Origin of the sequence: Kribbella sp. NPDC004875 (genome assembly GCF_042873375.1) — a bacterium.
GTDB lineage: Bacteria > Actinomycetota > Actinomycetes > Propionibacteriales > Kribbellaceae > Kribbella.
In genome coordinates, this window is the sequence record NZ_JBIALI010000001.1 from 1,838,456 (window position 1) to 1,893,077 (window position 54,622).

Genomic DNA, 54,622 nt, shown 5'->3' on the forward strand with positions numbered 1-54,622 from the left:
TAACCCAGTGGTCGCCGCAACTCCCCAAGGAGTTGCGGCGACCACGCCGTTTCCGGCGGGCGACCACGCCGTTTCCGGCGGGCGACCACGCCGTTTCCGGCGGGCGACCACGCCGTTTCCGGCGGGCGACCACGCCGTTCCCACGGGCGACCACGCCGTTCCCACGGCGGCTGGCCGCGCGTTGCCGGATCGTCTCCAAACCCCACCCTTCCGCGGAGTCCCACCGCCACGGCGCCCGCTGCGCCGGCCCTGCGCACCCCCTCCTGCACAACCCCGCGCAGTGCCGCCCAATCCCGTGCCGTCCCGCGCCCGCCCCGCGCCGCTCAATCCCGCGCCGCTCAATCCCGCGCCGCTCAATCCCGCGCCGTCCCGCGCCGCGCCCGGTGTTCCGTCCGCGCGGCTGCCCGCTCGGGGGTGCCGTCGGTCGTTCGGGGTGGCGCGTTGAAGGGGTTATCCCTTCGTGTTGGGGGTTCTGGGCTGGTGTACGGACGGAGAACCCCCAAGACGAGCGGATAACCCCTCGTATACGCCACGCCACGCCAGCGCCACCGCACGCTGCGCCAGCGCCACGCTGGGCCAGCGCGCGCTGCGTCAGTGCCACGCTGCGCTATCGCGCGCTGCGTCAGTGCCACGCTGCGCTATCGCGCGCTGCGTCAGCGCCACGCTGCGCCACCGCGCGCTGCGTCAGCGCCACGCTGCGCCACCGCGCGCTGGGCCGCGCCGGGTGTTCCGGCCGCGGCTGCCCGCTCGGGGTGCTGTCGGTCGTTCGGGGTGGTGCGTTGGAGGGGTTATCCCTTCGTGTTGGGGGTTCTGGGCTGGTGTACGGACGGAGAACCCCCAAGACGAGCGGATAACCCCTCGTATACGCCACGCCACGCCAGCGCCACCGCACGCTGCGCCACCGCCACGCCGCGCCACCGCCACGCCGCGCCACCGCCACGCCGCGCCAGCGCCTGCCGCGCCATCGCACGCTGCGCCAGCGCCACGCCGCGCCACCGCACGCTGCGCCATCGCACGCTGCGCCAGCGCCACGCCGCGCCACCGCACGCTGCGCCATCGCACGCTGCGCCACCGCCACGCCGCGCCACCGCCACGCTGGGCCAGCGCCTGCCGCGCCATCGCACGCTGCGTCAGCGCCACGCTGCGCCATCGCACGCTGCGCCGCGCCGGTTGTTCCGGCCGCGGCTGCCCGCTCGGGGGTGCTGTCGGTCGTTCGGGGTGGCGCGTTGGAGGGGTTATCCCTTCGTGTTGGGGGTTCTGCGCTGGTGTACCGGCAGAGAACCCCCAAAACGAGCGGATAACCGCTCGTATCGCGACCGTGCCGGAGCCGTCGCACGTGTCTTGCGTGCCTGCGGCAGGCCGGTGCCGCGCGTACGGCGTGCCGTCACGTCGGTGGCGTCCTACGGGGCTAGCTCAGCTAGCCGTGGCTGGTTCCGCCGCGAGGGTGCAGGCTGCCTCGTCGGCCGCTACGCAACGGCCTCGAATCACGCAGGAGCGCTCAACCCCTGGCGTTGGGGGTTGTCCGTCCGTAGACCAGTAGAGAACCCCCAATCCGAGGGGATAACCGCTCGCCTTGGGGTGGGGAGGGGTAATGGTCCAGGCCGGATGGAAGGGCTGGACGGGTGGTCAGTACTGCGGTGGGGGCTGGCGTATCGGGGGACACGCGGGAATTGCGCGGAGGCTACTGATTGGTCGTATCGTCCTGCGGAGCGTGATCAAGTCGGTACGGAGTCGGCTCGCGTCGGCCTTCGGATCGGTGGGAAGATCGCCCGATTGCTGAGGAAGCAGTTACCTACCGCCTGTCTACCGCGTTGTAACCCTGTGAGCACGCTGTTCGGACCCGGACTGTCGGAAAGGGGGCCGGTAATGGAATCATCTCGTCGCATGGACGCGCCGCGTCTGCCCCTGACCCAGGAACCGGTCGCCGACGCCGGTTCCTTTGGCGTGCGGCAGGCCGGCGGGGTGCTCGAGCGGGCCCAGCGGATCGCCGACACCCTGCGCGAACAGGCCGAGCACGAGAACGATGTGGCCCGCGTCGAGGCCGGCCGGATCCGCGCCGCGAACGAGCGCCTGAAGGCCGAGGCGGATGCTGCGGCCAGGAAGCTCCGGTCGGACGCGATGGCGGCCGCCCAGCGGGTGCTGAGCGACGCGGAGCGGTCGGCTGAGCAGCTCCGGAACGAGTCCGAGGCCGAGGCGGAGCGGGTCCGCTCCGAGGCCCAGGAGGCTGCCGACCGGCTGCGCGCCGAGTCCACCGCGGAAGCCGAGCGGGTACGCCGTGACGCGGCCGCCGCTGCCGACGCGCTGACGGCCGAATCGACCGCCGAGGCCGAGCGCGTGCGCAGCGAGGCGGCTGCCATCGCCGAGCGGCTGAAGGCCGAGTCGGAGTCCGCTGCCGAGCAGCTCCGGGCGACGGTCGCCGAGGAGGTGGCCAGGCGCCGGTCGGAGTCGGAAGCGGCCGCTGAGAAGCTCCGGACCGAGAGCGAAGCGGCCGCCGAGAAGCTCCGGACCGAGAGCGAGGCCGCGGCCGAGAAGCTGCGGGCCGAGTCGCAGGCGGCGGCTGACCGCCGGATCGCGGCCGCCGAGGTCGAAGCGGGCCGCGTGAAGGACGAGGCCGACGAGCTGCTCGAGGAGGCGCGGCTGGCGCGCCAGTCGGCGCAGTCGACCGTCGAGCGGGCCGGCAAGGAAGCGCAGCAACTGGTCGCCGACGCCGGCGAGCAGGCCGCGCTGGTGTCGCAGGCCGCGGTCCGCAACGAGGCCGATCTGATCGCCCGGGCCGAGTCCGAGGCGAGTGAGCTGCGGGCCGCCGTCGAGCGCGAGGTCGAGACCGCGCGGGAGAAGTGCCGGATCGAGATCGCCGAAGCGCACGCGGAGATCGAGCGGCTGCGTGGCGAGAACCGTGCCGAGCTGGAGCGCCGTACGGCGGAGCTCGAGGAGACCGAGCGGGCCAAGCTGGCCGCGATCTCGCTGGAGATCGACAAGCTGCGCAACGAGGCGGTCGCCGAGATCGCCGAGCGCAAGGCCGAGGCGGAGGCCGGTAACGAGCGGCTGATGGCCGACGCGCGGGCCCAGGCCAAGCTGGTCGTCGACTCGATCGAGGCGGACCGCCGGGCGGCCTCCGGCGAGGCGCAGCGGATCGTCGAGGAGGCGAACCAGGCGGCCGAGGCGGCGCTGGCCGAGGCCGAGAAGCAGACGCTGTGGAGCAAGAAGACCGTCGACGACCTGATCGCCGCCGCCGAGTCGGAGGCGCAGTCGATCCGTGAGCAGGCCGCCGCCGACGCGGCCGAACTGCTCCGGAAGAAGCGCGCGCACCTGCGCCGCGTGGTCGGCCGCTCGACCAGCCGGCTGAAGCAGACCCAGGATGCGATCGCCAGGGAGAACGCCGAGCTCACCCAGCTCGCCGAGACCACGCTGTACTCGGCCGGCGAGCAGGCGGAGGCGACGCTGACGTCGGCCAGGCAGGAGGCCGAGCGGGTCACCGCCCAGGCGCAGGCCCGGGCCGACCGGCTGAAGAACTCGGCCGCCCAGGACGCGCAGGAGATCATCGAGCGGGCGAACCGCCGCGAGGCCGAGGCCGAGGCCAGCACCCAGGTACTGCGCGAACGCGCCGCCAACGATCTGTCCGAGGCGCAGCGCCAGTCGCACGAACTGATCCGCAAGTCCCGCGCGGAAGCGCAGCAGATCGAGGCGCAGGCCCGTGAGCACTCCGACACCCTGCGCGCCCAGGCCCGAAAACTTCTCGCCGACGCCGAGGCGAGGGTCGCGGCGTTGAACCAGCGCCGTGATGAGATCACCAAGGAGCTCACCCAGCTTTCGGGTGTGATCGAGGCACTCGCTGTACCGGGGTTCCGCCCAGGTGGTGGAATGTCCTCCAGTGAGGGTTCCACGGGGGAATCAGGATGAGGACGTGACAGTCAGATCCTTGTCAGTGACAATGTGTGATCCACCCACCCATCGAAGTGAGCATCGGAAAACATGAGCAGTGAAAGCCCAACCCCGTTCCGTACCGTTCTGCGTGGCTACGAGCCTGCCCAGGTGGATCAGCACATCCGTGAGCTGACCACCTCCCTGACCGCCCTGCAGCAGCAGTCGGAGCAGCTGCAGCGGCACGTCCAGGAGCTGCAGTCCCGCACGGACGCGGCGGAGGCGGCCGTCATCTCCGCCCAGGAGGACTCCAAGGACCGTGCCCCGACGTTCACCGAGTTCGGTGAGCGGGTCGCGAAGATCCTGTCGCTGGCCGACGACGAGGCCCGTGACCTGGTGACCCGCGCGCGCACCGATGCCGAGGCGATCGTCGCGGACGGTGAGGCGCACGCCAAGAAGGTCCGCAAGGAGGCCGAGCAGTACTCGCTGGACTGGAAGAGCGAGGTCGACGCCGAGGCCGCCCGGATCCTCGAAGAGGCCCGGACCCAGGCCGACGACATGCGTGACGAGGCCGAGCGCGACGCCACCGCGCGCCGCAGCGAGGCCCAGGCGCTGTACGAGCAGGAGCGGGCCAAGTCCGCTCAGGCCGCGGCCGCCTTCGAGACCACCCTGGCCGAGCGCCGGGGCAAGGTCGAGCAGGAGTTCGCCGCCCGGACCGCGCTGGCCGAGCAGCAGCTGGCCGCCGTCACCGACCGCGCCGCGCAGGTGCAGCGCGAGGCCGACCGGTCCCGTTCCGAGGCCGAGCGGTTGTCCCAGCAGCAGCTGGCCGACGCCAACCGGCAGGCCCAGGAGATCGTCGCCGCCGCGAAGGACAAGGCCGAGCGCATCCGTGCCGAGTCCGAGCGTGAGCTCGCGGCCGCGACGCAGCGCCGGGACAGCATCAACGCGCAGCTGACCAACGTCCGCCAGATGCTGGCGACGCTGTCCGGCAGCCCGGCGATGCCGCTCGACCTGCTGGCCGACGACGAGGAAGACGCCACCTCCGGCAGCAAGAAGAACTGAAGAACCCATCACCTGAGAGGCCGGCTCGCGCGACGAGCCGGCCTCTTGGTTCGGCAGGGTGGTTTTATCCGGGTAGCCGGTACTGCTGATCGGCCAGCGGTTCGACGAGGCCGTCGGCGACCAGGCCGTCCAGCGCACGTTCACGTTGTACGGCGTCCGGCCAGCAGGCATCCAGCTCGGATTTCGGCACCGGCGCTGCCGCGGAACGCAGTACGGCGAGCAGGCGGCCGCGGGCCTGGCGGTCCGTGCCTTCGTACGTCTGCCCACGGCGCGGAGGGCCGTCGTACGGCGGACTTCCGGCGAGCACCCAGGCACACTGGGACCGGATCGGGCAGTCGGCGCAGCGCGGCGTACGGGCGGTGCAGATGAGGGCACCGAGCTCCATCGAGGCGACGGCCCAGCGGGCGGCGGTGTGTTCGTCGGCCGGGAGAGCCGCGACGGCGAGGCGCTGGTCCGCGGCGGTGGGGGAGATGCTCGGCTGGGCGACACCGGTCAGCGCGCGGGCGAGGACACGGCGGACGTTGGTGTCGACGACGGCGTGCCGCTGGCCATAGGCGAAGGATGCGATCGCGGCAGCCGTGTACGTACCGACGCCGGGCAGCGCGAGAAGGTCTGCGTGGTCGTCCGGCACCTCGCCGCCGTGACGCTCCACAATCGCCTGAGCGGCGGCGTGGAGCCGGAGCGCACGTCTGGGGTACCCGAGCCGGTCCCAGGCCCGCACAGCCTCACCAGGAGCCTCTGCGGCCAGATCTACCGGCTTCGGCCACCGCTCCATCCACCGCTGGTACGCCGGCAGCACCCGATTGACCGGTGTCTGCTGCAACATGCACTCGCTGACCATGACGGCCCACGCCCCGGCGTCCGGCTCCCGCCACGGGAGGGTCCGCTTGTTGGCGTCGTACCAGGTCAGCACGGGGTCATGGAGCGCGCCGGCTAACGGCGAGCCTGAGTGGTCCAGCACACGGCCGATATTAGAGTGCGCTCCATGAGCAGCCTGCTCCGTCCGGTCGGGCACCTGCCCGCCAGCGTGTACTGGTTCCGCCGGGGACTGGTGCTCGCGGTCGTAGTTGTGCTGATCTTCCTGATCTCGCGGCTGTTCGCCGGCGGCGGTGACGACACCAAGGACGCCGCCTCGACCGACCCGCAGCCGAACCCGTCGGGCGCCCCGCCGGCCAGTGCGCCGAGCACCTCGCTCAGTAGCACTCCGGCGACGACTGAGACGCCGACTGAGACGCCGACGCCCACCCCGAAGCCGACCAAGACGACGCCGCCCGGCGACCAGCCCTGCAAGGGCTCCGATGTCCGGGTCGCCGCGCTGCCGGCGAACCGGAAGATCGCCTCTGGCTCCGCGCTGAACTTCGTCGTCCAGCTGACCCCGTCCGGCGACGGCTGCAAGGCGACCGTCGGCCCCGACCGGCTGACGGTCACGGTGACCTCGGGCAAGGACCTGATCTGGAGCTCGACCCAGTGCGAGAAGGCGATCCAGACCGCCACCCTCATAGTTGCCAAGGGCAAGCAAGCTGCGGTCACCGTGCCCTGGAACGGACAGCGGTCCAGGCCTGGCTGTCTGCCGGGTCAACCGGTCGCCAAGCCTGGCACCTATGTCGTCAAGGCCGAGTACGACGGGCAGCTGTCCGGAGCCCAGGCCTTCCTGGTCGTCTGATCAGCTCGCTTCGGTGGCAGGCTGCGTCGCGCCGGCCGGCTGCTTGCCGAGGTAGGTCGGGGCAGCGAACATCAAGGCCGCGGCGAGCCCGATCAGCAGCACCAGCGCCGGCAGGATCAGCGACTGCGCCATCGAGTCACTGAAGCCCTGGCGGACGATCTCCGGCAGCTTCCCGCCCGAGAACCCCTCGCCGGTCGATGCCGCACCGCCCGCCATCCGCGGCAGGTTGTGCGCCAGCCGCGACTCCATCAGTACGGCGATACTCGCGCTGCCGAGGACCGCGCCGACCTGCCGCGTCGTGTTGTAGACCCCGGCGCCCGCGCCCGCCTGGTGCAGCGGGAGGTTCCGCGTGGCCGTCGTACCGATCGGGGCCCACATGAAGCCGTTCGCGACCCCGAGCAGCGCGATCGGCAGCAAGAGCTCCCAGATCGGTACGTCGGGCTCGATCACCTGGCTCATCCAGAACAGGGACACCGAGCAGCACAGCAGTCCGAACCCGGCGATGAACCGCGGCGGCGTCCGGTCGACGAGCCGGCCCACGAACGGGGCGAGCGCGCCGGAGATGACGGCCATCGGCACCAGCAGCAGCGCCGCCCGGGTCGGGGTCAGGCCGCGGACGGCCTGCGCCCACAGCATCAGCGGGAACGCCATCGCGGTGATCGCGAACCCGACCGTGGTGATCGCGACGTTCGCCAGCGAGAAGTTGCGGTCCTTGAAGAGGCCGAGCGGCAGCAGCGGTTCGCCGCGGGTCCGGGACTGCCAGAAGACGAAGATCGCGAGCACGACGAGGCCGGAGATGATCAGCGACCAGACCGAGATCGGTCCCTTGATCTGACCCCAGTCGTACTTCTGCCCCTCCTGGATCCCGAACACCAGCAGGAACAGCCCGACCGCGCTCAGCACCACGCCGACCAGGTCGAACTTGTGCCGGTGCGTCGGCAGGTCCGGCACCAGGCGCATCGCCAGGACGAACCCGACCAGGCCCACCGGTGCGTTGACGAAGAAGATCCACTGCCAGCCGAGCCCGTCGACCAGGACCCCGCCGAGGATCGGGCCGACCAGCGTCGCCACGCCCGCGGTCGCGCCCCACAGGCTCATCGCCCGGCCGCGCTGGTTCGGCGGGAAGATCCGGGTGATCACCGCCATCGTCTGCGGCGTCATCATCGACGCGCCGAGACCCTGGAACACCCGCGCCACGATCAGCATCTCGATGGTGTTGGTGAGCCCGCACCACACCGACGCCAGCGTGAACAGCGCCAGCCCGGTCAGGTAGAGCTTCTTCGGGCCGACCCGGTCACCGAGCCGCCCGGTGATCAGCAGCGGGACGGCGTACGCCAGCAGGTAGGCGCTGGTCACCCAGACCACCGTGCCGACATCGGACCCGAAGTCCTCGAGGATCGCCGGGGTGGCGACCGAGACGATGGTCGAGTCGACCAGGATCATGAAGAAGCCGAGGACCAGCGCCCACAACGCCGGCCAGGGCCGGACCTCCGGCCTCACACGGTCGTGCTGGGAGTCTTGCGGGGTTGCCATTCCAGGTCCTTGCTCTCGATACGTTCGATGGTGGTGGTGAGCCAGTCGCGCTCCGCCGCGAGCTGACCGCGGACGTAGCCGCCGGCCATCCAGTACGGCTCGGGCACGCCCCGGGCCGCGGCGCCGGCGAGCGCGTCGTCGATCTCGGTGAGCTGCAGTTCGAGGTCCGCGACGCGGCGGCGGAACCGCAGTACCGCGTCGTCGGCGTCGAGGTTGTGCGCTTCACTCAGTACCACCGGGAAGAGCGGGTATTCGTAGACGTACTCCTCGATCGCGGTCTCGACCCGCGACTTCAGCGCCTCGGTGCCGTCCGGGGTGATCTCGTACGTCGTGCGCTCGGGGCGGTTCCCGGCCCGCTCGGTGCCGATCGCGCGCACGTACTTCTGACCGGCCAGCCGCTCGACGGTGTGGTACAGCGAGCCAGGGTGGACCTTGAGCAGCCGGTCGTTGTGCCGCGTGATCAGCAGTTGGTACATCTCGTAGGCATGCATCGACCGCTCCTCGAGCAACGCCAGCACCGAGATCGCCAGCGGTGTGAGCTCGGCCATGATCCTCCACCCGGATTGTTCCGTACGAAATGTTCCACCTGGAGTATTACGCCGAAGAGGCTACCGCGCAAGAGTGGTTAACCCCTCGTGGTGGGGGTTGTCTGCTCGTATACCAACGAAGAACCCCCACTACGAGGGGATAACCACTCCTCGTGGTGGGGGTGTGTTCGGTCCGGCCGGAGGGTTCGCGTGCTTCGGCACAGGTCTCGGGCCGGGGCGGTGGTGGGTATTGCGGGATGCGCGCCGGCGGAGCCAGCAGAAAAGACAGCCCGCCGTACGCGCGTCCTCTCGGTTGCTAGACGTAGCGTTCGAGGATGCTGGATTCGGCGAGGCGGGAGAGGCCCTCGCGGACGGTGCGGGCGCGGTTCTCCCCGACGCCCTCGACCGTCTGCAGGTCGTCGATGCTTGCCGCGAGCAACTTTTGGAGGTGGCCGAAGTGGTCGATCAGGCGGTCGATCACGGCGCCGGGGAGGCGCGGCACCTTGGCGAGCAGACGGTAGCCGCGCGGCGTGACCGCGGCGTCGAGCTGCTCGGCACCACCTAGTTGCAGCGCCCGCGCCACCTGGCCGATGTCGAGCAGGTCGCCGGGGCTGACCGCATCGAGCTCGCCGAGTACGTCGTCGGCGGTCTTCGGGCGGCGGCCGGTCGCGGGCGGGAGGTAGTCGCGGACGACGAGCTCGCGTTCGCCGGCGACACCCGCGACGAGTTCGTTCAGCTGCAGGGTGAGGAGCCGGCCGTCGGTGCCGAGCTCGACGACGTACCCGTCGATCTCGGTGGCGATCCGGCGGACCATCTCCAGCCGCTGCGCGACCGCGGCGACGTCGCGGACCGTGACCAGGTCCTCGATCTCCAGCGCGGACAGCGTGCCGGACACCTCGTCGAGGCGCAGCTTGTAGCGCTCGAGGGTGGCCAGTGCCTGGTTCGCGCGGGACAGGATCGCTCCGGAGTCCTCGAGCACGTAGCGCTGGTCGTCGACGTACAGCGCGATGATGTGCATCGACTGCGACACCGAGATCACCGGGAACCCGGTCTGCCGCGCGACCCGGTCGGCGGTCCGGTGCCGGGTGCCGGTCTCCTGGGTGACGATCGCCGGGTCCGGCATCAGGTGCACGGCGGCCTGGATCAGCCGGGTGGCGTCGCGGTCGAGGACGATCGCGCCGTCCATCTTGCTGAGTTCGCGGAGTCCGGTCGCGGTGAACTCGACGTCGATCTCGAAGCCGCCGGTGGAGATCGCGTCGACCGCCTTGTCATGACCGAGCACGATCAGTGCGCCGGTCCGCCCGCGCAGGATCCGTTCCAGGCCTTCACGCAGCTCGGTGCCGGGTGCCACCGCCGCGAGCGTCGCGCGCAGCCGGGCGCCGGTGCTGTTCTTGTCCGTGTTCGGTGCCACGGAACCTGAGTCTATGCGGTCCTGCGCACGGTGTTGCGCGGATATCCGCAGCCCGCGCGCGAGCATCGCCCGTACCGCGGCCCGCGGCGGCCGATGCGCGTGCACCAGCCCGTGCATCCGGACCGTGCACTCCGGCTTTCCCGTGTGGACGAAGGCCGCGGCGGTACGACGCCTGCCGCGTCAGGGGCAGCGGATGACCTGACCGGCGTACGACAGGCCGCCACCGAATCCGAACAGCAGTACCGGCGCGCCGCTCGGGATCTCGCGCTTCTCGACCAGTTTCGACAGCGCGATCGGGATACTCGCGGCCGAGGTGTTCCCGGACTCCACGACGTCCTTGGCGACCACCGCGTTGACCGCGCCGAGACGCTTCGCGAGCGGCTCGATGATCCGCAGGTTCGCCTGGTGCAGGACGACGCCGCCGAGCTCCTCGGGCTTCAGGCCGGCCTTCGCGCAGACCTGCTGGGCGATCTCCGGCAGCTGCGTCGTGGCCCAGCGGAAGACGCTCAGACCCTCCTGCTGGAACGGGCCTTCGCGGCCCTCGATCCGGACCGCGTCCGACATCTCCGGCACCGAGCCCCAGACCACCGGACCGATCTCCGGCTCCTCGCTGGCCACCAGCACCGCGGCGCCGGCGCCGTCGCCGATCAGCACGCAGGTGGTGCGGTCCGTCCAGTCCGTCCAGTCGCTGAGCTTCTCGACACCGATCACCAGCGCCTTGCTCGCGGCGCCGGCGCGGATCGCCTGGTCGGCGGTCGCCATCGCGTAGGCGAAACCCGAGCAGGCGGTGTTCACGTCGATGGCGGCCGGGTTGCCGAGGCCGAGCCGGGCAGCGACCCGGGCGGCGATGTTCGGCGACCGGTCGATCGCGGTGCAGGTCGCGACGACCACGTAGTCGATCTCGGTGACGTCGATGCCGGCGTTCGCCACGGCCTTGTCGGCGGCGCGCCAGGCCATTTCGTCGACGGACTCGTCGGGCGCCGCGATCCGGCGCTCCCGGATGCCGACCCGGCTCTGGATCCACTCGTCGTTGGTCTCGACCATGGTGGCGAGCTCGTCGTTGGTGAGCACCCGTTCCGGCTGGTAGTGGCCGAGCGCGACAACTCTTGATCCGGTCATCAGGTGCTCCTGCAGTCATCCGGGGGACACCCAGGTTCGACGCTGAACCCGGCGGGGGCGGTCCCCAGGGTACGTTCCCGGCCCGGTGGCTGGTGATCCCCCGTCTCACCTGTGGCGGGGAACACAGCCCGTCAGGCGAGACCGGCGGCCATCAGCGCGGACGGCAGGTCCGGCGCCGCGAACGTGCGCAGCCCGTACTTCTTCTGGATGTCCATCGGCTTCATGTCCTTGCTCCGGTTCGGGACGTCGGCCGGCACGATCGCCTTGGTGAAGCCGAGCCGGGCCGCCTCCGCGAGGCGTTTCTCCAGGCCGCCGACCCGTCGTACCTCGCCGGCCAGGCCGACCTCGCCGATCGCGATCAGCCCGGGGTGGATCGGCCGGTCCATCACCGAGGACGCGACCGCGATCGCCACCGACAGGTCCGCGACCGGCTCGGTGATCTTCACACCGCCGACGGTCGCGACGTACACCTCCTGGTCGGTCAGCTTCAGGCCGACGCGGTTCCCCAGGACGGCGAGCACCATCGCGACCCGCGACGACTCCAGGCCGGACGTCGTACGCCGGGGTTGGGGTGCCGCCGACGGGCCGACCAGGGCCTGCACCTCGGCGAGCAGCGGGCGGCGGCCCTCCATCATCACCGTCACGCACGTCCCGGCGACCGGCTCGGCGTGCTCGGAGACGAACAGGCCGGTCGGGTCGGTGACCTCGACGATCCCGGTGTCGACCATGTCGAAGCAGCCCACCTCGTCGGACGGGCCGAAGCGGTTCTTGGTGGCGCGCACCATCCGGAACCCCGAGTGCCGGTCGCCGTCGAAGGCGAGCACCACGTCGACCAGGTGCTCGAGCATCCGCGGACCGGCGATCGCGCCGTCCTTCGTCACGTGGCCGACCAGGACCACCGCGATGTGCCGCTCCTTGGCGAGCCGGACCAGCGCACCGGTCACCTCGCGGACCTGCGTGACACCACCCGGCGCACCGTCGACCTCCGGGTGCGCCATGGTCTGCACCGAGTCGATCACCAGGAACGACGGCTCGACCGCGTCGACCTGGCCGACGACCGCGGACAGGTCGGTCTCGGCCGCGAGGTACAGCTCGTCGACCAGCGCGTCGGTCCGGCCGGCGCGGAGGCGGACCTGGGCGGCCGACTCCTCGCCGGACACGTAGAGGGTCCGCTGGCCGCCGCGGGCCGACTGGGCCGCGACCTCGAGCAGCAGCGTGGACTTTCCGACGCCGGGTTCGCCCGCCAGCAGGATCACCGCGCCCGGCACGACGCCGCCGCCGAGCACTCGGTCGAGCTCGCCGATCCCGGTCGGGCGGGACTCGGCCTCGATCGCGGACACCTTGGCGATCGGCATCGCGGGTGACGACACCGGGCCGGCGGTGATCCGCGCGGCCTTCGGCGCGCCGACCTCGGCGACCGTCCCCCAGGCCTGGCACTCGCCGCACCGCCCGATCCAGCGCGCGGAGGTCCAGCCACACTCCGAGCACGCGTACGCCGGCTTACCCTTCGACTGAGTCGCCGCCTTCGCCATGAGGACCAACCTAGGCGACGCCCCCGACAAATCCGTTCACCGCCTGTAGAAGCCGCGCCAGAGGGCTTGTACGAGATGGTGTGGGTGGTCGGTGAAATCCGTTCAGTGTGTGAAGAAGCCGCGGAGGCGTTTGAGCCAGGTGGCGGCTGTCAGGTGTGGGGGGTCGTCCTCGACGTGCGGTGGTTCGGAGGCTTGGCGGGCGGCCGCGAGGTACTTCGTCAGGATCTCGCTGTCCGACGTCCGCAGCATCGCGCTCTGTTCGAGGTGGTCGAGCGCGGCGTCGAGCCGGCCGGTGACGACCTCCGCGGAACCGAGGTGCTGCAGGCAGCGGGCATGGCCTTCGCGCTCGTCGACCTCGCCGTAGAGGTGCGCGGCGTGCGCCCAGCGGCTGGCGGCCTCGTGCTTGTTGCGCTGGACCCACGCGGCCACGCCCATCAGTTCCAGCGCATGTGCCTGTCCGCTCAGGTCTCCCGCCGCGGCCGCGCGGGCGAGGGCCGGTCGCAGCTGGTCGAGGGCAGCTTCGGCGTCCTGCCGGTACAGGTGGACGACCGCGAGGTTGATGCCGATCGCGATCTCGGCGGCGAGATCCGGCCCGGGGCGGTTGAGACGGGCGTCGTCCAGCCGGTCGCGGGCGTTGAGGACGGCCTCGTCGCGGTCGTTGCCGGCCGGTGCGCGGTCGGCGCGGGCCAGGTGCAGCAGCGCCCGTTCGACCTGGCGCCGGGTCGTCAGAGCGGCCGCCGTCCGGTTGTGGGTCGCGACGTTGTCGGAGATGCCGAGTCGGGTGCTCGCCGTGTCCAGGTCACCCATCATCCGGTACGCCGTCGCCGCGCGCGCCGCAGCGAGCTCGGTCAGGTCCCGGCGCGCGCACGCCTCGGCCGCAGCGCTCAGCAGGTCACTCAGTTGCAGCAGCGCGTCCGGATCCGCCCGTCGTACGTACCAGGCCTCCAACGCGTCGCAGATCCGCGCGTAGTCGTCGATCGTGTCGGCACGCGCCTTCTCCGCCACCAATAGCTCGACGAGCTGGTCCTGGTTGTTGCCGTACCACTCGGCCGCAGACATCCCGCCGGCCTCGGAGCCGAGCGCGATCATCCACTGCTCAGCCTCATCGGCAGCCGTACGCAGCTCGGGCGTCCCCGGTACGTCGTGTCCGGTGCGCCGCAACGTCGGCCCGTACTGGACGATCGTGATCACGCCGAGCAGCACTGTGATGCCGAGGCCGACCCACTGCACCACACCGCCACTGTCGAGGCTCTGGTTCAGCAGCTCCGACGCAAGGCCGGTCAGCAGCGCCGATGCGACGGTACCGATGACGAGCTGAAAGCGGCGCGTCCTGGACGGCTCTTCCGGTTGTTCTGGCCGTTCAGGTGGCTTCGGCTCTTCGCTCATGGCCTGCTCCCCGTCGTCAGCCCGCGCACCACAGTCCGCCAGAACGACAGCATGAGAACCACCGGCGCGATCGACGCGACCACAGCCGCGGCAGCAACCGGTCCGCTCGACGCGGAGAACTGTCGCGCCTCACCCCACAACACCAGCGACAACGGCGTCGTACCCGGGCCGCTGATCAGGAAGCCGACGATGAAGTCGTTCCAGACCAGTGCGAACTCCAGCACCGCGACGGCGATCAGCGCAGGCCGATACGTTCGCTGAACAGTCGCCAGTACGGCGCTCTGCCGCACAGGCCCCTGCAGTGCCTCGGAAACCAGCGCCGGCGGGGCTGACGCGAACGCGGACCGCAGCAGCAGTACGGCGAACGGCAGACCCGCAGCCGCATGTACCAGCGCCAATGCGACCCGGGACCCGGCCAGTCCAGCCGCATCGATCGCGTCTCGCAGCGGGGCGGCGTACATCTGGACTGGCGTGACTGCGAGTACTACGAAGACCGCCATCACCACGCGGCCGAGTCGGGTCGGCAGACCGCCCCACGCGACCAGGTACGCCGTCGGTACCGCGATCACCAGCAGGACTGCTGTGGCTGCGCCCGCAATGATCACCGTGGACAGCAACGCCCGGAACAGCCCGACGTTGGCGGCCGCTGCGAACGACGAGAACCCGAGCCCAGACAACGACCACCAACCGCGGATACCTGCCTCGCGTGGTGAGTGCAGCGCGGTCGCGACCAGGATGACGGCCGGGAAGATCCACACCAGCGCCACAGCGAAGCCGATGAGCCCGCCGTACCGGCGTACCGCTCGGCCTGGCTTCGGCCGCTCCAGTGAGGGATCCGGCCGTACGACGGTCACCGGCATCGCCCACCGACGTCGACGGAGACCACGTACTCCGATCAGTCCGACCGCCGCGACGATCGCGAACAGTACGACACCCAGTGCTGCCGTCCGTCCGGTGTCACCGCCGGTTGTGGTGGCACGCCACCAGTTCAGTCCGAGTACGTCGGCAGACCGCTGCATAGACCCCGGTACGACGATCAGCACCAAGTCGAAGACCCGCACTGCCGCGATGACGACTGTCAGCGTGACCACGCCGGTGATGGGCCGCAGCAGTGGGATCTCCAGTGCGCGCACTCGCCGCCACCCGCGCACACCTTCGGCTGTCATCGTCCGGGTCACGTCGTCCGGTATGGCGTCCAGACCGGCGCGGAACAGCGAGACGACGTACCCGAGCCAGGTCCAACCGAACGCGGACACCAGCACCAGCCAGAACAGCCCAGGGCCCAGCCAGACCGGACTCGAGCCGAAGAGTCGCGTGAAGACCGCCGTGACCGTCCCGCGCTCCGGCGTCGGGTCGAACAGCAGCCGGAACGTCGCACCGGACACCAGCACCGACACCGCGAACGGGATCACCAACGCGGGCTGCAGGAACGTGGTGACCGCAGGAAGCCGATAGCTCAACAGCGCAAGGGAGAACCCGACTGCGACGGTCGCGAACGCCACCAGGACCCACAGCAGACTGTTGCCCACAGCATGCAGTGCGGCGGGGTCGCCCATCACCGCGAAGTTGCCGAGCCCGAAACCCTTGGCTGTCCGGAAGGCCGCAGCCACGGTGAACCCGATCGGTACGAGCAGCAGGCAGCTGAGCAGCAACGCCGGCAGCCCGAGCAGGTACGGCCCGGCCGGTCGGCGTGGTCTGCCGGCCACCGGGCGGCCGGTGATCTCGCGGCCGACGACCTCGAGGGACAGGCCGTTGGTGTGCAGTCCCATCAGCCCTCCTCCACCTTCCGCAGCGCTTCGATCGCGTCGTCCACGGCAGCAGGTACGACGGTGGGCCCGCGCCCGCCGACCGCGATCAGGAAGTCGGTCAGCACCCGCCACAGCCCGTTGATGTCGCCGATCCGGCCGAGCCGGTCGGACAGGTCGAACTGGAGCTGTTCACCGGGTGTGGCGAGCTGTTCGGCGAGCAGTGTGAGCTCGGAGGAGTAGCCGGAGGTGCGGCCGTCGACGAGGAAGCCACCTTCCTTGATCCACGGGTCCGGGGCAGTTCGTTCGGACAGCCGCCGTACCAGGTCGCGGGCGTCGTCCGTGGTGGGCTTCGGCAGCACCATCACGTCACCGCCGACGACCACCGGCGCTGCAGCTCCCTTGTTCATCGGCGGGAACGTGAACAGGTCGATGTCCTCGGGATCTGCCGCGAAAGTGCGGACCACGGGCTCGGCGAAGTCGGACGCGAGCACCATGGCGGCCCTGCGATGGCCGAACACCTCCACCAGTGCGTCCGGGAACTGCTGGACGAGTGACCCCTTCACTCCGCCTGCCAGCACGTCCGGTGCGGACCACATGGTCCCCAGAAATCGCAGTGCGGCGCCGAACTGCGGCTGCTGCGACGGGCGTGGGTCTGCAGCCGTCGCGAGACCGGCATACACCGACGGCGCGATCCCCAGCAGGATGTTCTCCAGGAAGTCGGTGAGCACCCAGCCGTCACCCGCGGCCAGCGACAGCGGTGTGATCCCGGCCTGCGTCAGCGCCTCGTTCAGCGTCAGCCACTCGTCCCACAGGCGAGGTGGTTGTACGCCGGCCTTCGCGAACACCGAGGGCCGGTACCAGACCGCCGACTTGTGCGCGGTCTTGAACGGCACGCCGTACGTCGTGCCCTCGTGGACCAGGAGCTCCTTCCACAGGCGGGTCCGACCGAGTGGGGCGATGTCGTCCGGGATCGGGTCGAGGGCGTTGAGATGGCGCGGCACCAGACCCGGCTGCGGCAGCATGACGATGTCCGGACGCCGCGTGGTCCGTGCGCCGAACGCGGTCGAGATGTCGTCGCCCAGCGGTACGACCTCGACCGGGTAGCTCAGAGAGCCGAGACCGTCGAGGACCTTGTGGAACGCACGCAGCTCCTGCCCGCTCCAGCTGACGGCCACGCGGACCGCACGCCGCAGTCCCAGCACGTCACTCGAGCAGCCCGCGAGTAGGAGCGTGGCTCCGCCGGCCAGAAACGCCCGACGACTACTCGGCATCGACAAATCCCGTCGTACGGGTCGTGCTGGTCGTGATGAGCAGCAGAGCGACGGACGGGAGGTCGGGGTTCGGGCGGATCGACAGGAGCGATCCCCAGGTCGGTAGGCCGGTCGCGTCCTCCAGCACGATCACCCTCGGGTAGGCGCCGAGTGCCCGGGCCACTCCGGCCAGTCGACGGCGGCCAGGAGTGATCTCGTGCGGGTAGCGGTCCAGGACGTCCTCGAGACCGCAGTTCGTCGCCATCACGAGGCTCTGTTCCCGGGCTGCTTGTTTGGTGACCGGATAGGCCGTGCGGTGGCCGTGGATCACGTTGTCGAGCACAGTGAGGTGCGGAAGCAGTCCACCCTCCGCGGGGACCAGCCGGATCGGTCCGCCGGCCAGGACGATCGCACCGGTCGGTGGCTCGTCCAGTCCGGTCACGATGTCGGCGAGGCGGCGTCGATCGCTGACGCTGGGCACGACGACCGCACGCTGCTCACCGACGTCGATCCGGAGCCGCGCCGGCAGCCCCGGCACGTTTTCGAGCAGCAGTCCGTCCATCCGTGGCTGGCGCCTCCCCAGAAAGCCCCGTCGAGTGGTTCGTCAACCCTATGAGGCCCAGAGGTCCGTTCGCAGACACACAGAGTGTCGTTCAGAAGGTCTTGCTCCACAGATTGATCGCGTAGTCGACCTCGGAGCCCTGGTGCGAGGCGAGGATCCGGCGGGCGTCCTTCGGCGTGAACTCGATCTTCACCACGGCCTCGAGATCGGCCCGGGACTCGAACCGCCAGCCCATGTCCAGTGGCGTCCGGTGCCAGCCCCGGTCGGTCCAGAACCGCTCCACCTCGGGCGCCTTGATCATCGGGTACGACGTCCGGAACCACTCCCCGAACGTCGACCGGCTGCCGTCGTTGTCGATCACGAACGCGGTCCCGCCGTGCCGCATCACCCGGTCCAGCTCGGCCAGACCGGGCTCACAACCCGGGCCGAAGAAGTACGCCCAGCGGGCATGCATCACGTCGATCGACGCGTCCGGCACCGGCAGGCGTTGCGCCGTACCCTGGCGTACTTCGACGTTCGGCAACGCGCGGGTACGGCGTCGTGCGGCCTCGGCCAATGCGCCGTGCGGTTCGACGCCGATCACCCGTCCGGCGGTCGCGGCGAACGTCGGCAGGTGGAAGCCGGTCCCGCAGCCGATGTCGAGGACCGTCGCTCCGGCCCAGTCCCGGATCGCCCGCATGGCCGGCTCGATCACGCCGTCCGGGTCGACCGCCCGGTTCTCGATCTCGTACACCTTCGGGTGGTGCCAGATGTTCGGGCTCGGAATCCCACCCTCGGCGATACTCACCCGCTAAACCCTAGTGTCCACCTGTTTGGTGGTAGCGGCGAGCAGGGCGGCCGGGACGAGCAGGATGCCGCAGAAGACCGCCAGCCAGTGGAAGCCGAGGGTGGCGAGCACCGGGCCGGCAGCAGTGCCCGAAAGGGAAGCCAGGACGCCCATGGTGAGGTCGGACAGGCCCTGGGCGGACGTGCGGATGCCGTCCGGGACGGAGCGCGACAGCAGCGTCGAGCCGGCGACCAGACAGGCCGACCACCCGAGGCCGAGCGTGAACAGAGCGAGGCCGGTGAGCGCGTGGGCGTCGTCGGGAGCGAGCGCGGCCAGAGTCATCGCGACGGCGAGGACGCCGAGACCGATGCCGATCGTGGGGATGCGGCCGACCCGGTCGGCCAGCCAGCCGGTCACCGGGGACAGCGCGTACATCCCGGCGACGTGCCCGCTGATGACGAACCCGACGATGGTCAGTGAGGCGCCGTGGTGCCGCAGGTGCACCGAGGTCATCGACATCACGCCGACCATCACGGCGTGCGCGGTCGCGATGGCCAGCAGACCGAGGCGGGCGTGCGGGATGCTCATCACCAGCCGGAACGTCTGGGCGAGCGGCTGGCGCTCCACCCGCTCCGGCCGGACCTGGCTGCGCATTCCCACCCACACGGTCGCGGAGCTCAGCCCGAAGGCGATCACCGAGAACACGTACGGCCCCGCCAGCGCCAGGATGCCGAGCGATGCCCCGACCGAGCCGCCGACGCCGGTCAGGTTCGGGCCGACGATGACGCCGATGGTGGTCGCCCAGACGACCACGGCCAGGGAACGGGCGACCCGGCTCGGTTCGGCGCCGTCGGTCGCGGCGTACCGCGACTGCAGGTTGGAGGCCGAGCCACTGCCGAACAGGCAACCGGCCAGCAGGAGCAGGGGCAGCGAGCCGACCTGCGCGGCGACGATCGTCAGCACTGCACCGACACAGGCGATCAGATAGCCGGTCGCCAGCGAGATCCGTCGGCCACGCGACCGCGCCAGACCCGCCAGCGGTACGGCGAGTGCGGCCGCACCCAGCGTGGTCGAGGTAGCCACCAGCCCGGCCAGCGACGTGGACCCGGACACGTTCTCCGCGAGCAGCGCGGCGACCGCGAAACCACTCGCTGTCGCGACGCCGCCGAGTGCGTTGCTCGCCACCAGCACCCGCAGGGTCGACCGCTGCCGCTCGCTTGTCACGGGCAAACCCTCTCATGAACCTGACAGCGAAGGTAGATCGATTGTTTGTGCTCGGCATCATGGGTTCTGCGCAGTTCCGGGCGGATATAGGATCGTCCTGACATAATTCGACCCGCGCTTCCCTGGAGTCCGGATGTCCGACATCGCGATCGTCCCTGCCCCGCGAGAACTCACCGTCGCCGAGGGGCGGTGGATCACCGCCGACCCGGTCGGGGAGGCCGTCCGGGACGTGGTCGAGAACCTCGACGCGACCGAGTACCGCATCGACATCACCGCCGACGGTGCCCGGCTGACGGCCGGTTCCGAGGATGCGCTGCGGCATGCGGAGTCGACGTACGCGCAGCTGGTCGAGGCCGCCGAGCCGGCTGGTGACGAGGGGGGCGGGGAGGTCGCCGTACCGCTGGCGCGGATCGCGGACGCGCCGCGGTTCGCCTGGCGCGGGATGATGCTGGACGTCGCGCGCCACTTCATGCCGAAGGACTTCGTCCTCAAGATCATCGACGTGCTCGCGCTGCACCGGCTGAACGTGCTGCACTTCCACCTCACCGACGACCAGGGCTGGCGGGTCGAGATCGAGGCCTACCCGAAGCTCACCGAGATCGGTGCGTGGCGGGCCGAGACCATGGTCGGCAAGATGTCGCACGGCCAGACCGAGTTCACGTACGACGGCACACGGCACGGCGGGTTCTACACCAAGGCCGACCTGCGCGAGATCGTCGCGTACGCCGCTGAGCGCGGGATCACCGTCGTACCGGAGATCGATCTGCCCGGCCACATGCAGGCCGCGATCGCGGCGTACCCGGAGCTGGGGAACCACCCGGATCAGCAGCTGACCGTCCGGCAGTACTGGGGCATCAGCGACGACGTGCTGAACGTGAACGACGCGACGGTCGAGTTCGTGAAGACCGTGCTGCGTGAGGTGCTGGAGATCTTCCCGAGCGAGTACATCCACCTCGGCGGCGACGAGTGCCCGTCGGTGCAGTGGGCCGAGTCGGAGGTGGCGCAGAAGCGGCAGGCCGAGCTCGGACTGGACGAGCCGGGACAGCTGCAGGGCTGGTTCACCGCGCAGGTCGCGGAGGTGCTCGCCGAGGAAGGCCGCCGGCTGGTCGGCTGGGACGAGATGGTCGAGACCGACTGCCCGAAGGACGCGGTCATCATGGCCTGGCGGAGCGCCGAGCGTGGCGAGGTCGCGGCGAAGGCCGGTCACCAGGTCGTGATGGCGCCGTGCGAGTCGGTGTACTTCGACTACTACCAGGGCGACCCGAAGACCGAGCCACTGGCGATCGGCGGCGACATCCCGCTGGAGAAGGTCTACGACTTCGAGGTGATCCCCGCGGCGCTGACCGACGAGGAGCAGGCACTCATCATCGGAACGCAGTGCCAGATCTGGACCGAGTACATGGAAGGCCCCGAGCAGGTCGGCTACATGCTGCTCCCGCGCCTGTCCGCCTTCGCCGAACGCGCCTGGGGCTCCCCGAAGATCTCGTACGACGAGTTCGTCACCCGCCTCCGCCCCCACCTCACCCGCATCGAGAACCTCGGCGTCACCTACCGCCCCCTCGACTAAACCACCGCCCCCACCGCCCCCACCAACGCCCCCGCACGCCTGGGGACAGCCCGACCTTGTGCACCGAGTCCGCGCCGTGGGTGCGTGCGGATGCGGATTCGGTGCACAAGGTCGATCGGGCCGCCCGGGGGTTGGTGCGGCTGTCGCCGAGCGGGGTGGACGAGGGGGGCCGCGGGGGCGACGATGGGCCGAGTCTGTGGGACCGTTCGGGAGCGGAGGCGCGGATGACCGCCGTAGGGCCGCTGGATGCGATGTTTCTCGGCGGGGAGAGCCGGGAGCAGCCGATGCATGTCGGTGGGCTGATGTTGTTCGAGCTTCCCGAAGGGGCCGGGCGGGATCACGTGTTCCCGGATCGCTCGCGGGACTTCGTGTCCCGGCTGTTCGAGGACCTGGTCGCGGGGCCCGAGGTGAACCCGCTGTTCGCGCGCCGGGTCCGCAACCGGCCGGTCGACCTCGGGTACTGGTCCTGGGAACAGGACGACGACATCGACCTCGAGTACCACGTCCGGCTGTCCGCACTGCCGCGCCCCGGCCGGTACCGCGAACTGTTCGAGCTCACCAGCCGGCTGCACGGCACCCTCCTGGACCGGCACCGCCCGCTCTGGGAGATGCACCTGATCGAGGGTGTCGAGGGCCGCCGGTTCGCGATCTACAGCAAGATCCACCACTCGATGATCGACGGCGTGACCGCGCTCCGCTGGATGCAGGACACGCTCACCACCGACCCGGACCGCACCGGAATGCCGGCCACCTACGCGTTACCACCGAAGGCCACCGAGCCGCGTCCGGGCGCCGGGTGGCTGCCGTCGATGACGCGGATCCCCGGCGGCGCGATCCAGACCCTCGCGGATCTCGCCGGGCTGCCGCTCGCCGGTCTGCAGAGCCTGCTGCATTCGACCCTCCCGTTCCAGGCCCCGAAGACGATTTTCAATCAGGGGGTCACCGGGGCCCGGCGGTTCGCGGCGCAGTCCTGGCCGATCGAGCGGCTCGAGAAGGTTCGCGCGATCACCGGCGCGACGCTGAACGACGTCCTGCTGGCGATGTGCTCAGGGGCCCTGCGCAACTATCTGATCGAGCTGGATGCCCTTCCGGGCAAGGCGTTGACGGCGATGGTTCCGGTGTCGTTGCGCGGGCGCGACGACGCGCCGGGCGGCGGCAACTCACTGTCCACCCTGATCGCCGACCTCGCCACCGACCAGGCCGATCCCGAGCGCCGGATCCGCCGCATCATGGCGTCGACCGCACAGGCCAAGAGCGTGCTGTCCGGGCTCAGCCCGCTGCAGAACCTGATCGTCGGTGCGCTCGGTTTCGGCGTGGCGGGACCGGCCGCGGTGCTGCCCGGAGTGGCGGGCCGGACGACACCGCCGTACAACGTGGTGATCTCGAACGTGCCGGGTCCGGCCGAGAGTCCGCTGTACTGGAACCGGTCGCGGCTGCTCGGGATGTACCCGGCGAGCATCGTGCTCAACGGGCAGGCGCTGAACATCAGCGTGACCAGCTACGACCAGCAGCTGCACTTCGGGCTGATCGGCTGCCGCCGGACCGTCCCGCACCTGCAACGCATGCTCGGCCACCTCGAGGCGTCACTCACCGACCTCGAGAACATCCACTAGAGCCGAACAATCCCGTTCGGCGTGGAGAACACCGCGGCGACCAGGCCGGGCTGGCCGTTCGGGCCGACCCAGGCGACGTCGAGGTCGTCGAGAAGGTGATCGGCGGGGTGGCCGATCCAGTCGGTGACCCGGACCGGGTCGCCGGCGATCTCCAGTGCGGTCAGCTTGACGTCCTTGCCGCCGATCGACGGGTGCTCGGCGAGGTCGTCCCAGTGCACGAAGAACGGCAGCTGCGGATCCGCGATCAGACCCTTCACGCCGATCTGCCGCCAGGTCAGATTCACGCCGTCCGGCCGGTGCCGGTTGCCCGGGACCGACTGCCGGCCGAGGCGCTTCTCCATCGCGGGCATGTCGCCGATGGCCACCACCCAGCCGAGCCAGCCGCCGCCGAGCTCCTTCCGGGCGCGGACGGCCTGGCCGAACGGGGCCTTGTCCGAGGCCGGGTGGTCCAGGACGTCGACGACCTCGATGTACCGGTCGTTGTCCAGCGGCAGGATGTGGTTCACGGTGCCGAACCGCGGGTGCACCCCACCGTCCACGAACTCCGCACCGAGCAGCGCGGACAACCGCTCGACCGTGGCCCGGTAACCGTCCGGCCCGGCGGCGTACGACAGATGATCCAGACGCATGTCAGTCATTCTTGCCCCCCGCGCCGGCAGCCGGCACACAAGGGGTGTGTCGCGGCTACTTCGACGCCGGGTGCGGCAGCAGCGGACGAGGCGCCGCGAGGTGCTGACGGCACAGGTCCGCGAGCACGTCGTACGCCTTCAGGCCCATCAGGGTCTGCAGTTCCACCTTGCTGGACTCGAAGACCGGCTCGACGGCGATGTGCGCCTCGGTGTTCCCGGTGCAGTACCAGTCCAGGTCGTGCCCACCCGGGCCCCAGCCACGCCGGTCGTACTCACCGATCCCGACCTCGGTGTACGACGTCCCGTCCGGCCGCTCGACCTCGCGGAACGTCCGGCGGATCGGGAGCTGCCAGCACACGTCCGGCTTGGTCTCGACGAAGTGCACGCCGCGCTTGAGGGCCAGGCCGTGCAGCGCGCAGCCGGCGCCGCCGCTGAACCCCGGGCGGTTCAGGAAGATGCAGGCACCTTCCCAGACCCGGGTCTTGCGCTCGCCCTCGTCGTCGGTCTCCACCCAGCCGTTGGCCCGGCCTTCCTTGCGGAACTGCCAGTCCTCCTTGCCGAGCTCCTTGGCGTACTTCTTCACCCGCTTCTCGTCGTCGGCGTCGGAGAAGTGCGCGCCGAGCGTGCAGCAGCCGTCGTTCGGACGGCCCTTGTAGATCCCCTGGCAGCCGCCGCCGAAGATGCAGCTCCAGTTGGAGGTCAGCCAGGTCAGGTCGCAGCGGAAGACCTGGTCGGGGTCTTCCGGATCGATGAACTCGACCCAGGCGCGGGGAAAATCGAGAGAAACCTCAGGCACCTGGAAAGCGTACGCGCCCGAGCCGTACATCCGTGAACGAAGACTCCGGAGCGCGCCGCTACTCCTGCCGTCCAGTAGCGTGAGGGTATGCGGCTCGGCGTACTCGACGTGGGATCCAACACCGTCCACCTGCTCGTGGTGGACGCGCATCGCGGTGCCGCGCCCTACCCGGCGTACTCGCACAAGACCGAGCTGCGGCTCGCCGAGCACCTCGACAAGGACGGCAAGATCCAGCAGTCCGGCTCCGACGGGCTGGTGGCCTTCATCAAGGAAGCGACCGTGCTGGCCGAGGACAAGGGCTGCCAGTCGGTGCTGGCGTTCGCGACCTCCGCGCTGCGCGAGGCGCCGAACGGCGACAAGGTGCTGGACCGGGTCCGGACCGAGACCGAGATCGATCTGCAGGTGCTGAGCGGCGAGGACGAGGCCCGGCTGACGTTCCTCGCGGTCCGCCGGTGGTTCGGCTGGTCCTCCGGCCGGCTGGCGGTCTTCGACATAGGAGGCGGCTCGCTGGAGATCGCGGCCGGGTCCGACGAGGAGCCGACGGTCGCGGTCTCGGTGCCGCTCGGGGCCGGTCGGTTGACCCGGGAGGGCCTGACCGCGGATCCGCCGGACAAGGACGAGGTACGGGCGCTGCGCAAGCGGGTCCGGATGGAGATGGCGGCCGTCGCGGGTGGCGTACTGCGCGCGGGCCGGCCGCAGCGCGCTGTCGCGACCAGCAAGACGTTCCGCTCGCTGGCCCGGATCACCGGTGCGGCCCCGTCCGACCAGGGCCCGTACGTACCCCGTGCGCTGGATCGCGAAGACCTGGACGAGTGGATGCCGAAGCTGACCAAGATGTCGGCCGCCGAGCGGGCCGAGCTGCCCGGGGTGTCGGCCGGGCGGGCGTCCCAGCTGCTCGCGGGCGCGATCGTCGCGGACGCCGTACTCGACCTGTTCAACCTGCCGGCGCTCGAGGTCTGCCCGTGGGCGCTGCGCGAAGGTGTCATCCTGTCCCGGCTCGACCAGCTACAACCCCGGTGACCGAATGAATCCCCGCACGACCGCGAAGATCGGCCTGTCCACAGCCTCCGTCTATCCCGAGTCCACCGCCAGCGGCTTCGAGCTCGCTGCCCGGCTCGGGTACGACGGTGTCGAGGTGATGATCGGGATCGATCCGCTGAGTACCCAGATCGACGCGATCCAGCGGCTGATCGACTACCACCAGCTGCCGGTGCTCGCGATCCACGCGCCCACCCTGCTGATCATGCAGCGGGTCTGGGGGACGGACCCGTGGAGCAAGCTCGAACGTAGCGCCGAAGCCGCGAAGGAGCTCGGCGCCGACGTGGTCGTCGTCCACCCGCCGTTCCGCTGGCAGCGCGACTATGCGCGCGGGTTCGTCGAGGGGATCGCCCGGCTGGAGGAAGAGACCGGTGTGACGCTGGCGGTCGAGAACATGTACCCGTGGCGCGCCCCCGGCCGGGACCTGCAGGCGTACGCGCCGAGCTGGGACCCGACCGAGCAGACCTACGCGCACACCACGCTCGACCTGTCGCACGCCTCCACCGCCGAGCAGGACTGTGTCGAGCTGGCCGCGACGATGGGCAAGAGCCTCACCCATGTGCACCTGACCGACGGCACCGGCTCGGCGAAGGACGAGCACCTGGTCCCGGGCCGCGGTACGCAGCGCGCCGCCGACCTGCTGACCGGCCTGGCGAACCAGAACTTCCGCGGCCACATCATCATCGAGATCAACACCCGCCGGGCGGCCAGCCGGTCCGAGCGCGAGGTCGACCTGGTCGAGTCGCTGGAGTTCACCCGCAAACACTTCGTCAAGACCAGCTCCCGCCGGACACCGTTCGCGGTCACCCCGGAGGGCGAGATCTCGGAGCTGACTCCGTGACAGCCCCCCGGGCGTCCCGCCGTACGCCGGGACGTCGCCCCGGCGGACCGGACACCCGGGGAGAGATCCTCACGGCCGCCCGGGAATCCTTTGCGGACAAGGGATTCGCGGCCACCTCGCTGCGGGCGGTCGCGCGCCAGGCCGGCGTCGACGCGGCGCTGGTGCACCACTACTTCGGCGGCAAGGACGAGCTGTTCATCGAGGCGATGGCGATCCCGGTCGACCCGCGGCAGATCGCCGCACAGATCGTCGGCGGGCCACGCGAGGAGATCGGCCGGCGGATCGCGACCGCGTTCCTCGGGGTCTGGGAGACGCCGGACGGGCAGCAGCGGATGAAGGCGCTGTTCCGCAGCGTGGTGAGCAGCGAGGAGGTGGCCCGGATGATGCGTGAGGGCATCACCCAGATGATCATCCAGCCGGTCTCCCAGATGCTCGACGGACCCGATGCGCAGTTGCGGGTCGGTCTGGTCGCTACCCAGTTGGTCGGGGCCGCGGTCGTCCGGTACCTGGTCGAGCTCGAGCCGGTCGCGTCGCTCGACGTCGAGACGCTGATCGACCGGTTGGCGCCTGTCCTCCAACAGCACCTGACCGGCTGATGCAGATCCCGACCGACGGCGAGATCCGCGTCCTGCACAAGGACCATGCGCCGAGCCGGTCCGCGTTCGAACTCGTCTACGAGCACTGTCGGTTGGTGTGCTCGGTGGCCGAGCAGTTCTTCGCCGGTCTGGACATCGACACCGACCTGGTCCGCGTGGGTGCGTTGCTGCACGACATCGGCGTCTACCGGCTGGAGTCGACGGCGTACGTCCGGCACGGTGTGCTCGGGCACGAGTTGCTGGCGTCGCTCGGGTTCCCCGTCGAGCTCTGCCGGTTCGCGTCCTGTCACACGGGCGTCGGGATCACGCGCGACGACGTCGTACGGCAGTCGCTGCCGATCCCGGTCGGCGACTACGTACCGCGGACGCCGGAGGAGGAGCTGGTCATGTACGCCGACAAGTTCCACAGCAAGCGCACTCCGCCGGTCTTCCTCTCCGGGGACACTTACGCGACAGAGGTCGCCCGGTTCGGCGCGGACAAGGTACGGCGGTTCGGTGCCTTGCGGGCGCGGTACGGCGATCCCGCGCTCGGCGATCTGAGTGCCGCGACCGGGTACGCCGTGATCTGACGGGCTGTTGCCAGGGGACGAGGTCCGCGCTAAATTCATCATATGATGAAAAATGCGGTGAGCTGCCGTGCCGTCGTCGTGGTGCGCGGCGACCGGGAGGTCCTGCACGGCGTCGACTTCGATCTCCACGCCGGGACGGTGACCGGCCTGCTCGGTCCGTCCGGCTGCGGCAAGACCACCTTGATCCGTGCGATCGCCGGGTTGCAGGCCCGGGTGACCGGCGACATCTCGGTCCTCGGGTCGCCGGCCGGCGCGCCGGCGCTGCGCGGGCGGATCGGGTACGTGACCCAGGAGCCCAGCGTGTACGGCGACCTGACCGTGATCGAGAACCTGCGCTTCTTCGCCTCGGTGCTCGGCGTCGCGGCCTCCGATGTGGGGCGGGTGATCGAAGCTGTCGATCTGGCGAGTCACGCCGACGCGCGCGTCGACCATCTGTCCGGCGGGCAGCGTTCCCGCGCTTCGCTGGCGGCCGCGCTGCTCGGCGACCCCGAGCTGTTGGTGTTGGATGAGCCAACGGTTGGTCTCGATCCGGTGCTGCGCCGCGACCTCTGGAACCTGTTCCACCAGCTCGCCGACGCCGGCGCGACGCTGCTCGTCTCGAGTCACGTGATGGACGAGGCCTCGCGATGCGACCGTCTGCTGTTGATGCGGGACGGCGAGTTGCTGGCCGACGACACACCGGACGCGCTGCTCGCGTCGGCCGGGACGACCGACATCGAGCAGGCGTTCCTCACTCTGATCGAACGGAAGGCTGGTGCGCGATGACACCACGCGTGACGTTGGCTGTTGCGGCCCGGGTGCTCAACCAGTTGCGGCGGGACCACCGGACGGTCGCGATGCTCATCATCCTGCCGGCCGCACTGATCAGCCTGATGTGGTGGATGTTCCACGACTCACCGGCGACGTTCGACCGCATCGGCGGGCCGCTGCTGGCAGTGTTCCCGGCGATCATCATGTTCATCGTCACCTCGGTCGCGACGCTGCGCGAGCGGTCCAGCGGCACGCTGTCCCGGCTGTTCACGATGCCGATGGCGAAGCTCGACTTCCTGCTCGGCTACGCGCTGGCCTTCGCGGTGATCGCGATCGTCCAGGCGCTGGTCGTGGTGTCGATCTCGCTGTACGCCCTCGACCTGGACATCCGCGGCGCCGCCTGGCAGCTGGGCGTGGTCGCGGTTCTCGACGGCGTCCTCGGCTCGACGCTCGGCCTGTTCGCGAGCGCCTTCGCGTCGACCGAGTTCCAGGCCGTGCAGATGATGCCGGCGGTGATGATCCCGCAACTCCTGCTCTGCGGTCTGCTCGTTCCGCGCGACCGGCTTCCCACGGTGCTGCACGCGATCAGCGACGTACTGCCGTTGTCCTACGCGGTCGACGCCGTCACCGGGGTTGCCAAGGGCAACGGTTTCACGAGCGGCACGGGCGGCGACGCGCTGGTCGTCGCCGGGTTCATCGTCGCGGCGCTCGGGCTGGGCGCGGCGACCCTCAAGCGGCGTACCGCCTGAGGGTCGCCCGCGGTCACTCGAAGACCTTGACGACCTTTCCGTTCTTGTCGTACGCCGCGACCTTCGGGAACTCCTTCAGCTTGTACTTCGACTGGGTGTACCAGGTGTAGGCGAACCAGCCGCCCTGTCCGACCGGGACCTGATAGACCGGTCCCTTCCCGATCCGCAGCCGGACCGTGTGGCCTGCCTTGGACTCCACACGGCCCCAGCCGGTCGACGACCACGTCGTACAGATCCCGCCCGTGCAGCCGCCGCCACCACCGCCGCCGGTGTACATGTCTGCCCGAGCCGACTTGTCGGCGGGGTCGAGCACCGGGTCGTCTCCGCCGAGGTTGGTCAGCGTCGCGAACGTCGTGGTCGGCTGGAGCGTGCCCCGGTCGCTCCTCGGCGCGAACAGCAGGCACGAGACGACCTTGTGCCCGGACGGGGAGATCGCGACCACGACCGCCTGCGCGATGGCCTTCGACTCGTCGGAGGCCACCACCTGCCAGCCGGTGAGGTCGATCCAGGCCGCCACCGAGCAGTTCCGCAGCTTGTCCGGCATGCTCTTCGGCAGCGGATCCTTCGCCGCGGCCGCGACCAGCGCCGCCGACGGCTTGTCGCCACCGGGCACGATGCACTGGGCGAACTTCTCGCCGTTCTTGATCTCGTACATCACCAGGTGACCCGACCGCATCGTGCTGCCTCCCTGCAGCGCCCGTTTCTCGTTCGGGTACTTCAGGGCGCAGCGGCGTGCCGCCTCGTCCTTCGAGATCCGCTGGTCGGCGGACGCCTCACCGCGGGGGACACCCGGCACCGGGCCGAAGTCCGGGTTCGCCGCCGGGTTGCCGGCGACGCCCACCTGCTCGTTCGCGGACGTCAGGTTCGGCAGCAGGCTCGCGGTGATCGCGATCGCGGCGACACCGGCAACCGCTCCACCCGCGCCGAAGAGCTTGCGGCGGCGCCGGCCACGGCGGCCGCGTTCGAGGAGCTGGGCGGTGTCGAAGTGCTCCTCCGTCCCGGAGTCGGCCAGCCGGCGGAGCTCGGCGCTGACCTCACGTACGTCTTCCATCTCGTTCTCCTTCACAGCACCTGGCTCGCACGCCGTCGGTCGATGGCTCGTCGGAGAGTGTCGAGACCCCGCGCCGCCTGACTCTTCACGGTGCCTTCCGAGCAGCCGAGGATCTCCGCGGTCTGCTCGACGGACAGGTCCTCGTAGTACCGCAGCACCACGCAGGCCCGCTGCCGCGGACCGAGCGACCGGAGCGCCTCCAGTACTTCGTCCCGCTCGGCGTGACCGTTGGCGAAGTCGTCGAGATCGACCTGATCCGGTACGTCGGCGATCGCCACCTCCCGCCGCCACGGCCGCCGCCGCCCGTCGTACGCCGCGTTCACGACGATCCGCCGCGCGTAGGCGAACGGGTTCCCGACCCGGCGTACCTTCGGCCACGCCAGGTACAGCTTGTACAGCGCGTCCTGGACGACGTCGTCAGCCCGATGCCGGTCGCCCACCACCAGAAACGCCGTCCGCCGCAAAGCCTCCCCGGCCTCCTCGACGAACTCGACGAACTCCCGGTCCCGCTCCGCCATCGGCCCCTCCACTCTCCATCTCCCCCTCAAGACGAAAAGCCCAGCACCCCAGGTTGCACCCACCCCAGGTCCACCCCCGCTCCAGCCCGCCCGGCCCCTCGGCGCACGGTGGTCCAGCCCGCGCGGTCCTACGCCCGGCTCCTGCGTCCGAGCTACGCGCCGTACTCCGCTCCAGCACGTTTGAGGGGGTACCCCCGCAAGTGGCCGGTTGCCCCCTGGGATTCAGAGGGGGCAACCGGCCAGCTGAGGGGTTGCCCCCTGAGATGGAGGGTTGCGTCTGCTGTGGTGAGCGAGGCCGGCGGTTCAGATCCGACGGCCGAAGGCGTCGAGCACGCGGGTCAGAACGGGAGCCGATCCCCGGCCCGCCCGAGCAACGCGATCCCCAAGTCGTTTCCCACCACTGCCGCCCCCAGCACGTTTGAGGGGGCGCCCCCGCGAGTGGTGGGTTGCCCCCTGGGATTTCGAGGGGGCAACCCACCGGGTGCGGGGGCGGCCCCTCAGATGAGCTCGGAGCCGTGTGGGCTACAAACCGCTACCCCGCGAGGTGGGCGACGTTGTGCCAGGCGGGGTCTGGTTCGACGGTGAGGGTTACTTTGCCGTGGGGCCAGCCGGTGGTGGCGGCTTGGAGTTGGGCGTCGGCGGGGGTGGTGCCGTCGGTGTAGTAGTGCAGGATGCGGGTGCCGGCCGAGGTCTCGTGGGCGAGGAGGTTGCCGGAGCCGCCGAGGCGGTCCGTGAGGTGGTCCTCGAAGGCGCGGAGTTCGTCGAGCATCTCGGATTCGGGGAGGCCGTCCTCGCGCACCATCGGGTAGCGGATGGACACCGCGACGTGGGTGTCGAGGTGCGGGCGCCGGATCGAGCGCAGCGGGTACTCCGCGGTCGCGATCACCCGTTGACCGTCGCGCGTGCCCTCGAGCATCTTCCACGCGGGGCTGCCGTCCTCGAGCGTGTGCTCGGCCGCGAACCCCGCCACCACCGGCAGCAGCTCACCAATGGGTACGGCGTCCGCGGGCACCGCCGCCAGCGGGTCGATGGCTCCGACCCACGTCTCCACCATCTCCTCGCCCAGCACCAGGTCGAGGATCAGGAACGTCACCCGCCGCCGCGTGTCCACCGACAGCGACTCGAAGACCGGGTGGTGTATGCCGACGTGAACCGAGGCCGAGTCGGGTTCGATGGACACGACGGACTCGTCGATCGCGACCGGCGGCAGCCCGTCGAACTGGATCGTCACCGCGGGACCCGGGCGGCGCAGGTCGGCGTACTCCCAGATCTGGTCCGAGGGTGGGGCGGCGCGTAGCCAGCGGCGGGCGACGGCGCGTTGTGCGGGGTTGCCGGCGGCGGTGACGATCAGCACGTGTTCGGCGTGCAGACCGGGGCCGAGTTCCCACTCCAGGTCCGGGTGGATCCGGGCGATCCGCTCGTTCAGCTCCACATTGGCGTCGGCGGGCTGCCGCTGGGCGACGGCGTCCGCGAGCGTCGCGGCGCCGGTGGTGGACCACCAGGACCAGAACGCGCCGATCGGGTCGGCGTCCACCACGATCCGCTTGCGACGCTTGAAGATGGGCATGACCGCATCCTCTAACAACCAGGGGTGCGACCATCGCACCCCGTGAGCGAACCAGTGACCGGGCTGGTGTGGTCCCGGCCACAGGATTAGGAGCGCCTGGTTCAGGCGCGTAACCTGCTGACACCACTGGCAAATGGGTGGGTTGATGAGGAGGAACACGTAGTGCTTCGGCGAGTCCTGCTGGGCATGTCCCGCAGCCCCCAGATCAAGAAGGCCGTGTCGTCGCTGCCGGTGTCCAGCGGCATCGTGGCGCGGTTCGTGGCCGGTGAGACCGCTCCGGAGGCCGTTCTGGCCACCGAGAAGCTGGTCAGCAACGGGCTGAACGTGACGCTCGACCACCTCGGTGAGGACGTCACCGACCTGGCCGCGGCGACCGCGACCGCCGACGCGTACCTCGACCTGCTGAAGAAGCTCGCCGCGGCCGGCCTGACGAAGAACGCCGAGGTCTCCGTGAAGCTCTCGGCCGTCGGGCAGGCGCTCCCGGGTGACGGCGAGAAGATCGCGCTGGAGAACGCGCGGACCATCTGCCTGGCGGCCCGCAACGCCGGTACGACGGTGACCCTCGACATGGAGGACCACACCACCACCGACTCGACGCTCGGGATCCTGCGCGAGCTGCGCCAGGACTTCCCGGAGACCGGTGCGGTGCTGCAGGCGTACCTTCGCCGTACCGAGGCCGACTGCCGCGACCTCGCGCACGCCGGTTCCCGGGTGCGGCTCTGCAAAGGCGCGTACAAGGAGCCGGAGTCGGTCGCGTTCCAGGACAAGCGCCAGGTCGACAAGGCGTACGTCCGGGCGATGAAGATCCTGATGAACGGCGCCGGCTACCCGATGATCGCGTCGCACGACCCGCGGCTGATCTCGATCGCGGGCGCGCTCGCGGACCGCGCGAACCGGCAGCCGGGCAGCTACGAGTACCAGATGCTGTACGGCATCCGCCCCGAGGAGCAGCTCCGGCTGTCCGGCCTCGGTCACACGATGCGCGTCTACATCCCGTACGGCGAGGACTGGTACGGCTATCTCGTACGCCGCCTCGCCGAGCGTCCCGCCAACCTGCAGTTCTTCGCGCGCTCGCTGATCAGCAAGAAGTAGTCACTCGCACGGCCAGCCGTAGTCGGTGCCGTACCACTTGCTCCAGGCTCCCCAGCTCCGGGTCACGCCGTCCTTCAGTTCGTACATCCGGAACCGGACGCACTTGCCTTCCACGTGGTCGTAGTTGCAGTAACCCCAGCCCTCGGCCGACGGGAGCGCCTGGCAGTACCGGTTCTTGCCGTAGTTCGTCTGCACCTGTGTCACCGCGGCCCAGCCGTTGGTCAACCCGTCGAAGACCCATTGGTTGTCGCCGACCCACTTGAAGCAGGTCGATCCGATCGAGTACCCGGCGAACCGGCAGGTGTCGTAGTCCGGTGCACCGGAGGCCTTCGTCGCCTTCAGCGGACTGGTCTCGGTCGCGTCGGCGGCGACGTCGTCGGTGTCGGTATCGGCGTCCGACTCGTCCGCGGCGACGATGCCGCTGGTCGCGGGCGGCTGGGCAGCGGTGGCTTCGGTCAGTCCGGCGGCGAGCGGGAGCAGACCGACGGCGAGAGCGAGGGCTTGGCGAAGGCGCATGGGCGGATCCTTCTCGGTCCGAAGGGGCGGGGAGGAGAGCCTATGTCCCGGTTGGTGGGCAGCGGGACCAGGATCTGAGCAGTTCGTCAGTAGTCTGTGGGCATGAGTGCAAAGGTGGCCGTCCTCGGGGCCGGAGTGATGGGGGAGACGTTGTTGTCCGGGCTGATTCGGGCCGGGTGGCGACCGGAGGACCTCCTGATCACGGAGCGCCGGGAGGAGCGGGCCGTCGAGCTGCGCGAGCGGTACGGCGTCGACGTGGTGTCCAACCTGGACGCGGCGAAGCGGGCGGACACCCTCGTCCTGGTGGTGAAACCGCAGGACATGCCGGACCTGCTGGCGGAGATCGCGCCGGCCGTGCAGCCGACCCAGACCGTGGTCTCGCTGGCCGCCGGGATCACCACCGGCTTCGTCGAGTCGCGGCTGCCCGAGGGCGTCGCCGTCGTCCGGGTGATGCCGAACACGCCTGCCCTGGTGGACGAGGGGATGGCCGCGATCTCGCGTGGCGCGCACTGCGACGAGAGCCACCTCGAGCTCGCCGAGAGTCTGCTGGCAGCCACCGGTCGGGTCATCCGCGTGCCGGAGAAGCAGCAGGACGCGGTGACCGCGATCTCCGGCTCCGGACCGGCGTACCTGTTCTTCGTCGTGGAGGCGATGATCGAGGCCGGCGTGCACATGGGCCTGCCGCGCGCTACGGCGAGCGATCTCGTCGTCCAGACCGTCGTCGGTTCGGCGAAGCTGCTGCGCGAGACCGGCGAACACCCGACGGTACTGCGGGAGCGCGTCACGTCCCCCGGCGGTACGACGGCCGCCGCCGTCCGCGAACTCGAGGACCACAAGGTCCGCGCCGCCTTCCTCTCCGCGATCGAAGCCGCTCGCAACCGGTCACGAGACCTGGCCGCCGAGTAACACCTCTCTCACAGCTGGCGTTAAGGTAAAGCCCCAGGTTTCCCGCCATCTTCGAGGGATGATTCCGCCGATGGGTAAAGGTTCGGTCGGGCCGGACACCGCGCCTGCGCAGCAGCAGGAGATGCCGCAGCAGGAGCCGCCCCAGCACGAGGTGCCGCAGCTGCCGTGGCGGGTGCCGCTGGATCCCGCGCCGTGGTGGGCGTGGACGCTGTTCGTGCTGCCGTTCGTCGCCGTGCCCGCGTTGAACTCGTGGCTGTGGATGGGCGCCCGCGACATGCTCGCGGTCGGTCTGCTGACGATCATCGGCGCGTCGGTCGTGCGTGTCGCCGGCGGCGTCGTGCTGTACCGGGTCGACCTGTTCCCGAGCGGCCTGAAGGCGCGCACCAGCATGCTGGTCCGCAGCCTCGCCTGGCAGGACGTCGGCAAGCTGGAGATCGGCGACGACAACGTCGTGCTCACCCGCGGCCCGGACGAGCACGAGATCAACGGCATCCCGCGCGGCCGCGCCGCCGAGGTCGCCGCGGTGATGGAGGTACTGCGCGAGCGGTCCCTGTCCGCCCCGGTCCAGCGGCACCGCCCGCGCCCCGGCATCGGCACCCTGTTCGTGCTGCTGTACGTCGTCCTGTCGATCGGTGCCTTCCTGCTCCGCTGGCACATCGTCATCTGAGCCCACCGAGCCCTCACTGGGCCGCACTGGGCTGATCGGCGGCATCTCGAAGAAGGCGCTCACCCAAACCCTCCGCCGCTTGCAGACCAACGGTCTGGTCGCCCGCACCGACCACGGCGGCGTCCCGTCCCGCGTCGAGTACGAGTTGACCGCCCGCGGCCGCGCCCTGATGGGGCCGATCCGGTTGCGCACGGAGTGGGCGGAGGAGGACGGGGACGCGGTGCTCGCGGCGCAGGAGGGAGGATGACCGTATGGACTTCTCTTTGTGGCCCGCGGCATCCAGGAGCTGGACGGACGTGCTCGAAGGAGCGGAGTACGCCGAACGCACCGGATGGCACGGTGTCTGGATCGCTGATCACTTCATGCAGAACGGGGACGACCTGTCCGTTCCCGTCAACGAATGCCTCGCGCTGATCGCCGGCATCGTCGCGCGCACCGAGCGCGTCCGGGTCGGGTCGATGGTGCTCGGCAACACCTACCGGCATCCGGCCGTGGTCGCGAACCAGGCCGCGACGATCGACCAGATGGCGAACGGACGGTTCGTGCTCGGGATCGGCGCCGGCTGGCAGGTCAACGAGCACGAGGTGTACGGCATCGAGCTCCCGCCGGTGCGGGAGCGCCTGGCGCGGTTCGAGGAAGCCTGCCAGGTGATCACCGGCCTGCTCACCCAGGACCGGACCACCTTCGACGGCAAGTACTACCAGCTCACCGGCGCGCCCTGTGAGCCCAAGCCGGCCAAGCTCCCGATCCTGATCGGCGCCGCCGGCGAGAAGGTTGCCCTCGGCATCGTCGCGCGGTACGCCGACGAGTGGAACCACTGGGGCCGGCCGGACCTCGCCGCCCAGAAGGGTGCCGTGTTCGCCGGGCACTGCGAGAAGATCGGCCGCGACCCGGAGACGGTACGCCGGTCCGCGCAGGCGATGATCGAGGTCGTCGCACCGGGGGACACCGAGGCGATCGCCCGCAAGGAGCGGCTGGAGGCGCGCGGCGGGCACGTGATCATGGGGTCGGCGCAAGAGGTGCTCGACGTGATCGCGCGGTACCCGGCGGCCGGGATCGACGAACTGCTCGTACCGGACGCCTTCCTCGGCACCGGTCAGCGGCGCTTCGAGGCGCTCGAACGCCTCCGCGAAGAGGTTCTCGCAAAGATCTGACCGGCTACTGTCGGATCCGCCTGCCGCCGTTCGTGGGGTAGGCGAGGGCGGATCATCGGGTCCGCCAGAGGAGAAGGAGCAGGCATGACCGAGTACCTCCTGTACTTCAACCAGCAGTGGGTGGGCGACCACACGGAGGAGTGGTTCCGTGGGCGCGGACCGCTCGCACGGGCGGTGACGGAAGAGATGAAGGCTGCCGGCGTCTACGTGTTCGCCGGCGGGCTGGAGGAGGAGGACGGCCCGGTCTACAGCGCCGATCCCACCGGCGGTACGCCGATGATCACCGACGGGCCGTACATCGAGACCAAGGAGTTCCTGGGCGGGTTCGCCATCGTGGACGTGCCCGACGACGAGACCGCGAAGATGTGGGCGGGCAAGGTCGCGGAGGCCTGCGGCTGGCCCCATGAGGTCCGCCGCTTCAAGCCGCGGCCCGAGGCCAAGAGCTAGGCCTGATTCAACGACAGTGTCGCGACCACGGGCCAGTGGTCGCTCGGGACTCGCCCGTCAGGACGGAAGTGTGAGACGGCCGCGTCGGTCACGGTCCACGTCGAGGTGACGAGGATGTGGTCGATGCGGTCGTCGTCGACGGCGCCGGTGAAATCGTGCCAGCTGCCGCCGGCCTCGCTCGGTACGGCGATCCGCAGGCCCGCGTCGACGAGGGTCTTGAGCGGTGGGGAGCCGGGTGTCGCGTTCAGGTCGCCCATCACGATCCACGGCAGCGATCCGCCGGTCCAGCGCGCGATCAGCCGCGAGGACTGCAGCTGCGCGACCTCGCCGGCGTGGTCGTAGTGCGTGTTCACGACGCCGACCGTCGTACCGTCGCGGTGCCGTAGCCAGACCAGGGTCGCGACCCGGGTCAGGTCCGCGTCCCAGCCGATCGACCCCGGCGTGCCCGGGTCGTCGGACAGCCAGCGGGTCTCGAAACGGTCGATCCGCCACTCGCCCGGCCGGACCATGACGGCGGCGTGCTCGCCGGCGCTCATGCCGTCCTCCCGGCCGGCGCCGACGATCTCGTGCTTCGGGAACCGCCAGCGCAGGTACTCGAGCTGGTCGGGCAGCACTTCCTGCAGCCCGACCACGTCCGCGTCCAGGTGCTCGATCGCCGCCACCGCCGCCTTCTTCCGGACCGGCCAGGCGTTGTCGCCGTCGGGTGCGGACGAGTTGCGGATGTTGAACGTGGCGGCGCGAATCTTCATGGTGCTGATCCTGCCAAACCCATCGCCCGGGCCGCCGCCTGGAGTCGCGGTGCGCTCGCGTCGAGCGCCCGGTCGCGTCCCTGGGCGAGCAGCTTGTCGATCGCCCCGGGGTCGGTCGCCAACCGTGCGTACTCCTTCTGCAGCGGCTCGATGACGGCCAGCACCGCGTCCGCGACGTCCTGCTTCAGGGCGCCGTACGACGAGTACGCGGGCGCGAGCTGTACCGGGTCGCCGTCGGTGCACGCGGCGAGGATCTCCAGCAGGTTGGTGACGCCGGGCTTGTTCGCCTCGTCGTGCCGGACCTCGGTCCCGGAGTCGGTGACGGCCCGCATGATCTGCCGGCGGATCACGTCCGGCGGGTCCAGCAGCCGGATCGTGCCGACCGCGTCGTCGGCGTCGGACTTGCTCATCTTCGCGAGCGGGTTCGCCAGGTCCTTGACCCGGGTGGCCAGCGCCGCCTTCGCGAGCCGCGGTACGACGAACGTCTCGCCGTACTCGCGGTTGAACCGGATCGCGATGTCCCGCGCCAGCTCGACGTGCTGGTCCTGGTCACCGCCGACGGGGACCTGTTCCGCGCCGTACAGCAGGATGTCCGCGGCCATCAGGCACGGGTACGTGAACAGCGAGGCCCGCGTCATCGGCCGGCCGTTGCCCTTCTCCTTGTACTGGATCATCCGCGACAGCTCACCGACGTACGACGTGCACTCGAGCAGGTACGCGAGCTGCGCGTGCGTGGGGACGTCGGACTGGACGAAGACCGTGCCCTCGGGAACGCCGGCCGCGAGCATCAGCGTCGCGAACTCGCGGGTCAGTGCGGCGAGTCTTCGGGGATCGTGCTTGGTCGTCATCGCGTGCAGGTTCGCGACGAAGTAGAACCCGTCGGGGTCGGTGAACCGGCGCAGGGCGCCGAGATGGTTGCCGAGGGTCAGGCGACCGGACGGGGTGATGCCGGACAGCGAGGTCATGATCAGTGCCTTTCGGTGGTGTACGGAGCCCCACCGAGGCAAAGAAAAAGGCCGCCTCGGCGAGGCGGCCTCAGTGGCTGCGTGCGAACACGCGAGGGGGACCGCCCTAGGCGGCCCACCACTGCTGCAGGTTCGTGTTCACGGATTCAGCGTATCACCGGGTCAGCGACTGGACGATGAGCTCGTTGCGGGCGTCCTGCCCCAGCGGCACCGACGGGTGGACGCCGTCCCGCAGGTAGTTGGCCAGACGGTACGGCTTGACCCAGAGCCATTCGGCCCAGCGGATCACCTTGAGGTTCGGGTGCCGTTCCTGGGCGTCGTACAGCTGCATGTTGAGCCACGAGCTGTTGCGCTGGTCGGCGAGTTGCACGGTCGCCGGTACGGCCTTGCGCACGACCTGGAGGTTCACCCAGTAGACCGTCCGGTTGTTGCCGGCGATGCTCATCGCGCGGTCGACCTGGGCCGCGAACTTCGGCGGGTCGAAGATGTCGTTCGACCCGCTCGCCATCAGGATCCGCCGCGGCAGCCCGTACGCCGACGCCCACTGCTGGAGCGCGTCGACGGCGCCGGAGGTGGGCCGGCTGGACCAGTTGTTGACGGCCATCTGGCTGCCGTCCCGGCCGAGCAGCCGGGTCGCCAGCGACTTCCCGTCCTGGACGGAGATGCTGTCACCGAACATGTAGACACCGTTGGTCGCGACCACCCGGTGGATCTGTGTGGTGGTCGAGATCGCGCGGGTGCTGTTCGCCCAGGAGCCGAGGACGCCGGAGCCGTACGGCCCGGTGGACGTGGCCGTCGTCGCGGCGAACGCCGGGGCCGCGGACGCGGTCTGGGAGACGGCCAGGCCGGCGGCGGCTGCCGCTCCGGCTGTGACGAGCTGCCGTCGGTTCGGTTTGAAGAGCCTCACCGGGAGAACTGTAAGGCCCGGCGCCGGACGCGCAAGTCCGGATTGCCCTGATCTCACTGTCTGCAGTCGGCGGCCCGCGTATTCGGCGGTTTTCTCCGCATAATTCCGCAAATCTTGTAACGCTTTGCAGTCCGCTGCCGATTAATCGACTGTTGGACCAGTCACGGGCCGGCGCGACCATGGAGGGGTGTCGCGCCGCCCTTCCACTGGGTCACCAGGTCCTCGATCACCGGCCCGGCGACGGCCATCAGCTCCTCGGGCGTGGCGTCGAGCCCGTCCAGCTTGACCAGATGGCGCGAGATCACCAGCCCCAGGGTCAGCGCGCCGATCACGCCGGAGCGCACCACCGCGTCCTCGCCGGGCAGTTGCGCCGCGATCTGACGCTGCTGCGCGGTCATCGCCGTACGGACCTCCTCGGCTGCTTCCGGGTGGCTGAACATCGCGCGCAGGGCGGCCAGTGCGGCGGCCGGCTCGTCGGTCAGCTTCTCGGTCAGGGCAGCGGTGAGCTGGCGGGCGATCTGGTCCGGCGAGCCTTCGATCGGTCCGTCCGCCGGGACCGCGGCTGCCTGCGCGAACAGCTTCTCCTTGGAGCCGAAGTACCGCATCACCAGTCCGGGGTCGCTGCCGGCCGCGGCCGCGATCGCGCGGATCGTGGTCCGGTCGAACCCGTGCTCGCCGAACAGTCGCCGCGCGGCGGTCAGGATCCGCGCCTCGGTCCGTTGCCGCTGCTCCAGCCGTGTCGTCACGGCATTCAGTCTACGCATGTTGACTCAAGGTTCCGCCGGGGTTACGGTTTCAGTCAACACATGTAGACCGAAATGAGGAGCTCCGATGATCCAGGCGATCCTGCTGACCTTCCTGGCCGGACTGATGGGCACCAACGGCATCCCGCACTTCGTCCTGGGGATCACCGGGCGCGAGTTCCCGAACGTGACCGGCAACTCCGCCGTCAACAACGCGCTCGGTGGTCTGGCGGCGTTCCTGATCGCGGGAGTGCTGCTCGCCGTCGCCCGCCTCGGCGACCATCCGTGGCCGGCACTGATCGCCGGCGCCGTGGGGGTCGTCGCGATGACGATCTTCCATGCGCGCCGCGGGGCCTACTGGCTGAGCGCCAGGTTGGGGAAGGCTGTTCCGCAGGTCTGACGGCTCCCTACGACTATGGTCGGGGCATGAGTGGTGAGGCGTTGCTGGTCTTCGACGACGGACTGACCGCGTACGACTTCGGCCGCGGACACCCGATGAGTCCGATCCGGGTGGAGTTGACGATCAAGCTGGCCCGGGCGCTCGGGGTGCTCGACGAGCTCAAGGTGGTCCCGGCGCGGGTCGCCGACGACGCGTTGCTCGAGACCGTGCACACTCCCGAGTACGTCGCCGCCGTCAAGCGCGCCGGCGAACGGCCGGACGACGCCGACCCGATCCACGGTCTCGGGACCACGGACACATACTGCTTCCCGCGGATGCACGAGATCACGGCGCGCATCGTCGGCGCCAGCGTCGAGGCGGCACGTGCGGTCTGGGAGGGCGACGTACTCCATGCCGCGAACGTCTCCGGCGGGCTGCACCACGCGATGCCCAACCAGGCCAGCGGTTTCTGCGTCTACAACGATCCGGCGATCGCGATCCGGTGGCTGCTCGACCACGGCGCCGAGCGGGTCGCGTACGTCGACGTCGACGTGCACCACGGGGACGGCGTACAGACCGTGTTCTACGACGACCCGCGCGTCCTGACGGTGAGCCTGCACGAGTCGCCGACCACGCTCTTTCCCGGCACTGGTGGCGCCGGCGAGACCGGTGGGCCGAACGCCGAGGGTACGGCGGTCAACGTCGCGCTGCCGCCCGGGACCGGCGACGCGGGGTGGCTGCGCGCGTTCCATGCGGTCGTTCCGGACGTGGTGAAGGCCTTTCGGCCGCAGGTGCTGGTCACGCAGCACGGGTGCGACTCGCACGTCGAGGATCCGCTGGCCCATCTGACCAAGACGATCGACGGGCAGCGGGCGGCGTACCTCGCGTTGCACGATCTCGCGCATCAGTTGACCGAGGGGAAGTGGATCGCGACCGGCGGTGGCGGGTACGCGATCGTCGACGTCGTACCGCGAGCCTGGACCCATCTGCTGGCGATCGTCGCGGGGAACCCGATCGACCCGCTGACGCCGGTGCCGGACGCGTGGCGCGAGGAGGTCCAGATGCGCTTCGGCCGGGTCGCGCCGATGCGGATGACCGACGGCCGGGACGCGGCGTACGTCGACTGGTCCTCCGGCTACAACCCCGGCACCTGGCTCGACCGCGCGATCAAGGCGACACGCGACGCCAGCTTCCCTCTTTTGGGTATCGATCCAAGTTACTGAGTCACAGAAGTCCCCCTCTTTCCCATTCGTACCAACAGCCACTACGCTCGTTGCATGCGCGGACGGAGGTGCCGGAGGGGAAGCCGGCGCACGATCCGTGCTGGAAGTGCGGTGCGCAATGGCATCAAAGAAGTCCGGTGGTGAGCAGCCGCTCGCCGAGGTGAAGTTCCTGACCGTGGCGGAAGTCGCCACGGCCATGCGCGTGTCCAAGATGACGGTGTACCGACTGGTGCACTCCGGTGAGCTGCCCGCGGTGCGGGTGGGTCGTTCGTTCCGGGTCTCGGAGGAAGCCGTGCACGACTACCTCAAGGGCGCTTACTTTCAGGCCGGATAACAACGAGAGGCGAAGGGGCCGGACCCGTCAGGGACCCGGCCCCTTCGTCATGTCCTGGCCCCGCGCTGCCCGGTGTCAGGTCCGCGGGCGGCTGAGGGCCCGGAGGGCTTTGGCCGCCTGCTCGACGGTCTCGTCCGGCAGCCCGGCCCACAGCTCGTGGTGAGCGGCCGAGCTCGCCTTCACTGCCTGCTCAGCCAGGCTGATCCCCTCCGGCGTCAACCGGATCTGCGTACCGCGCCCGTCGTCCGGATCCGGCTCGCGGACCACGAGCCCTCGCCGTACCAGCCCGTTGGTCACGTTGCTGGTTCCGCCCGACGACAGCAGCAGGCTCCGGCTCAGATCCGACGGCTTCTGCCGGTACGGCGCTCCGCCGCGCCGCAACGCGACGATCACGTCGAACTCCGCCGTGGTCAGTCCGAGATCGCGTAGCACCCGCCGCGTCGCCTCGTTCAGCTCGCCGGCCAGCACCATGACCCGCTTCGTCAGCTCGCTGCTCGGATAGAGCACCTCGGGCAGCTCTTGCCACCAGGCAGCGATCAGCCGGTCCACCGCGTCGTCTTTCACGGTTGACATCCTAGAATCCTTTGATGATAGCTTTCATAAAAGCTTTCTAGTGAGGGAGATTGATCGGATGCTGCTTCTCCAGGGAGGGACCGTGATCGATACGGCCCCGGAGGTCGTCGTACGCCGGAACACCGACGTACTGATCGACGCCGGGCGGATCGCGGCGATCGGGAACGGACTGCGAGTCGACGCCGAGGTGATCGACGCGCGAGACCGGATCGTGGTCCCCGGTTTCGTCGACACGCATCGGCATCTCTGGCAGACCGCGCTCCGCGGCATCGCGGTCGACGCGAATCTCGGTGGGTACTTCGAGCGCGTCCTCGGAACCTACGGAGCGCGATTCCGCGCGGAAGACGTGGCCGCGGGCAACCTCGTCGGCGCGTTGGAATGTCTGGACGCCGGGATCACGACGGTGCAGGACTACTCCCACGTCCAGCGCACGCCCGACCATGCCGACGCGGCTCTGGATGCCTTGCGGCGCAGCGGAATCCGGGCCGTTTTCGGGTACGGTCCTTCACCGCTGAGCGGTGGCGCCGTGGACGCGCGGCAGATGCGGCGGATCATGGACCGGCGGTCGGAGCGTCTCGGGCTGGCGGTGGCTGCGATCGGGCCGTCGTTCGCGCCGTTCGAGACGGTGCAGGCGGACTGGGAGCTGGCGGATGCGCTCGACGTCCCGGTGGTCGTACACATCAGCAGCAGCTCGGACACGCCGGATCCGGTCACCCGCTTGCGGGATGCCGGGCTGGCGCGGCGGAACACGCTGTACGTGCACGGGAACAACCTTCCGGACTCCGAGCTGAAGGTGATCGCCGAGACCGGGGCGGCGGTCTCGATCACGCCGACGGTCGAGGCCCGGATGGAAATGGGGGAGCCGCTCGCCGGCCGGCTCCGAGCGGCCGGGGTCCACTTCAGCCTCGGGATCGATGTCGTGACGACGGCCGCTGGCGACATGTTCCGGGCGATGCATGAGGTGCTTTCGCTCGGCTACACGACGTTCTCCGCCGCCGATGTGTTGCAGTTGGCGACGGTCGGCGGCGCCAAGGCGCTCGGGCTGGCCGATGTCGGGTCGCTGGCGGTCGGCAACCAGGCTGACGTCGTCCTGTTGCGTGGCACGGACGTCAACCTGGCCGGGGGTATGCACGATCCGGTCGCGACCGTGGTGACCGCGGCGCACCCGGGCAACGTCGAGACGGTCCTGGTCGGAGGTACGCCGGTCAAGCGGGACGGTCGGCTGGTCAGCACGTCGCTGCCCGCCGCCCTCGCGGCGCTGGCCGAGTCGACGACGTACCTCACCGCTTGAGGAGGGCCCGGATCGCAGTGGTGATCTCGGTGGGGGCTTCCTCGGCCATGAAGTGGCCGGCGGTGGTGGTCTGGTGCTGGAGGTCGGTGGCCCACGCCTTCCAGCGGGCGGCGGCGTCGAACCCGAGAGCGGCGCCCCAGTCCTGCTGGATCACCGTCAACGGCATCCGCAGCTGGTTGCCCCGGGCAAGATCCTCCTGGTCGTGCGTGACGTCGACGCCCGCCGACGCGCGGTAGTCCGCGACGATCGACGGTACGGCGCGCCGGCAGGCGTCGAGGTAGACCGCCCGTACGTCGGCCGGGATCGCCTCCGGATCGTTGGCCCACAGGTCGAGGAAGTAGCCGAAGAACTCGTCCGAGCTCGCCGCGATCATCCGCTCCGGCAACCCGGCCGGCTGCGCCATCAGATAGAGATGGAATCCGACGGCCGCGCTGGTCCCGTGCATCACCTCCCACATGTCGAGTGTCGGCAGTACGTCGAGGCACATCAGGTGGGTGATCACGTCCGGATGGTCGAGACCGGCCCGGAACGCGACCAGTGCGCCCCGATCGTGACCGGCCAGTGCGAATGTGGAGTGCCCGAGCTCGCGCGCGACCGCGACGGCGTCGGCCGCCATGGTCCGCTTCGAGTAGTCGTCGACCGGCTTGTCGCTGTCGCCGTACCCACGCAGGTCCGGGCAGATGACGGTGTGGTCGGCGGCCAGGTCCGTGGCGACGTGGCGCCACATCAGGTGCGTCTGCGGGAAGCCGTGCAGCAGGACGACCGGCGTGCCGGAGCCGCCGACGGCGACGTTCGACGTCACCCCGTTCGCTCGCACCTGGTGGTAATCGAATCCGTTGATCTTCACGGAGATCATCCTGGTGCGGGGCGATGAGCATTCGATGAGCACGCTACGGTGACCAGGTGGAGTTCGGTGTGCTCGGGCCGGTGATGGCCTGGGACGGTCAGCCGGTCGACCTGAAGGGCCCGCGACACCGCGCGGTCCTGGCCCGGTTGATCGTGGCGCGCGGCCGCGTCGTACCGGCCAGGGTGCTGGTGGACGACCTGTGGGCGGATCCGCCGGACGGCGCGCTGAGCGCGTTGCGGACCTTTGTGGCCGCGCTGCGGAGAGCGATCGAGCCGGATCGGGCGCCGCGGGCACCGGCGCAGTTGCTGATCACGGCGGGTCCCGGCTACGCGCTCCGGACGGAGGAGGTCGACGCGTGGCGGTTCGAGCAGACGGTGGCGTCGTCGTCGTTGCCGGAGTTGCTGCGTGGGTTGGCGTTGTGGCGCGGGCCGGCGTACGCGGAGTTCGCCGACGAAGGATGGGCGCTGGCCGAGCGTTCGCGGCTCACCGAGCTGCGGTTGCGGGCGGTGGAGCAGGTCGCGGAGGCGCGGCTCGCGGCCGGGCTCGCGGCGGAGGCCGTGCCGGACCTCGACGCGCACGTGACCGAGCACCCCTGGCGTGAGGACGCGTGGCGGTTGCTCGCGCTGGCGCTGTACCGGAGCGATCGGCAGGGCGATGCGCTCGCCGTACTGCGTCGTGCGCGGGAGACCCTGGTGGGTCAGCTCGGCGTCGACCCCGGTCCCGGGCTCAGCCGCCTGGAGAGCGACATCCTCAACCAGGCCACGCATCTCACCTCGTTGGGCACGGGGTTCGACTCGGGGTTCGACTCGGTGTGGTCCGAGACAGCCGCGGCGTACGACCGGGCCGTCGGCGGCACCCGGGCACGGATCGAGTCCACGGTCGGCCTCCTCCGCAGCCTCGCGGTCACCGGTGGCGGTGGGCTCGAGGAGGCCCGTCGGCACCGGCTCGCCGCGGTGCGGGCGGCGGAAGAGCTGGGTGACCCCGACCTCACGGCGCGAGTCATCGGCGCGTACGACGTACCGGCGATCTGGACGCGGTCCGACGACGAGACGCAAGCGGCTGCGATCGTGGCGGCGGCGGAGCGGGTGCTGCCGACGCAGGATCACCCGAGTATCCGCGCCCGTCTGCTCGCGACGATCGCGCTCGAGTCGCGCGGGTCTCGCGCACCGCGCGCCCGCGAGGCGGCGCTCGGGGCCGAGCGGCTCGCCCGTGGTCTCGACGATCCGGCGCTGCTGGCGTTCGCGCTGAACGGCGTGTTCCTGCAGACCTGTCACCGCGCCGGTCTCGCGCCCGAACGCGACGCTGTCGGCGCGGAGCTTGTCACTGTCTCGCAGCGCCACAACCTGTTTACTTACGAGGTTCTGGGGCATCTGATCCGGCTGCAGTCGGCGTGTGCGCGCGCCGATCACGCGACCGCTGACGAGCACGCCGCGGCCGCCGACGCCCTTGCGGCCCGGCATGAACTACCACTCGTCGCGGTCTTCACCCGCTGGTACGCCGCTCTGCGTGAGGACACACCGGATGGCTACCGCGTCGCGGCTGCCACACTCGACGGTGCGGGGATGCCTGGGCTGAGCGCCGGTCTCCTCCCGCTGGCGCTGGCCGCGCACGCCGTACGGCACGACCAGCCGATCCCCGACGCTGACTACGGCCCGCATGCCCCGTGGGTGGCCGGCGCGCCGGATCCGCCGCCCGGGCTGCTGCTGGAGGCGCACTGGGCGCTGACCGCACACGCAGCCCGCCGATCGGGTGACGGTGAGCTCTTGCAGAAGGCGCAGGCAGCGCTGGCGCCGGCGAAAGACGAACACGCGGCCGGCAGCGGTCTCCTCACCCTGGGCCCGATCGCCAACTACCTGAACTAACGCTCTCCCGGGGGCTTAGTGGTCGTCGGGTGAGCCTGTTTCGGATTTGCGGTCGGCCTGTTGCCGCAGCTCGTGATGCGACTGGTGTGCGGTCGTCCGGTACGCCTCTTCGTACGCCGCGAGCGCCCCGGCCACCCCAGATCCGCGCCCACGCCGCTTCGCCCACGTCGCGAACCAGGTCAGCCCCGCGAGCACCACCGCGAGTCCGCCGAGAAACACCAGAGTGGCCACGTCTTCACGGTACCTGCCACGTTCGCAGCCGGCTCCCAGGTTCCTTCCAGGCCCGTCGCAGTCCGCGCGACCAGGATGGAACCATCAACCCCCGAAGGAGGCTCCCGATGCCTGTCCGAATCGTCAAGGCCGTTGCCGTAGGCACCATCGCGACCCTGGGCCTGGCCGCCGTCGCCTTCACTCCCGCGGCCTACGCGAGCACCAGCAGGCAGACCGCGACCCCACACCTCGCCGTCCTCTCCAGGCCGGTCACCCCGGTCGCCGTCCGCAAGGCCGCCTAGCTAGAGCTCCAGACTCCAGTCGTTGCAGCGCATCCAGTGCCCCTTGGGATACTCGAAATCGCGCTCGCCGAGCAAGCTGAACCCGGCCCTCCGGCACAACGCATTGGACGCCGCATTGGCCACGCCCGGGTAGGCGTGCAGCGTCCGATGCGATCCGGCCGCCCCCGCGACCTTCGCAACCGCCTGCACGGCACCGGACGCGAGCCCGCGCCCCTGGAACTCCGGCAGAATCGCCCAGCCCGTCTCCCAGACGGTCTCGTCGCTCTCCTCGTGCTCCCAGTAACCGATCGACCCGGCCCGCTCACCCTCCTCGGTGACGACCACGAACATCTGCCCGGTGAACGGGTTCTCGACGTACCTCCGGTGCCGGTCCCGCAGCTTCTCAGGGGTCTCCGGACCGCCGAGGTACGCCGTCATCTCCGGCGTGTTGCACCGCTCGAGCAGCCAGAAGTCCTGCTCTCTCCAAGGATCCAGCGTCACCATGCAGCCAGTAGAGCAGCCGCCACCGACAGTTTCAGGCGATCCGGCGGGCGCGCAGGGCCAGGGCGTGCGGGATGTCCGGTCCGGTGGGCTCCTCGAAATGCTCCACCGCCAGGCCGGACGTGACGACGGCGTTCAGGAAGCCGGCCAGGGTCATGTGGGACATCCCGATACGCCGGCGGATCCCGTCCTCGCCCCACCACGGCATCTCGGTGTGCCACCCCGTCTGCCGGTAGGTCGGATGCACGGTCCGGCGCCCGTCCTCCTCGTAGACGACGTGCGGTCCGTTGAAGCAGGGATGGACGCCGTACGTGACGAACACTCCGCCGGGACGGAGCACCCGTGCCGCCTCGCGGAGGACCGAGCCGAAGTCGTCCACGTCCGTGGAGATCCACAGGGAGACGGCGGTGTCGAAAGATGCGTCGGCAAACGGAAGCGCTGCCGCGTCACCGTGCAGCAGCGGACCGGTGGTGCGCGTCCGGGCGCGGCGGAGCTGGTCGATCGAGAAGTCCAGTCCGACCACGGAGCGGCCGCTGGCGCGGATGGTTTCGAAGTTCCGCCCGGTACCGCAGCCGATGTCCAGACAGGGGCCGGAGCCCGGACCGAGCAGTTCCAGAAGACCAGGCTGATGGGGCGGTGCATCGGCGACGAACCGCTCGTCGTACCACTCCGCCAGACCGTCGTACCGAGCCCTCATGGCGCCTCCCCAGGTCGGCTCCTAGTCTATCTGTGGAGCCTGCTTTAGGTCGGGGAAGCGACCTACGGGTAAGCTTTGCCGACGTTCTCTTTGAGTTTGGATGGTCAGACGTGGGTTCCGTAATCAAGAAGCGCCGTAAGCGTATGGCGAAGAAGAAGCACCGCAAGCTGCTGAAGAAGACGCGGGTCCAGCGCCGCAAGCTCGGCAAGTAAGCAGTTTTTCGCCGCGCCCGGTCCGGCTGGGGGGTTTCTCGTGGCACAGGTAGTGATGGTGACCGGCGTCTCGCGGGACGCCGGTGCTCGCTGTGCCCGGGCCTTGGCCGAGGACCCGTCGATCGGAACCGTGATCGGTGTCGACGTGGTTCCGCCGCGCGCGGAGCTCGGCCGGGTCCGATTCGTCCGTGCGGACATCCGCAACCCGGTGATCGCCAAGGTGATCGCCGCGGAGGACGTGGACACGGTCGTGCACACCGGCGTGGTGGCGACTCCCGGCAGCGCCGGTGGCCGGTCGTCGATGAAGGAGATCAACGTCATCGGCACCATGCAGCTGCTCGCCGCCTGCCAGAAGGCGCCCGGCGTGGCCAAGCTGGTGGTGAAGTCGTCGACCACGGTGTACGGCGCCGGTCCGCGCGATCCGGCGATGTTCACCGAGGAGATGGCGCCGCGGGCGACCCATCAGCACGGGCTGAGCAAGGACGCGGTCGAGGTCGAGGGGTACGTGCGCGGTTTCGCGCGCCGCCGTCCCGACGTCTGCGTCAGCACGCTCCGGATGGCGAACTGGATCGGCCCCAAGACCGACTCCCCGATGACGCGGTACTTCGGGCTTCCCGTCGTACCGACCGTCTTCGGGTTCGACGCGCGCCTGCAGTTCCTGCACGAGGACGACGGAGTCGAGGCGATCCGGCACGCGACCGTGAACGACCTCGCCGGGACCTTCAACCTGGCCGGTGACGGCGTGCTCACGCTGTCCCAGGCGATCCGCCGGCTCGGCCGGCCGACGCTGCGGCTGCCCTCGTTCACCGCCTCCAGCACCGCGGCCGCCGTCCGGCGCGCCCGGCTGGCGGACTTCTCGCCGGACCAGATCACCTTCCTGACCTTCGGCCGCGGCGTCGACACCACGCGGATGCGGACCGAGTTCGGGTTCGAGCCGAAGTACACGACGGCTGAGGCGTTCGACGACTTCCGCGCCTCGCTCGGGACCGGCGCGGTGACCCGGCTGTCCGGGCTGCTGTCCGCTGGTCTGGGGGCGTTCCGTGGCTGACGCGGACGTGATCCCGATCGGCTCCGGCGGTCGCCCGGGCCGCGGTAGCGGCCGCCGTACGACGCCTTCCGCTGCGGCGCGAGCGCTCGCCGGCGATGCGGCGCGTTCGAAGAAGAAGCGCCGGCAGACCGAGACCCCGGTGGAGGCGACGGCCGACCCGGTGACCGCGGTGCCCGAGGCCGGCGTTCCGCCGACGGAGCTGCCGAAGCTGGACTTCGCCGGGCTCGAGCGGATCGTGCGGGAGCTGTTCGGGGAGGACGGCGAGCGGCGGGTCGCGCAGTGGCTGGCGTTCCTGCGCCGGCGGGTGACCGGGGACTACGCGATCGACGAGTTCGGGTACGACGCCGACCTGACCGACCAGGTGCTGCTGCCGATGCTGCGGCCGCTGGCGGAGAAATGGTTCCGGGTCGAGGTGCGCGGCGTGGAGAACATCCCGGGCGACGGCGGCGCGCTGATCGTCGCCAACCACTCGGGCACGATGCCGCTCGACGGTCTCGTCACCCAGCTGATCGTCGCCGACCACGCGCACCGGCCGCTGCGCACGCTCGCGGCCGACCTGGTGTTCCAGACGCCGTTCGTCGGTGAGCTGTCCCGCAAGGGCGGGGCGACGCTCGCCAACAACGACGACGCCGAGCGGTTGCTCGGCCGGGGCGATCTGGTCGGCGTCTGGCCGGAGGGGTTCAAGGGAATCGGGAAGCCGTTCGCGGAGCGGTACAAGCTGCAGCGGTTCGGGCGTGGCGGGTTCGTCAGCGCGGCGATGCGGACCGGCGTACCGATCGTCCCGTGTTCGATCGTCGGCGCCGAGGAGATCTACCCGCTGGTCGGCAACATCGCGTCGCTGGCCCGGCTGCTCGGCGTCCCGTACATCCCGATCACGCCGTTCTTCCCGCTGCTCGGCCCGCTCGGCCTGATCCCGCTGCCGTCCAAGTGGCTGATCGAGTTCGGCGAACCGATCCGCACCGACGAGTTCCCGGACGGCGCCGCTGACGACCCGATGCTGGTCTTCAACGTCACCGACCAAGTCCGCGAAACCATCCAGCAGACCTTGTACACCCTGCTGATGCAACGCCGCAGCGTCTTCTTCTGAGCACCCCACACCAGGGGTTATCCGCTCCTCGTGGGGGTTCTCCGCCCGTACACCAGCGCAGAACCCCACCACGAGCGGATAACCCGTCAACGCGCCAACCCGAACGGCCCGGCGGCACCCCAACGACCGACAGCACCCCGAGCCGGCGGCGCCCCGAGCTGACGGCGGCGCCCCGAGTTGGCGGCGGCGCCCCGAGTTGGCGGCGGCGCCCCGAGCTGGCCGCGGCGCCCCGAGTTGGCCGCCGCGTAGACGAGCACCGACCCACGGGCGCGGCGCGGGGTGGCGCGGGAGTGGCGCGGCGGGGTGGCGCGGGCGCGGGGCGGGGTGGTGCGGGTGTGGTGCGGGCGGTGCGGGTGCGGGGCGGTGCGGGGCGGTGCGGGTGTGGTGCGGGTGTGGTGCGGGTGTGGTGCGGGGTGGCGCGTGCCGTGTGGTCCTGCGCGCAACACGAGGGGTTATCCCCTCGTGTTGGGGGTTCTCTGCTGCCACACCAGCGCAGAACCCCCAATGCCAGGGGATAACCCCTCCAACTTCTCAGGCCGGACGCGGGAGCCGCGCGGGGCGGGCTGGAGCGTGCGCACCCAAGCCGGGGTGCCGGGGGAAGGCGTTGGGAGGGGACGGGCGCAGAAGGGCGCGGGTGCGGGAAGGGGAGCGGGGTGGAAGGGCGCGGGTGCGGGAAGGTGAGCGGGGCGGAGGGTGAGCGGGGTGGAAGGGCGCGGGTGCGGGAAGGTGAGCGGGGTGGAAGGGCGCGGGTGCGGGAAGGTGAGCGGGGCGGAAGGTGAGCGGGGCGGAAGGGCGCGGGTGCGGGAAGGTGAGCGGGGTGGAAGGGCGCGGGTGCGGAAGGGCGCGGGTGCGGGAAGGTGAGCGGGGTGGAAGGTGAGCGGGGTGGAAGGGCGCGGGTGCGGGAAGGTGCGCGGGGCGGAGGGTGAGCGGGGTGGAAGGGCGCGGGTGCGGGAAGGTGCGCGGGGCGGAGGGTGAGCGGGGTGGAAGGGCGCGGGCGCGGGAAGGTGAACGCGGCGGAAGGCGAATGGGGCGGAAGGGGAGCGGGGGGAGGGGACGCAACAGCCCCCGGCACCTGGTGCGGGTGCCGGGGGCTGTTGTGTGGGGCTCTGCGGTCTGGGTGCCGAAGCGCTCGTACGGCGGGCCCTTGGTTGCCTGGTGCTACTTCCAGGGTGGGAGCAGCGTTTCGATGATGCCAGGCAGGTTGATCAGTGGGGTGGTCGGGAACGGCCACGGCCACGACGGTGTGGTCGGGGTCAGCGAAGGCAGCACGGTGGGCGTCGCAATCGGCGAGTTTGACGACGACGGCCGGGGTGGTGTCTTCAGGATCGTCGGCGGGGGAGTGTTCGACTCCTGGACGATCGTGGTGTTCGGCAACTTGGTCGGCGACGTGCTCGGCTCGACCGCGGTGGTCGAGGCGCCGGGCGTCGGGATCGTCGTCGAGGCCTTCTGGCTGGTCGACGCCTTGACCGGATCGCTCGGCTCCGTGCCGGTGCCGGGGGTCGTACGGTTCGGCTGGGTGCCGGTGCTCGGAGTGGACGCGGCCGGCTTCGGCGCGGCGCACTTCGGGCAGGCTGCCGAGGTGTGCTGCGCCAGCTGCTCGATCGTCGCCAGCGCCTCCACTCCGGACTTCAGTGATTCCGGCGGCAGTTTCGGCGCGAGCCCCACAAGAGCCTGGCGGGCGCTGGTGATGAAGGCCGTGATCGCGGTGATCGACGTCTCGTCGCCGTCCTGCTGGTACGACGCGACCAATCGGGACACACCCTTGCGGGCCTGCGCCGAGAAGTCGTCCAGCGTCGCGTTGATCGTGCCCACCGAGCCGCCGTTGCCGGCCAGCTCCTGGACTTCGGACAGTCGGGTCATGGCGTGCTCGAGATCGCGCCGGCCGCGAGAGTCGTCACCGACGCTCACGTTGGTCGAGACGTTCTCGATGCTGCGCTTCATTCCGTACAAGGTGTCACCGGGCATCGCCTGCTGAGCAGCGGCAGCGGAACCGATGCCACCTCCGAGCAGGACCAACGCGGCAGTTGAGGCCACGAGCCGGATCCTCCGGCCCTGGCGACGGCGAATAGCTGTCACGGACGCGCCAACGTCCTCGCTACCCGGCGGGTCGTCCGAGTCGTCTGGTGCGCTGCGCACCATCAGCGGAGTCGCAGTGGTCGCCGAACGCGCCGCCGCCTGCTCCATCAGGCGGTGCCGCAGCTCGGCACTGAACTCCGGTCGCGGTGCCACTGCGCCGGCGGTCCTCAGCCGTCCGACCAGTTCCACAGCTTCCAGTAACTCGGGGTCATCGCCAAGTCGCGTGGAGTGACGGGGCCCGTGATCGACGGCGTGCGCGAATGCCTCCGCGCGCGCTCGAGCCCTGTGTAGGTCACTCATGAGTTCTCGTTCTCCTCAATGGCCAGTCGGGGTCACCGACAGGTCCTCACCAGGCAAACGAGGTAACTCCCTGACGGGTTACGAAAGACGTTCGTTGTCATCCGCCTCATCTCAAGTCCTTGGGGATAACCTTCGCCAAGTGCCGTACGGCTCTCAGTTGGAGTTGCTTGACGGCGCCTTCGGACTTCTCCAGCGCCTTGGCCGTCTCGGCGATCGACAGGCCGGCGAAGAACCGCATCGTCAGACAGTCGCGTTGCTCGTCCGGCAGGCCGGCCACCGCATCCCGCAGGACCTCCGCCGTGGCCGCGGCCAGGACGTCGATCTCCGGGCCCTCGGTCTGCCGGTCGTGGGTCTCGATCTCGTCGGTGACCACCTCGAGCCGGACCCGGCCGGACTTGTAGTGGTCGGTGATCAGGTTCCGGGCGATCGTCACCAGCCAGGCTCCGAAGTCCCGGCCCTGCCAGCGGAACGAGTCGAGTGCCCGGAGTGCCCGGACGAACGTCTCGCTGGTCAGGTCCTCGGCGAGTGCCGACGAGGACACTCGGGCGTAGATGTAGCGATAGACGGTGAGCGAGTACTCGTCGTACAGCTCACCGAAGGCACCGACGTCCCCGGCCTGGGCGCGATCGACGAGCTCCGCACGTCTCATCCCGTCCGGGCTTGGCTCCGGCGTGGTCAAGATTTCTCCCCGTTCAACTGACACGTCGTTTGACACATCCGCGAATGGCCACAGTGGCTGGGACAGCACAGAGCGTTACTGGTCGAACGCATGCTGTCAACAGCCTGAGGCGTGCCGCCTTCCGTTCGGTCGAATGGTCACGAATGCGCCAGCGGACTGCTTCCGAAGTTCGGAGCAGCCTGCTGTCGGGGGTGGTGCATCGCGCATGAGGTCCCCGCGCGGACGGGTTTCTGCAGTGTGAGGTTCAACAGAAGCGCGCCCACGAGTTCACCTGTATATCGGCCGTCACGCTCTGCTGCAACCGTTCTGAGCGCGCCGGTTTCTCCCGGAGCGAATCCGGGGCGTGACAGACTCGCCTGGTGAACGTGAATTTCGCGGACATCCTTCGTGACACAGCGCAACGTCACCCCGCCCGTCCCGCGCTGATCGACGGGGACCGGCGGCTGACCTGGGGTGAGCTCGACCAGGCCGTCGACCGGGCCGCGCAGGGGTTCGCCGCGGCCGGCCTGGTGCCCGGGTACCGGGTCCTGCTGCTGGTTGCCAACAGCATCGAGTTCGTCACGTCCTACCTGGGCATACTCCGCGCCGGATTGGTTGCCGTGCCGCTGAACACCGGGCTCACGAAACCCGAGGTGGCGGCCGTCGTGGAGCATTCCGGAGCCCGTCTCGCGGTCGCCGGACCGGGTCTCGCGGACCGTGTCGACGGCATCCGGACGGTGGCGCCGGGCGAGCTCGAAGGTGACACACCGTTACTTCCGCTGATCGATCCCGAGACCCTCGCGGTGCTCCTGTACACCTCCGGAACGAGTGGGGATCCGCGGGCCGCGATGCTCACCCATCGGGCACTCGCGGCGAACGTCCGCAACCTCGGCGAGCTCGGCGAGGACCGGATGGGCCCCGAGGACGTGGTTCTGGGGGTGCTCCCGATGTTCCACGCGTTCGGCCTGA

57 protein-coding genes (1 of these 57 only partly in view) are annotated in these 54,622 nt (G+C 70.1%); 27 read left to right on the forward strand and 30 right to left on the reverse strand.

Annotated features, from left to right (window positions below; genetic code table 11):
- Positions 1-199 (reverse strand): hypothetical protein (locus ACFYRH_RS08920; protein ID WP_387770410.1); only part of this gene is annotated, 199 nt, incomplete at its 3' end.
- A gap of 1,685 nt (positions 200-1,884) precedes the next feature.
- On the opposite strand from ACFYRH_RS08920, the gene ACFYRH_RS08925 reads away from it, so the two are divergent.
- Both ACFYRH_RS08925 and ACFYRH_RS08930 read left to right on the forward strand, forming a co-directional pair.
- The gene (locus ACFYRH_RS08925) at positions 1,885-3,900 is read left to right on the forward strand and encodes a kinetoplast-associated-like protein (RefSeq protein ID WP_387770413.1); all 2,016 of its coding nucleotides are present in this window, start codon (positions 1,885-1,887) and stop codon (positions 3,898-3,900) included.
- A 72-nt stretch (positions 3,901-3,972) separates the two neighbouring features.
- The gene (locus ACFYRH_RS08930; protein WP_387770416.1) at positions 3,973-4,923 is read left to right on the forward strand and encodes a DivIVA domain-containing protein; all 951 of its coding nucleotides are present in this window, start codon (positions 3,973-3,975) and stop codon (positions 4,921-4,923) included.
- Positions 4,924-4,987: 64 nt separating this feature from the next.
- On the opposite strand, the gene ACFYRH_RS08935 is transcribed toward ACFYRH_RS08930, so the two are convergent.
- On the reverse strand, positions 4,988-5,836 hold the full coding sequence (locus ACFYRH_RS08935) for an A/G-specific adenine glycosylase (protein WP_387770419.1): 849 nt from the start codon (positions 5,834-5,836) through the stop codon (positions 4,988-4,990).
- A 72-nt stretch (positions 5,837-5,908) separates the two neighbouring features.
- Here ACFYRH_RS08935 and ACFYRH_RS08940 point away from each other — a divergent pair, with 72 nt between their 5' ends.
- On the forward strand, positions 5,909-6,586 hold the full coding sequence (locus ACFYRH_RS08940; protein ID WP_387770421.1) for a hypothetical protein: 678 nt from the start codon (positions 5,909-5,911) through the stop codon (positions 6,584-6,586).
- On the opposite strand, the gene ACFYRH_RS08945 is transcribed toward ACFYRH_RS08940, so the two are convergent.
- The 11 genes from ACFYRH_RS08945 to ACFYRH_RS08995 all read right to left on the reverse strand — a co-directional run bounded on the left by ACFYRH_RS08945 (position 6,587) and on the right by ACFYRH_RS08995 (position 19,644).
- A complete protein-coding gene (locus tag ACFYRH_RS08945) occupies positions 6,587-8,119 on the reverse strand; it encodes a DHA2 family efflux MFS transporter permease subunit (protein ID WP_387770424.1) in 1,533 nt (510 codons plus the stop codon).
- A complete protein-coding gene (locus ACFYRH_RS08950) occupies positions 8,083-8,667 on the reverse strand; it encodes a PadR family transcriptional regulator (RefSeq protein WP_387770427.1) in 585 nt (194 codons plus the stop codon). Before ACFYRH_RS08950 ends, ACFYRH_RS08945 begins: the two co-directional genes overlap by 37 nt.
- Before the next feature lie 295 nt (positions 8,668-8,962).
- Entirely contained in the window at positions 8,963-10,057 is a 1,095-nt protein-coding gene (gene disA / locus ACFYRH_RS08955) for a DNA integrity scanning diadenylate cyclase DisA (RefSeq protein WP_387770430.1), read from the reverse strand.
- A gap of 180 nt (positions 10,058-10,237) precedes the next feature.
- Complete coding sequence (locus tag ACFYRH_RS08960) at positions 10,238-11,176, reverse strand: beta-ketoacyl-ACP synthase III (protein ID WP_387770433.1); 939 nt, start codon at positions 11,174-11,176, stop codon at positions 10,238-10,240.
- A gap of 131 nt (positions 11,177-11,307) precedes the next feature.
- Positions 11,308-12,708, reverse strand: a complete 1,401-nt coding sequence (gene radA, locus ACFYRH_RS08965; protein ID WP_387770436.1) for a DNA repair protein RadA — start codon at positions 12,706-12,708, stop codon at positions 11,308-11,310.
- Positions 12,709-12,810: 102 nt separating this feature from the next.
- A complete protein-coding gene (locus ACFYRH_RS08970) occupies positions 12,811-14,094 on the reverse strand; it encodes a hypothetical protein (protein ID WP_387770439.1) in 1,284 nt (427 codons plus the stop codon).
- Positions 14,091-15,863, reverse strand: a complete 1,773-nt coding sequence (locus tag ACFYRH_RS08975; protein WP_387770442.1) for an ABC transporter permease subunit — start codon at positions 15,861-15,863, stop codon at positions 14,091-14,093. Before ACFYRH_RS08975 ends, ACFYRH_RS08970 begins: the two co-directional genes overlap by 4 nt.
- A complete protein-coding gene (locus ACFYRH_RS08980) occupies positions 15,863-17,113 on the reverse strand; it encodes an ABC transporter substrate-binding protein (RefSeq protein ID WP_387770445.1) in 1,251 nt (416 codons plus the stop codon). Before ACFYRH_RS08980 ends, ACFYRH_RS08975 begins: the two co-directional genes overlap by 1 nt.
- Positions 17,103-17,654, reverse strand: a complete 552-nt coding sequence (locus ACFYRH_RS08985) for a hypothetical protein (RefSeq protein WP_387770448.1) — start codon at positions 17,652-17,654, stop codon at positions 17,103-17,105. The genes ACFYRH_RS08980 and ACFYRH_RS08985 overlap by 11 nt, the downstream gene beginning before the upstream one ends.
- Before the next feature lie 91 nt (positions 17,655-17,745).
- Positions 17,746-18,441: a class I SAM-dependent methyltransferase gene (locus tag ACFYRH_RS08990; protein ID WP_387770451.1), complete on the reverse strand. Its 696-nt coding sequence runs from the start codon at positions 18,439-18,441 to the stop codon at positions 17,746-17,748.
- 3 nt (positions 18,442-18,444) lie between these two features.
- The gene (locus ACFYRH_RS08995; protein ID WP_387770454.1) at positions 18,445-19,644 is read right to left on the reverse strand and encodes an MFS transporter; all 1,200 of its coding nucleotides are present in this window, start codon (positions 19,642-19,644) and stop codon (positions 18,445-18,447) included.
- A 133-nt stretch (positions 19,645-19,777) separates the two neighbouring features.
- Here ACFYRH_RS08995 and ACFYRH_RS09000 point away from each other — a divergent pair, with 133 nt between their 5' ends.
- Together ACFYRH_RS09000 and ACFYRH_RS09005 are read left to right on the forward strand one after the other, a co-directional pair.
- Positions 19,778-21,211: a beta-N-acetylhexosaminidase gene (locus ACFYRH_RS09000; RefSeq protein ID WP_387770456.1), complete on the forward strand. Its 1,434-nt coding sequence runs from the start codon at positions 19,778-19,780 to the stop codon at positions 21,209-21,211.
- A 224-nt stretch (positions 21,212-21,435) separates the two neighbouring features.
- Positions 21,436-22,824 carry a wax ester/triacylglycerol synthase family O-acyltransferase gene (locus ACFYRH_RS09005; RefSeq protein ID WP_387770459.1) on the forward strand — a complete coding sequence of 463 codons (1,389 nt, stop codon included), beginning with the start codon at positions 21,436-21,438 and terminating at the stop codon, positions 22,822-22,824.
- Here ACFYRH_RS09005 and ACFYRH_RS09010 read toward each other — a convergent pair.
- Entirely contained in the window at positions 22,821-23,453 is a 633-nt protein-coding gene (locus ACFYRH_RS09010; RefSeq protein ID WP_387771753.1) for a VOC family protein, read from the reverse strand. The two genes, ACFYRH_RS09005 and ACFYRH_RS09010, sit on opposite strands and share 4 nt — an antisense overlap.
- Before the next feature lie 55 nt (positions 23,454-23,508).
- On the reverse strand, positions 23,509-24,249 hold the full coding sequence (locus tag ACFYRH_RS09015) for a hypothetical protein (RefSeq protein WP_387770462.1): 741 nt from the start codon (positions 24,247-24,249) through the stop codon (positions 23,509-23,511).
- A gap of 87 nt (positions 24,250-24,336) precedes the next feature.
- On the opposite strand from ACFYRH_RS09015, the gene ACFYRH_RS09020 reads away from it, so the two are divergent.
- The 6 genes from ACFYRH_RS09020 to ACFYRH_RS09045 are packed head-to-tail and all read left to right on the forward strand — an operon-like array spanning position 24,337 to position 28,792.
- Positions 24,337-25,269, forward strand: a complete 933-nt coding sequence (locus tag ACFYRH_RS09020; protein WP_387770465.1) for a Ppx/GppA family phosphatase — start codon at positions 24,337-24,339, stop codon at positions 25,267-25,269.
- Positions 25,270-25,273: 4 nt separating this feature from the next.
- Positions 25,274-26,128 carry a sugar phosphate isomerase/epimerase family protein gene (locus ACFYRH_RS09025; RefSeq protein ID WP_387770468.1) on the forward strand — a complete coding sequence of 285 codons (855 nt, stop codon included), beginning with the start codon at positions 25,274-25,276 and terminating at the stop codon, positions 26,126-26,128.
- The gene (locus ACFYRH_RS09030) at positions 26,125-26,724 is read left to right on the forward strand and encodes a TetR family transcriptional regulator (RefSeq protein WP_387770471.1); all 600 of its coding nucleotides are present in this window, start codon (positions 26,125-26,127) and stop codon (positions 26,722-26,724) included. Before ACFYRH_RS09025 ends, ACFYRH_RS09030 begins: the two co-directional genes overlap by 4 nt.
- Positions 26,724-27,293, forward strand: coding sequence for an HD domain-containing protein (locus ACFYRH_RS09035; protein WP_387770474.1), 570 nt, complete (start codon positions 26,724-26,726; stop codon positions 27,291-27,293). The genes ACFYRH_RS09030 and ACFYRH_RS09035 overlap by 1 nt, the downstream gene beginning before the upstream one ends.
- Before the next feature lie 42 nt (positions 27,294-27,335).
- Positions 27,336-28,058: an ABC transporter ATP-binding protein gene (locus ACFYRH_RS09040; RefSeq protein WP_387770477.1), complete on the forward strand. Its 723-nt coding sequence runs from the start codon at positions 27,336-27,338 to the stop codon at positions 28,056-28,058.
- Positions 28,055-28,792: an ABC transporter permease gene (locus ACFYRH_RS09045; RefSeq protein ID WP_387770480.1), complete on the forward strand. Its 738-nt coding sequence runs from the start codon at positions 28,055-28,057 to the stop codon at positions 28,790-28,792. The genes ACFYRH_RS09040 and ACFYRH_RS09045 overlap by 4 nt, the downstream gene beginning before the upstream one ends.
- Before the next feature lie 13 nt (positions 28,793-28,805).
- Here ACFYRH_RS09045 and ACFYRH_RS09050 read toward each other — a convergent pair whose 3' ends face one another.
- The 3 genes from ACFYRH_RS09050 to ACFYRH_RS09060 form a co-directional block, all read right to left on the reverse strand.
- Positions 28,806-29,843, reverse strand: a complete 1,038-nt coding sequence (locus ACFYRH_RS09050; protein WP_387770483.1) for a hypothetical protein — start codon at positions 29,841-29,843, stop codon at positions 28,806-28,808.
- Positions 29,844-29,854: 11 nt separating this feature from the next.
- On the reverse strand, positions 29,855-30,361 hold the full coding sequence (locus ACFYRH_RS09055) for a SigE family RNA polymerase sigma factor (RefSeq protein WP_387770486.1): 507 nt from the start codon (positions 30,359-30,361) through the stop codon (positions 29,855-29,857).
- A gap of 532 nt (positions 30,362-30,893) precedes the next feature.
- A complete protein-coding gene (locus tag ACFYRH_RS09060) occupies positions 30,894-31,928 on the reverse strand; it encodes a DUF695 domain-containing protein (protein ID WP_387770489.1) in 1,035 nt (344 codons plus the stop codon).
- 162 nt (positions 31,929-32,090) lie between these two features.
- On the opposite strand from ACFYRH_RS09060, the gene ACFYRH_RS09065 reads away from it, so the two are divergent.
- The gene (locus ACFYRH_RS09065) at positions 32,091-33,020 is read left to right on the forward strand and encodes a proline dehydrogenase family protein (RefSeq protein WP_387770492.1); all 930 of its coding nucleotides are present in this window, start codon (positions 32,091-32,093) and stop codon (positions 33,018-33,020) included.
- On the opposite strand, the gene ACFYRH_RS09070 is transcribed toward ACFYRH_RS09065, so the two are convergent.
- Positions 33,021-33,536 (reverse strand): hypothetical protein, encoded by a 516-nt coding sequence (locus tag ACFYRH_RS09070; protein WP_387770495.1) that lies wholly within the window; start codon positions 33,534-33,536, stop codon positions 33,021-33,023.
- Between the two features lie 102 nt (positions 33,537-33,638).
- Between ACFYRH_RS09070 and proC the strand changes: the two genes are divergently transcribed.
- From proC to ACFYRH_RS09095, 5 genes are all read left to right on the forward strand, one after another.
- Positions 33,639-34,442 (forward strand): pyrroline-5-carboxylate reductase, encoded by an 804-nt coding sequence (gene proC / locus ACFYRH_RS09075; protein WP_387770498.1) that lies wholly within the window; start codon positions 33,639-33,641, stop codon positions 34,440-34,442.
- 70 nt (positions 34,443-34,512) lie between these two features.
- Positions 34,513-35,109: a hypothetical protein gene (locus ACFYRH_RS09080; protein ID WP_387770501.1), complete on the forward strand. Its 597-nt coding sequence runs from the start codon at positions 34,513-34,515 to the stop codon at positions 35,107-35,109.
- Positions 35,075-35,356 (forward strand): winged helix-turn-helix transcriptional regulator, encoded by a 282-nt coding sequence (locus ACFYRH_RS09085; protein ID WP_387770504.1) that lies wholly within the window; start codon positions 35,075-35,077, stop codon positions 35,354-35,356. The genes ACFYRH_RS09080 and ACFYRH_RS09085 overlap by 35 nt, the downstream gene beginning before the upstream one ends.
- 4 nt (positions 35,357-35,360) lie before the next feature.
- Positions 35,361-36,263 (forward strand): TIGR03560 family F420-dependent LLM class oxidoreductase, encoded by a 903-nt coding sequence (locus tag ACFYRH_RS09090; RefSeq protein WP_387770507.1) that lies wholly within the window; start codon positions 35,361-35,363, stop codon positions 36,261-36,263.
- Between the two features lie 84 nt (positions 36,264-36,347).
- Entirely contained in the window at positions 36,348-36,710 is a 363-nt protein-coding gene (locus ACFYRH_RS09095; protein WP_387770509.1) for a YciI family protein, read from the forward strand.
- Here ACFYRH_RS09095 and ACFYRH_RS09100 read toward each other — a convergent pair.
- The 4 genes from ACFYRH_RS09100 to ACFYRH_RS09115 form a co-directional block, all read right to left on the reverse strand.
- A complete protein-coding gene (locus ACFYRH_RS09100) occupies positions 36,707-37,459 on the reverse strand; it encodes an endonuclease/exonuclease/phosphatase family protein (RefSeq protein ID WP_387770512.1) in 753 nt (250 codons plus the stop codon). The two genes, ACFYRH_RS09095 and ACFYRH_RS09100, sit on opposite strands and share 4 nt — an antisense overlap.
- Positions 37,456-38,424, reverse strand: a complete 969-nt coding sequence (trpS, locus tag ACFYRH_RS09105; RefSeq protein ID WP_387770516.1) for a tryptophan--tRNA ligase — start codon at positions 38,422-38,424, stop codon at positions 37,456-37,458. The genes ACFYRH_RS09100 and trpS overlap by 4 nt, the downstream gene beginning before the upstream one ends.
- Positions 38,425-38,578: 154 nt before the next feature.
- Entirely contained in the window at positions 38,579-39,331 is a 753-nt protein-coding gene (locus ACFYRH_RS09110) for a hypothetical protein (RefSeq protein ID WP_387770519.1), read from the reverse strand.
- A 161-nt stretch (positions 39,332-39,492) separates the two neighbouring features.
- On the reverse strand, positions 39,493-40,077 hold the full coding sequence (locus ACFYRH_RS09115) for a TetR family transcriptional regulator (protein ID WP_387770522.1): 585 nt from the start codon (positions 40,075-40,077) through the stop codon (positions 39,493-39,495).
- Between the two features lie 85 nt (positions 40,078-40,162).
- On the opposite strand from ACFYRH_RS09115, the gene ACFYRH_RS09120 reads away from it, so the two are divergent.
- From ACFYRH_RS09120 to ACFYRH_RS09130, 3 genes are all read left to right on the forward strand, one after another.
- Positions 40,163-40,474, forward strand: a complete 312-nt coding sequence (locus ACFYRH_RS09120; protein ID WP_387770525.1) for a hypothetical protein — start codon at positions 40,163-40,165, stop codon at positions 40,472-40,474.
- A 26-nt stretch (positions 40,475-40,500) separates the two neighbouring features.
- Positions 40,501-41,676 carry an acetoin utilization protein AcuC gene (locus tag ACFYRH_RS09125; protein ID WP_387770528.1) on the forward strand — a complete coding sequence of 392 codons (1,176 nt, stop codon included), beginning with the start codon at positions 40,501-40,503 and terminating at the stop codon, positions 41,674-41,676.
- Positions 41,677-41,794: 118 nt separating this feature from the next.
- On the forward strand, positions 41,795-42,010 hold the full coding sequence (locus ACFYRH_RS09130) for a helix-turn-helix domain-containing protein (RefSeq protein WP_387770531.1): 216 nt from the start codon (positions 41,795-41,797) through the stop codon (positions 42,008-42,010).
- A gap of 75 nt (positions 42,011-42,085) precedes the next feature.
- On the opposite strand, the gene ACFYRH_RS09135 is transcribed toward ACFYRH_RS09130, so the two are convergent.
- Positions 42,086-42,583: a MarR family winged helix-turn-helix transcriptional regulator gene (locus ACFYRH_RS09135; RefSeq protein ID WP_387770534.1), complete on the reverse strand. Its 498-nt coding sequence runs from the start codon at positions 42,581-42,583 to the stop codon at positions 42,086-42,088.
- An 82-nt stretch (positions 42,584-42,665) separates the two neighbouring features.
- On the opposite strand from ACFYRH_RS09135, the gene ACFYRH_RS09140 reads away from it, so the two are divergent.
- Complete coding sequence (locus ACFYRH_RS09140; RefSeq protein ID WP_387770537.1) at positions 42,666-43,874, forward strand: amidohydrolase family protein; 1,209 nt, start codon at positions 42,666-42,668, stop codon at positions 43,872-43,874.
- Here the strand turns inward: ACFYRH_RS09140 and ACFYRH_RS09145 are convergent.
- Complete coding sequence (locus ACFYRH_RS09145; protein WP_387770540.1) at positions 43,864-44,730, reverse strand: alpha/beta fold hydrolase; 867 nt, start codon at positions 44,728-44,730, stop codon at positions 43,864-43,866. The two genes, ACFYRH_RS09140 and ACFYRH_RS09145, sit on opposite strands and share 11 nt — an antisense overlap.
- Before the next feature lie 47 nt (positions 44,731-44,777).
- Between ACFYRH_RS09145 and ACFYRH_RS09150 the strand changes: the two genes are divergently transcribed.
- Positions 44,778-46,583 (forward strand): BTAD domain-containing putative transcriptional regulator, encoded by a 1,806-nt coding sequence (locus ACFYRH_RS09150; protein WP_387770543.1) that lies wholly within the window; start codon positions 44,778-44,780, stop codon positions 46,581-46,583.
- Between the two features lie 15 nt (positions 46,584-46,598).
- Here the strand turns inward: ACFYRH_RS09150 and ACFYRH_RS09155 are convergent, their stop codons facing one another.
- A complete protein-coding gene (locus ACFYRH_RS09155) occupies positions 46,599-46,814 on the reverse strand; it encodes a hypothetical protein (protein WP_387770546.1) in 216 nt (71 codons plus the stop codon).
- Between the two features lie 107 nt (positions 46,815-46,921).
- On the opposite strand from ACFYRH_RS09155, the gene ACFYRH_RS09160 reads away from it, so the two are divergent.
- Positions 46,922-47,095 carry a hypothetical protein gene (locus tag ACFYRH_RS09160; protein WP_387770549.1) on the forward strand — a complete coding sequence of 58 codons (174 nt, stop codon included), beginning with the start codon at positions 46,922-46,924 and terminating at the stop codon, positions 47,093-47,095.
- Here ACFYRH_RS09160 and ACFYRH_RS09165 read toward each other — a convergent pair whose 3' ends face one another.
- A complete protein-coding gene (locus ACFYRH_RS09165) occupies positions 47,096-47,578 on the reverse strand; it encodes a GNAT family N-acetyltransferase (RefSeq protein WP_387770552.1) in 483 nt (160 codons plus the stop codon).
- Positions 47,579-47,609: 31 nt separating this feature from the next.
- Positions 47,610-48,272, reverse strand: a complete 663-nt coding sequence (locus ACFYRH_RS09170) for a class I SAM-dependent methyltransferase (RefSeq protein WP_387770555.1) — start codon at positions 48,270-48,272, stop codon at positions 47,610-47,612.
- A gap of 110 nt (positions 48,273-48,382) precedes the next feature.
- Between ACFYRH_RS09170 and ACFYRH_RS09175 the strand changes: the two genes are divergently transcribed.
- Genes ACFYRH_RS09175 through ACFYRH_RS09185 form a run of 3 tightly spaced genes read left to right on the forward strand, consistent with a single transcriptional unit; the run spans position 48,383 to position 50,619 of the window.
- A complete protein-coding gene (locus ACFYRH_RS09175) occupies positions 48,383-48,484 on the forward strand; it encodes a 30S ribosomal protein bS22 (protein WP_008356322.1) in 102 nt (33 codons plus the stop codon).
- A 55-nt stretch (positions 48,485-48,539) separates the two neighbouring features.
- The gene (locus ACFYRH_RS09180) at positions 48,540-49,532 is read left to right on the forward strand and encodes an NAD-dependent epimerase/dehydratase family protein (protein WP_387771756.1); all 993 of its coding nucleotides are present in this window, start codon (positions 48,540-48,542) and stop codon (positions 49,530-49,532) included.
- Positions 49,525-50,619, forward strand: coding sequence for a lysophospholipid acyltransferase family protein (locus ACFYRH_RS09185; protein ID WP_387770558.1), 1,095 nt, complete (start codon positions 49,525-49,527; stop codon positions 50,617-50,619). The genes ACFYRH_RS09180 and ACFYRH_RS09185 overlap by 8 nt, the downstream gene beginning before the upstream one ends.
- A 1,158-nt stretch (positions 50,620-51,777) precedes the next feature.
- Here the strand turns inward: ACFYRH_RS09185 and ACFYRH_RS09190 are convergent.
- Entirely contained in the window at positions 51,778-52,653 is an 876-nt protein-coding gene (locus tag ACFYRH_RS09190; RefSeq protein WP_387770561.1) for a DUF5667 domain-containing protein, read from the reverse strand.
- Between the two features lie 448 nt (positions 52,654-53,101).
- The gene (locus ACFYRH_RS09195; protein ID WP_130384882.1) at positions 53,102-53,644 is read right to left on the reverse strand and encodes a sigma-70 family RNA polymerase sigma factor; all 543 of its coding nucleotides are present in this window, start codon (positions 53,642-53,644) and stop codon (positions 53,102-53,104) included.
- 389 nt (positions 53,645-54,033) lie between these two features.
- On the opposite strand from ACFYRH_RS09195, the gene ACFYRH_RS09200 reads away from it, so the two are divergent.
- Positions 54,034-54,622 carry the start of a class I adenylate-forming enzyme family protein gene (locus ACFYRH_RS09200; RefSeq protein ID WP_387770565.1) on the forward strand. It continues 860 nt past the right edge of the window, so only the first 589 of its 1,449 coding nucleotides appear in the window; the start codon lies at positions 54,034-54,036; the stop codon falls past the right edge of the window.

What these genes read in the sequence shown, in the direction of transcription:
- proC (WP_387770498.1), top strand. Translation starts at nt 33,639, where the DNA reads ATGAGTGCAAAGGTGGCCGTCCTCGGGGCCGGAGTGATGGGGGAGACG.
- ACFYRH_RS08960 (WP_387770433.1), bottom strand. Translation starts at nt 11,176, where the DNA reads ATGACCGGATCAAGAGTTGTCGCGCTCGGCCACTACCAGCCGGAACGG.
- ACFYRH_RS09135 (WP_387770534.1), bottom strand. Translation starts at nt 42,583, where the DNA reads ATGTCAACCGTGAAAGACGACGCGGTGGACCGGCTGATCGCTGCCTGG.
- ACFYRH_RS09055 (WP_387770486.1), bottom strand. Translation starts at nt 30,361, where the DNA reads ATGGCGGAGCGGGACCGGGAGTTCGTCGAGTTCGTCGAGGAGGCCGGG.
- ACFYRH_RS09035 (WP_387770474.1), top strand. Translation starts at nt 26,724, where the DNA reads ATGCAGATCCCGACCGACGGCGAGATCCGCGTCCTGCACAAGGACCAT.
- ACFYRH_RS09060 (WP_387770489.1), bottom strand. Translation starts at nt 31,928, where the DNA reads ATGCCCATCTTCAAGCGTCGCAAGCGGATCGTGGTGGACGCCGACCCG.
- ACFYRH_RS09090 (WP_387770507.1), top strand. Translation starts at nt 35,361, where the DNA reads ATGGACTTCTCTTTGTGGCCCGCGGCATCCAGGAGCTGGACGGACGTG.
- ACFYRH_RS09045 (WP_387770480.1), top strand. Translation starts at nt 28,055, where the DNA reads ATGACACCACGCGTGACGTTGGCTGTTGCGGCCCGGGTGCTCAACCAG.
- radA (WP_387770436.1), bottom strand. Translation starts at nt 12,708, where the DNA reads ATGGCGAAGGCGGCGACTCAGTCGAAGGGTAAGCCGGCGTACGCGTGC.
- ACFYRH_RS09120 (WP_387770525.1), top strand. Translation starts at nt 40,163, where the DNA reads ATGATCCAGGCGATCCTGCTGACCTTCCTGGCCGGACTGATGGGCACC.
- ACFYRH_RS09195 (WP_130384882.1), bottom strand. Translation starts at nt 53,644, where the DNA reads ATGAGACGTGCGGAGCTCGTCGATCGCGCCCAGGCCGGGGACGTCGGT.
- ACFYRH_RS09070 (WP_387770495.1), bottom strand. Translation starts at nt 33,536, where the DNA reads ATGCGCCTTCGCCAAGCCCTCGCTCTCGCCGTCGGTCTGCTCCCGCTC.
- ACFYRH_RS08980 (WP_387770445.1), bottom strand. Translation starts at nt 17,113, where the DNA reads ATGCCGAGTAGTCGTCGGGCGTTTCTGGCCGGCGGAGCCACGCTCCTA.
- ACFYRH_RS09100 (WP_387770512.1), bottom strand. Translation starts at nt 37,459, where the DNA reads ATGAAGATTCGCGCCGCCACGTTCAACATCCGCAACTCGTCCGCACCC.
- ACFYRH_RS09180 (WP_387771756.1), top strand. Translation starts at nt 48,540, where the DNA reads ATGGTGACCGGCGTCTCGCGGGACGCCGGTGCTCGCTGTGCCCGGGCC.
- ACFYRH_RS08975 (WP_387770442.1), bottom strand. Translation starts at nt 15,863, where the DNA reads ATGGGACTGCACACCAACGGCCTGTCCCTCGAGGTCGTCGGCCGCGAG.
- ACFYRH_RS09130 (WP_387770531.1), top strand. Translation starts at nt 41,795, where the DNA reads ATGGCATCAAAGAAGTCCGGTGGTGAGCAGCCGCTCGCCGAGGTGAAG.
- ACFYRH_RS09025 (WP_387770468.1), top strand. Translation starts at nt 25,274, where the DNA reads ATGAATCCCCGCACGACCGCGAAGATCGGCCTGTCCACAGCCTCCGTC.
- ACFYRH_RS08930 (WP_387770416.1), top strand. Translation starts at nt 3,973, where the DNA reads ATGAGCAGTGAAAGCCCAACCCCGTTCCGTACCGTTCTGCGTGGCTAC.
- ACFYRH_RS08940 (WP_387770421.1), top strand. Translation starts at nt 5,909, where the DNA reads ATGAGCAGCCTGCTCCGTCCGGTCGGGCACCTGCCCGCCAGCGTGTAC.
- ACFYRH_RS09125 (WP_387770528.1), top strand. Translation starts at nt 40,501, where the DNA reads ATGAGTGGTGAGGCGTTGCTGGTCTTCGACGACGGACTGACCGCGTAC.
- ACFYRH_RS09010 (WP_387771753.1), bottom strand. Translation starts at nt 23,453, where the DNA reads ATGCGTCTGGATCATCTGTCGTACGCCGCCGGGCCGGACGGTTACCGG.
- ACFYRH_RS09000 (WP_387770456.1), top strand. Translation starts at nt 19,778, where the DNA reads ATGTCCGACATCGCGATCGTCCCTGCCCCGCGAGAACTCACCGTCGCC.
- ACFYRH_RS09050 (WP_387770483.1), bottom strand. Translation starts at nt 29,843, where the DNA reads ATGGAAGACGTACGTGAGGTCAGCGCCGAGCTCCGCCGGCTGGCCGAC.
- ACFYRH_RS09165 (WP_387770552.1), bottom strand. Translation starts at nt 47,578, where the DNA reads ATGGTGACGCTGGATCCTTGGAGAGAGCAGGACTTCTGGCTGCTCGAG.
- ACFYRH_RS08985 (WP_387770448.1), bottom strand. Translation starts at nt 17,654, where the DNA reads ATGGACGGACTGCTGCTCGAAAACGTGCCGGGGCTGCCGGCGCGGCTC.
- ACFYRH_RS08925 (WP_387770413.1), top strand. Translation starts at nt 1,885, where the DNA reads ATGGACGCGCCGCGTCTGCCCCTGACCCAGGAACCGGTCGCCGACGCC.
- ACFYRH_RS08945 (WP_387770424.1), bottom strand. Translation starts at nt 8,119, where the DNA reads ATGGCAACCCCGCAAGACTCCCAGCACGACCGTGTGAGGCCGGAGGTC.
- ACFYRH_RS09160 (WP_387770549.1), top strand. Translation starts at nt 46,922, where the DNA reads ATGCCTGTCCGAATCGTCAAGGCCGTTGCCGTAGGCACCATCGCGACC.
- ACFYRH_RS08970 (WP_387770439.1), bottom strand. Translation starts at nt 14,094, where the DNA reads ATGAGCGAAGAGCCGAAGCCACCTGAACGGCCAGAACAACCGGAAGAG.
- ACFYRH_RS09170 (WP_387770555.1), bottom strand. Translation starts at nt 48,272, where the DNA reads ATGAGGGCTCGGTACGACGGTCTGGCGGAGTGGTACGACGAGCGGTTC.
- ACFYRH_RS09020 (WP_387770465.1), top strand. Translation starts at nt 24,337, where the DNA reads ATGCGGCTCGGCGTACTCGACGTGGGATCCAACACCGTCCACCTGCTC.
- ACFYRH_RS09145 (WP_387770540.1), bottom strand. Translation starts at nt 44,730, where the DNA reads ATGATCTCCGTGAAGATCAACGGATTCGATTACCACCAGGTGCGAGCG.
- ACFYRH_RS09040 (WP_387770477.1), top strand. Translation starts at nt 27,336, where the DNA reads ATGATGAAAAATGCGGTGAGCTGCCGTGCCGTCGTCGTGGTGCGCGGC.
- ACFYRH_RS09005 (WP_387770459.1), top strand. Translation starts at nt 21,436, where the DNA reads ATGACCGCCGTAGGGCCGCTGGATGCGATGTTTCTCGGCGGGGAGAGC.
- ACFYRH_RS08950 (WP_387770427.1), bottom strand. Translation starts at nt 8,667, where the DNA reads ATGGCCGAGCTCACACCGCTGGCGATCTCGGTGCTGGCGTTGCTCGAG.
- ACFYRH_RS09080 (WP_387770501.1), top strand. Translation starts at nt 34,513, where the DNA reads ATGGGTAAAGGTTCGGTCGGGCCGGACACCGCGCCTGCGCAGCAGCAG.
- trpS (WP_387770516.1), bottom strand. Translation starts at nt 38,424, where the DNA reads ATGACCTCGCTGTCCGGCATCACCCCGTCCGGTCGCCTGACCCTCGGC.
- ACFYRH_RS09095 (WP_387770509.1), top strand. Translation starts at nt 36,348, where the DNA reads ATGACCGAGTACCTCCTGTACTTCAACCAGCAGTGGGTGGGCGACCAC.